Raw genomic sequence first — 54796 nt, forward strand, 5'->3', positions numbered from 1 at the left:
ACCCGTACCCGGGAGAGGATCCGGACGGACGGCGCCGCCGGCCCGCGCCGCGGCGGACCGGCGGCGACCGCTCAGATCGGTTCGCCCTGGGACGGTCGGCCTGCGGCGTCGCGCGGCGCCATCGCCCGCGGATCGTCGGCGACCCGCGCCTTCGCGGCCTCGTCGCCCCAGTCCCGGCTGCGTTCCTCGTCCTGTTCCCGCCGTTCCCGCTCGGCGGTCTGCGGTCGGGACCCTCGCTGCTGCTGCGCCATGGCGATCCTCGCGATCCGTCGGGGCGCCCTCGCGCCGGTACGGTCTGCGGTCACCCGTCGGCTACCCGACCACCCCGCCGGCAAACGCCGGCGTGCCGGGCCCGGTGCCGGGTAAGCCCGGTGATGCAGCCGGCGGCCCGGCCGGCGGGGTGGAGGTCGAGATGGACGTGCGCAGCAGCGAGGTGACGATCCCGGCGGAGTCGGTTGAACTCACCGCCGACCTGCTCGTTCCGGCGGAACCCACCGGGGTGGTGCTCTTCGCGCACGGCAGCGGCAGTTCCCGGCACAGCCCGCGCAACGTCGCGGTGGCCCACGCGCTGAACCGGCAGACGCTCGGCACCGTGCTGGTGGACCTGCTCACCGCGACCGAGGATCAGCTGGACGCCCGCACCGCGGAGCTGCGCTTCGACATCGACCTGCTCGCCGGCCGGCTGGCCGCCATCGTCGACTGGCTGGCCACCGAGCGTCCCTTCGGCGCGGCGCCGATCGGTCTCTTCGGCGCCAGCACCGGGGCGGCCGCCGCCCTGGTCGCCGCGGCGGCCCGGCCGGACCTGGTGGGCGCCGTGGTCTCCCGGGGTGGCCGGCCGGACCTGGCCGGCCCCGCCCTGGGCCAGGTACGCGCGCCGACGCTGTTGCTGGTCGGTGGCCTGGACGAGCAGGTGATCACGCTGAACGAGCAGGCCCGCGACGCGCTGCCGGACACCGCCGAGCTGCGGATCGTCCCCGGCGCCACCCACCTGTTCGAGGAGCCCGGCACGCTGGAGCAGGTGGCCGACTCGGCGGCCGGATGGTTCACCACCCACCTGCGCCACCCGATCCCCTCCTGACCGACCGGACGCCGTCCGGGCCGCGGCCGCGCGCGTCAGCCGGCGACGGGGGACTCCCGGTGCTGCTGCACGGTCTCCACGATCCGCCAGACCACGGCGGTGACCGGTACCGCGACGAAGGCGCCGGCGATCCCGGCGACCAGGGTGCCGGCGGTGACCGCGACCAGGATCACCGCCGGGTGCAGGCGTACCTGGCGCTTCATGATCAGGGGTTCGAGCAGGTTGCCCTCGATCTGCTGGACGGCGATGACGGCGGCCAGGGTGAGCAGCGCGGTGACCGGCCCGTTCGCCGCGAGCGCCACCAGCACCGCCACCGCGCCGGTCACGGTGGCCCCGATGATCGGCACGAATCCGCCGAGGAAGACGATCAGCGCGAGCGGCAGCGCCAGCGGGACGCGGAGCACCACCAGGGCCAGCCCGATGCCGATCGCGTCGATGGCCGCGATCATCATCGTGCCCCGGCTGTACGCGCCCAGCGTGCGCCAGCCGACCCGGCCCGCCTCGGCGGCCACCGCCCGGTTCGGCCCGGTCGCCCGGTCGAGCACCCAGTGCCACATCCACCGGCCGTCCTTGAGCAGGAAGAAGAGGAGCACCAGCGCCAGCAGCGCGGAGCCGACCACCTCGCCGACGGTCCGGGCGCTGGACACCGGGTCCAACGAACCCTGGCTGAGCGCCTGGCGGCCCTGGTCGATGAGCCGGTCGAGCTGCTGGTCGCTCACCGGCAGGGTGGCGGTGACGAAGTCCCGGCTGCGTTGCAGGCCGCGCTGGAGTTCCTCGCTCAGCTCGCTGAACTGGCTGGCGGTCAGGTTCCACACCAGTACGCCGACCCCGACCAGGATGCCGAGCAGCAGCAGCACGGTGAGCAGGGCGGCCAGCGCTGCGGGCAGCCGGAGCCGGCGCAGCCGGAGCAGCACCGGGTCGAGCAGCGCGGTCAGGAAGACGGTGGCGGCCAGCGCGACGGCCAGCGGCGCGAGCAGCACCGCGATCCGGCCGACCAGGTAGAGCCCGGCGGACACCACCACCAGGCAGGCGCTCCACACCACCGCGCTGCGGACCAGCCACGGCAGCCCCGCCCAGGACTGCCGGGGGCTGCCGTCCCGGCTGGTCGTCTCGGGCGTACGCCCGGCACCGTCGTCACTCACGTCGGCCCTCCTCGATCTCCGGCGTGGTCGGTACCCGGCCGGCGTCCGTCCGACACCCGTGCCCACGCTAGGCGGCCGGCCGGCCGTCGGGGAGCGGATCCCCGTTCCCCGTGATCGTCCACGGTGGCGCCGAGGGCCGCTGCCGGTGGTGGCCGGCGGTCCGGCCGGTCGGCGCGGTTTGCGTCCCGTCCGTGGCGGTCTGTCCCGCCGGTTGGCGTTTGCGCCCCTGGCCTGGGGGAACGCAGGATGCTCGACCCCGAGTTCGAGGAGAAGCTGATGAGTGACTTCATGGACAAGGCCAAGGACTTCGCCGACAAGCACGACAAGCAGGTCGACCAGGGGCTGGAGAAGGGCGGCGAGATGGCCGACAAGCGCACCGGCGGCAAGTACGACGAGCAGATCGACAAGGGCGTCGACCAGGCCCAGGCGCGTACCGGCGAGGGCGACCAGGCGCGCTGACCCCGGCACCACCGTCCCGGGTCGCCGTACTCGGCGGCCCGGGACCGTCCTTTGCGGAGCGCCGGCTCAGGTCAGGGTTGACCGGCCTGGTACCCCCACGTGTGCGGGCGAACCCACCACAGCGGAGCCCCGGGCGGGGCCGTCGCCTCCGCGCCGGTCAGGGACGGTCGTCGAGGAGCGCGGCCAGCGTGTGCCGGGCCGTGGCCGCCATCACCGGGTTGGTGTCGACGTAGTACGGCAGGGCGCCGATCGCCTGCACGAGGGCCCAGCCCCGCCCCCGTTGCCAGGTGTCGTCGTCGACGCCGAGCGCCCGGCGGTACGTCTCCCGGGCTCCCGCGGGCAGCAGGTTCCAGGCCGGCATCAGGTCGACCGCCGGGTCGCCGACGCAGCCCGTCTCCAGGTCGATGACGGCGGCCAGCCGGCCGTCGCGGACCAGCAGGTTGCCCGGCATCAGGTCGGCGTGGATCCAGACGTCGGCACCGTCGTGCGGAGCGGCCGCGAGGCAGCGGTCCCACAGTCGGGCGAGGCGAGCGGTGTCGACCAGGCCGGTGCTGGCGGCCAGGGAGTCGCGGACGTACCCGTCCTTGTCGCGCAGCGGACCGCCCCGGCCGTGCCCGTCCCAGGACCGCCCGCCGGTGTCGATGGCGTGCAGGGCGGCTGCGAACCCGGCGAGGTCGCGGGCGAATCGGTCGGGCTCGCCGAGGGTACGGTCGCCCACCGGCTCGCCGGGGATCCACCGGTACGCCGTCCACGGACCCGGGTAGCCCTCGCCCGGCTCGCCGAGGGCCAGCGGTTCCGGCACCGGCAGCGGCACGTGCGCGGCGACGCGGCGGGCGATCTCCTGCTCACGTTCCAGCTCCGCGCGCAGGTCGGGGCGGGGCCGCAGGGGGAACCGCAGGACGATCTCGTCGCCGAGCCGGAACAGCGCGTTGACCGTGCCGTGCGAGACGAGCGGGCGTACGGGGTGGGCGCGCCACCGCGGGAACTGGTCGGCGACGAGCGCGGCGACCACGTCCACGGGGACGTCCACCTGGTCGGTGTGCATCCTCACCGGCCGATCCTCACCCCGTGGCCGGCACCGGCGCGACCGGGTTTCCGGCGGGCCGCTCCGCGCGTTTTCCGACCGGGCCGGCAGTGCTGCCCGCGACGGCACGGTTCACCCGCTCCGGGCCGGGTAATCGCTGCCATGGCCGAGGATCGCCGGACGCCCGACTCCGTCCGGTCGCCACTGGACGCGGTCCGTGACCGGGGCGGCCGGGCGGTGGCCGAGGCCCGCCAGCGCGGCGCCGGCCCGGGGCCGGCTGGAGCGCCGGCCCGCAGCGACCAGGTCTCCCGGGGCCCGGCACCGGCACCGCGGACGCCGACGGGCCGGCCTCCCCGAACGGGGGAGACCGGCCCGCTGTTGCCGTCGGTCAGGACGAGTAGCCGCGCTCGGCGATCCAGTTGGCGACCTTGTCCAGGGTCATCCAGTATTCCGGGACCGGGCTGGCCGGGTCGGCGACCCGGATCAGGTCAGCGCCGTCGCGGTAGCCGACCAGGGTCAGGTAGTGGCCACCCTCGTACGAATGCGGGCTGCCGTCGGTGTCCACCGCGGTGCCCTTGACGTTGGCCACCACCGGCCGGCCGGCGTCCAGCGCGGTCAGCACGTCGGCGCGCAGCCGGTCGATCTCCTCCGGCTTGGCGACCGGGCCGGGGATCTCGGTGGTCTTGTACCGGCCACCGGTCAGTTCGTTGAGCACCCGGGTGGTGTCCAGCGCCGAGTCGGTGCCGGCCTCGGTGGTACCCAGCCGCTTCGCGACCTCGTCCTGGGACAGCGCCTTGCCGTGCGCGGACAGCGCGATCCGGGTCGCGGCCGGGCCGCAGTAGTAGAAGTTGGGCTGCGCCTGGTACTCGATGCCCACCATGCGCTCGGCCCGCTTGTCCGCGCGGCCGCCCTTGTCGGTGTGCGGCGAGGCGACCGGTGCCGTACCGGCCGGCGCGGCCGGGGCGGCCATCGCGGGGCCCGCGACGCACCCGCCGGCCACCAGCAGCCCGGCGACGGACAGACCACTCTTCTTCAGGATCGGATTCATGGGTCGGGCTCCAATCGGGGGTTGTCGGCTCCGGGATCGGGGCCGCAAGCACCGGGAAAGGCGCTCGGCTCAAGGGATCACGCACCGCCCGGGCCGCTTCGGCCACGGACGTACGGGGATGTAACGGTCCTGCTCCAGCCGGCATTCCGCCCGGCCGGTCGGCGTTCTCCTGGCGGTACGACCAGGTGCAACAGCGGCATCAGCGGCCGGATTCCGGGGTCGGCCAGCGGCCCTGCGCCGATCCCCGGACAGGCATGAAACGGTCATCGGAGATGCGCGGACCGCAACCGGACAGCATCGACGGGCCGATCCCGGACCGACCGATCGGGGGCCGATGGGCACGACCCGGTCGGCCCGCCCCGGCGAGTCGGGTTCGGGATGTGGGGCCGCCGCGGCCGGTCCGAGCCGGGTTCGGGAGGGGACCGCCGCGGCCGGTCCTGCCGCCTGTCCCGCTCGCCGCCGGCCTGCTGGCCCTGGACGGCCGCGAGAGCGCCTCGTACGCCGCTTTGGATGCGCCGTGCGGGCCTGCTGACGGCCGCTGGGACTGCTCTTGGGCAGCGGGCCGTGCTCGCCGCGGCCCGGGCTCAGAGCGTGCCGAGGACCCGGGTCACGATGATCTCGATGACCACCCGCTCCGGGTTCGCCCGGGGCGTCCGGTAGCGCTCGGCGTACCGGCGTTCGGCCTCGGCGACGGCGGCCGGATCCGACCGGAGCAGGGCCCGCCCTTCCAGGGTCAGCCAGCGGCGCCCGTCCACCTGGCAGACGGCCGCCGGCGCCCCGTCCGGGCCGGCGGCGGCGACGTGCCGGGCCTTGTGCGAGCCGCCGCTGGTGATCACCCGGGCCAGGCCCGCCCCGGCGTCGACGGTGACCCCGACCGGCACCACGTGCGGGGTGCCGTCGGCGCGCAGCGTGGTCAGCGTGGCCAGGTGTCGCTCCCGGCAGAACGCGACGACCCGTTCGTCCCGAAGGTCCAACCGATTCGCGTCCGGCATGCCCGTCCCCTGTCTCCCGGTGCGGCACCGATCATGACATGCGGCGCCGGGGGCGGCTCAGGAGACGGGACGACCCATCCGGCCCGGGTCGGGTGGCGTGGTGCCGGGTCGGCCGGGCAGCGGCCGGCCCGCGGCCCGGCGCTTGCCAACCAACCGGGTGAGGTAGATCAGCGCGCCGGCCAGCACGCCGATGTCGTCGAGGTAGATCGGGTCGGGGAGCACGTCCACCGGGAAGATCGCGTAGATCAGCGCGCCGTAGAAGGCGAGCTTGCCGCCGCCGCCGAGCTCGCCGAGCATGCGCCGGACCCGGACCACCCGTACGGCCAGCAGCACTGCGCCGGTGAGCATGGCGACCACCAGGACGCCGACGACCGCCACCACGAGCCACGCCTCACTGGACATACGCACACGCTAGCCCGGCCCGCCCAGCGCCGCCCGACCAGGAAGCCGGGTCAGTACGCGGCCACCGCCGCCCGACCCCGGGCGACCGGGGGCAGTTCCCGGGTCTGCTCGCCCGCAGAGCTGCGCGGAACCTCGGTCAGCGGCAGCACCGACGGGGCCTCCTCGGCGCGCCGGCGGGTCGCGGCGAACGCCTCGTCGCGCAGGCTGCGCGACGCGGTGGCGGCCAGTTCGGCGGCGCGCCAGGCGGCCTGCTCCCGCTCCCGGGCCGCCTGCTGCCGGGCGAGCAGGTTGTCCCGTACCGCCCGGCGCAGCACCAGCTCCTGCTCCACCGGGTGCCGTCGCGGGTCCCAGCCGTTGCGGTGCGCGAAGACGTCGCTGAGCTGCTCCACCGACAGCTCCCGCCGCCAGTACGCGTCCAGCGCGGTGCGGTGCAGGAAGCGCTCGCGGTCGGCGTACTCGGCGGGGGTGCGGGCGGTACGGGGCAGCGGAAGCGCCGCGGCCGCCGCCAACCGCCGGACGTCCGCCTCGGCGGCCTCGTACGCCTGCCAGGCCTGCTCGGCCTCTTCCTGCGCGGCCAGCCACTCGGCCCGGCGGCGTCGCGCGGTGGTGGTAGCCCGCTCGGCGGCCACCGCGACCTCCGCCGCGTAGCGGGCCCGCTCGCGCTCCTCTTCGGCCAGTTCGAGTTGGCTGGGCATCGCCGCCTGCCGGATCCGGGCGCCGGCGTCGAAGCGCAGGCGGCCCGGCCGCAGCAGCAGGCCGGCGACGATGACGGCCACCACGCCGAGCAGGCTCAGCCAGATCGCGGCGGCCCGGGGGACGTCGGGCAGGACGGCGGAGAGCACGGTTCGCATCAGCAGCACCTCACGGCGGCAGGGAGGGGTCGACGGTCACGGGCCCGGTCGTGCGGGTGTGCGGGCGGCGGGCGTCTCGGCGGTGGGCCGGCGCCGGGCGGTCGCGCACGCTCAGCCCCGGGTGGGCACCAACACGGCGCGGGGCTGACGGTCAGGCGGTGGGTGGACCGCGCCGCGCCGGCACCCCACGGCCGGGATCGGCGGCCGGCCCGGCGAGCCGGGCGGTGACCACGACGTCGGCGGTGACGGTGGTGGTGGCCTCGGCGGCGCCCGGCTCAGCGGCGTCGATCGTCGGTGCCGCAACGCTCGTCGGGGCGTCGTCGGGCCGCAGCTCGTCGACGCGGCTCGTCACGGCGAGCGGCCGGAGCTGGGCGGCGGTGGTGGCCGGTCCGGTGGCGGTCGCGGCGGTCACCCCGCCGAGCCCGACGACGAGCACCAGCGCGGTCGCCGCCAGGCGGGTCATCGTCCGCAGCGCGCGCAGCGTGACCGACCACATCGGGTGGGCGGACGCTACGGACGGCACCAGACAAACCTAACGCCCGATTCCGGTGGTCGCAGCACGGCGACGGGGACGGTGACGGACGCCACCCGGGTGCGCTGTGGACGGTCGCCCCGGCTGGGTGATCGCGCCCACGGGCCCGGAGCGGCCGGCCGCTGGGCGGTGGCGGCCCATCCGTCGTGGACCCGCCTCGACGGTGGCGCGGCGCGGCTCAGCCGGGACGGCACGCGGTGCGGCCGGGGCGGAGGTGGCTCAGCCGGGGCCGGACACGACGACGGCCCACCCGGTGGTCGCCCGCCGGATGGGCCGTCGTGTGCGTGTCGCCGTCAGCGGTCGGTGCCGAGCACCGGCGGCGCGGCGTCCGCGCCGTCCTGCCAGACCATGTCGTCCTCGGTGAGCCAGGTCAGCCGGTCGTCCGAGGCGTCGTCGTCCTGCTGCCCGCGGCCGCCGAGAACGCCGGCCCGGTTGGCGGCCCGCCCCTGCCGGGCGGTGGCGGCGTCGCGGGCCGCGCCGTCGGCGCGCCGCCCGTCCATGCCGCGCCCGACGCCGCTGGCCGACCTGGTCTCGGCCGCCGCCGTGCCGCCGGTGGGCCGGGCCACGGTGGTCGGCGAACTGCTGGCCGAGCCGGCCAGCGCGCCGGTGCCGATCAGCCCACCGCCCGCACCGCCGAGCAGCGGGCCGAGCCCGCCGCCGGCCGAGGCGGTCATGGTGCCGCCGCCCGGACCGACCGGGGGCGCGCCGCCGAGCACCGGGCTGCTGGTCAGCGGGCCGGCTCCGGCGAGGGAGGTGCCGAGGTCGGGGTTGGTCGTGCCGCCGATGGCGCCGGGGGCCGCGCCACCGGAGCCGCCCGATCCGGAGCCGGTGCCCGGGCCGGACCCCACCTGGTCGGGCGTGGTCACGGTGTTCCCGCCGGTCTGCGGGGTGAGGCCGGTGCTGGTCGGCGCGGCCGTCGGCGTGGTCGCGCCGGGGCCGCCGCGCGGCGTCGTGGTGCCACCGGTGGTGGGGCGCGGGGTCCCGACCGGCGGGGGCGGCGGCGGGATCATCCGGCCGTACGCCGAGAGGTCGTAGCCGGCGGCCAGCTCGGCCACCACGTTGACCATCCGCTGGTGCGCCTTCTCCTGCTCGGCCTTGTCCTGCTGGTGGCCGAGCAGCCCGCCGACGATCGCGCCCGGCAGGCCGAACGCGGCGCCCTTCATCGCGCCGGAGACCGCCTTGTCGTGGTCGTCGGTCTTCTCCGGGCTCTCCGCCTCCTTGTGCGCGGTGCGGAGCTGGTCGGCCATCAGGGTCAGCGCCCGGCTGAGGTCGGCCATCCCCTCGCCGAGGGTGTCGGCGTAGGACACGATGAAGTCCAGCCGGCGCTGGTACTCCTGCCCGGCCTCGCCCGTCCAGGTGTTGGCGAGCTTGTCGAGGTCGCCGCCGAGCTCCCGGCCGAGGCCGTCGAGGATGCCCTTGAGTGAGGTCCAGTCGGCGGCGAGGTCGTCGATCTGGCTCGGCTTGCCGGCCATCACGGCGTTGTACAGCTCCTCGTGGCTGACGCCCTGGTAACGCGCGGTGTACTCAGACACGCGGGTCCTCCTGCCGCTTCAGCGCCTTGTCGACACCGGTCAACGCCGCGGTGATGTCGGCGGCGTTGGCCGCGTTGCGCGCCTCCGCGGTGCGGTAGTTCTCCAGGATGGTGGCGGTGGCGCTCTGCGCCGCCTCGACCGCCTCGCGCAGCCGGCCCACCTTCTCCACATAGGACAGGTGGATGTCGGAGTACTTGCGGGCGTTGCTGGTGGCGTCGGCGAAGGTGCCAAGCGCCGGGGGCCGGCACTGCATCTCGGTGTTGAGCTTCCGCAACACCGTCTCCGCCTGGGTCAGCCGGTCGGCCAACCGCTGGTGGAAGTCCTCCAGGGACATCAGGTCGACTGTCGTGCGCCCGGTCATGGCAGCATCCCCGTACGTCTGGTCGAAAACCGTTGCCGATGCTCAGGTTAGTCGACGGCCGCGAGCCGGGCGACCCGCCGTTCACCCAGCGGACACCGTCAGCCGCCGGCGTTCGGCGACCCGGACCCGGTCGCCCCCGACGGACTGGCCGACCGGGTGGCCGACGCACTGGCGGACGGGGTGGCCGACGCGGCCGGCCGCGCCGGCGCGACCGGCGACCCCTTGGCGCCGGGCTCGAAGAAGGACAGCGCGTCCTCCCGTTCCAGGGTCGGCCCGGTGGGGATCAGCGCCAGCAGCGACGCCGGCACCGCCAGCGGGGTGACGCCCCCGTAGCCGAGGGCGGTCATCGCGTCGCCCGACCGGGTGCCCAGCGGGTAGCGGACGCCCTGGGCGCTGATCAGGTAGACCGTCGAACCGGGTGCGGCCGTACCGCTCTCCCCGGCGCCCGGCGCCGCCTGGACCAGCACGCCCTTGCCGCCGGGAAGCAGCACGCCGTCGGCGGTGCGGACCGCGTCGCGGCTGCCCTGCCGGACCGGCACCGGGCCGGCCTGGGTGGCGGTCAGCTCGGCCGGCGCCCGGTCGAAGACCTCCAGCGTGGTGGTGGGCGGCCCGCCGCCCACGCCGGCCCGGTAGGTCGCGCAGAGCACCGTCTGGCCCGCGCGGACCGGGTGCAGCGCGGGCATGGCCTGCGGCATCCCGACCTCCTCCACCCGCTCCTCGGTCAGCAGCCGGCCGGCCTGGTCCGGGGTGATGTCGGTGACCGAGCCGCCGTCGCTGAGCAGCAGCAGCGCGCTCGGCTCGCCGATCGAGGCCAGGCCCTCCCGGGTGAGCACGTAGTGCCTGCCGGCGGCCCGGAAGACCTGCCCGATCCGGGCCGGCCTGCCGCCGACCTCGGTGGTGCTGCTCTCGTCCTCGCCGGCGATCGCGGGCTTGCGCAGGGCGGGGCCGGCCGGCACCGCGTTGACCAGTTGCTGGCCGACGGTGAGGGTGGCCGCGCCGGCCATCCGCAGCGCCGCGATCGCCGGGTCGCCGCCGACCACCTGGAGTCGGGCGTCGCCGGTGAGCAGGTGCCGCTCGCCGTCGACCGACACCAGCACCGCGCGGTCGCCCAGCGGAACCCCGCCGGGCAGTTGCCGGTCGATCACCACCCGGGTGCTGGACCGGCGCGGGTCGGCCGGGTCGGGGACGTCGCAGACCGACCACGGCAGGCCGGTCAGCGACTTGCGGTCGGGCACCGCGTCCGGCGCGCCGACGATGCCGACCGTACGCCCGCGCGGGCGGTCCCGGATCGACGCCTGGGACATGGTCCGGATCTCCGGATCCGCCGTGTTCAGGATCAGCCGGGCTGAGGCGTAGTTGAGCGTCGGGTAGAGCTGCCCGTCGTCGAGGTAGACGTACGTCGCGCCGGTCTCCCGCTCGATCACCAGGGTGTTCGGCTCCAGCGGCGCGGCGTTGCCGGTGAGCTGCCCGTACGCGCCGGCGCCGCCGAGCACCACCGCCGCGGCGATCACGCTGCCGAAGACCGCCATGCCGAGCCGCCGCATCGGCAGGTTGCTGGTCTCGGGGTCGCCCGACAGCAACGCCGAGACGATCCGGCGGGTGACGAAGCGGTACGCCTGCACCTGATCGCGGCGGGTCCGCATGACTTACCTCCGGCGGGGTGGGTCCGCGACGATCAGGTCCGAGTCGTGTCGCGGGCTTCCCTACGATAAGGGGCCGTCGACGGGTCACCGGGACCAGCGCCCCGGACCCGGTCACGACGGGATGCCGCATCGTCCAGAAGGGACTGCCACCGATGACGCAGGTTCAGGCGCCACCCGGCCGTACGGCCACGGACCCGTCCGGCGGCGCGGAGCGCCCGGTCACCCCGGCCGACCGGCGCGAACGCGGGCGGATCGGCCCGGTCGTGGTCGGGCAGCTGGTGGTGGTGGAGCTGTGCGCCGTGGCCGTCTGGGCGGCGCTGGGCGGGCCCACCTGGCTGGCCGGCACGGTCGCCGCGCTGGCGCTGCTGGTGGTGGTCGCCGTCTTCGCCCGGCGGGGCGGCCGCTGGTGGTACGAGGACCTGATCCTGCGGCGCCGGCTGCGCCGTCGCCGGGAGCGGGCCCGCAGCACGGTCGCGGCCGGGGGCGGCGGGGATCCGCGGCTGGCCGCCCTCGCCCCCGAACTGTCTGTGATTGAACTCACAGATCGCGGCACCCGGCTCGGCATCGGCCAGGACGGGCAGGGCTGGTTCGCGGCGGTGGCGTTGCAGGGCCGGCCGGGCGCGCCCGCCGGATCGCTGGAGGCGTCGGTGGTGGACCGCGCGCTGCGCGTGCTCGCCGACTTCAGCGGACCGGTCACCCTCGCCCAGGTGGTCTCGCACACCCTGGTCTGGTACCCGGCGCCGGGTGCGCCGGCGGCGGCCCACCGTACGGTCTGGGTGGCGCTGCGGCTCTCCGTGCGGGACGCCCGGGTGGAGGCGGTCAGCCGGGGCGGCGGGATGCCCGGCGTGCACCGCACGCTGGCCGCCGGCATCGGCCGGCTGGGCAAGGCGCTGAACGCCGCCGGGCTGGCGCACCGCGCGCTCGGCCGGGACGAACTGCGGGCGGCGGTGGTCTCGGCCGCCGGGCTGGACCTCGCCCCGGCGCCGCCCGCGGAGACCTGGACCGGCCTGCGCGGCGGCGGCTGGACGCAGCGCTGCCTCGCCCTGCGAGCCCGGGCGGGCGCCTCGTTCGGGGCGCTGGTGGACGCGGTGACCGCCACCTCGGCGCCGTCGCACACGCTCGCCGCCGCGGTGCTGCCGGGCGGCCGGACCGCCCCGCTGCTGCGGGTGGCGGCGCAGGACAACCACGTCGAGGCGCTGGTCAAGGTGGTACGGGACGTGGCCCGCCGCAGCGGCGCGCCGGGCCGCCCGCTGGACGGCCAGCACGCCCCTGGCGTCTACGCCACCGCCCCGGTCGCCGCCACCGTCACCACCACCCGCTGATCGACCGCCCACCCTCGGTGGTCAAGGGGCTCGCGTCGCCGGAAGTCGGAAATCCGACCCGAAGTCCTTGACCGCCGGGGGTGCCGCCGGCCTCAGGGGCGGAGGTTGACGATCCAGCCGTAGAGGCCGAGGACCCAGACGGCCAGCGGGACCAGCGCGATGATCAGCATGATCTCCACGATGTCCAGCAGCCGGCCCCAGACCGGGGAGATCCGCTTGCCGGCAACGGTCAGCCCGTAGATCAGGCTCACCACGGCCGCCAGCAGCAGCCCGCCGAGGACCACCCCGAGCCGCACCGCCAGCGAGCCGCCGGCGAACGTGGCGGCGGCCGCCAGGCCCAGCCCGGCGGTGCCGGTGACCAGCACCGGGGTGCGCTGGGCACGGCCCAGGAAGGGCCGGGCCCGCAGCAGCGACAGCAGGGCCAGCACGAGGCAGAGCAGCACCGCCGCCAGGCCGCCGTCCAGGGCGAGCACCACCTGGGCGCCGAGCACCAGCAGCGACACCGTCCACAGCAGACCGGTCAGGAACGCGTCGGCCCGCTCGCTGAGCTGGAGCACCCGGCGGCCGTCCACCGACTCGGCGTCGGTCTTCAGGTCGTCGGGGCCGGTGGGGATGGACGGGACGGGCAGCCGGGCCAGCCGGTAGGCGGCCATCGGCAGCGCCGGCACGGCACCGAACGCGACGGCGGCGACCACCGCCGCGGCGGCCGGCGCGTCGATGCCGAAGGCGAGGGAGAGCAACGCTCCGACGCCGACCGCGGCGCCGACCCCGACCGCGCCGAAGAAGAGCGGCAGCCGGTCGCCGACCGCCAGCACCGCCACCGCTGCGCAGACCACCACCGCGGTGGCGGCCAGCAGCACGTGCGGCGCGGCCAGCTCGGACAGCGACCGGTCGCCGGCGAGCAGCAGCAGGCCCCCGACGGCGGCGTGGCCGAGGCCCACCGCCGCCAGCACGGCGCCGGTGCCGCTGTCGCCGGCCGCCCGGGACAGCACCGCCGCGGTGACCAGCAGGGCCACCGCGACGACCAGCGCGGCCAGCGCGCCGGGCAGGTGCGGCGGGCCGAGGAAGAGCGCGGCCAGCGCGCCGGCGCCGAGCGCCGCCGCGGCGAACAGCACCGCGAACGACCGGGTGGTGCCGACCTGCCAGGCGCCCGGGCGCTGGTTGGTGGCGGTGGCCACCGCGTCCACCACGTCGTCGAAGACGATCTCCGGCGCGGCGGCGGCGCGCGGGTTGAAGTAGAGCACCTCGCCGTCGCGGATGCCGAGCTGCGCGGGCGTACGGCCGCCGTTGAGCGGCGAACCGCCGAGCCGGGACAGGCTCCAGCCACCGTGCCGCACGCCCTCGTCGGCCAGGTCCTCGCCGGCGTAGCGGAGCAGCGTGGGGAGCAGGTCGGCGAGCGGCACGTCGGACGGGAGCGCGAGGTCCATCCGGGTCCGCGGAGCCACGATGGTGATCCGGCTCAGGCCGCCGGTCGCCGTCTTCGTCGCCACTGTGGCCTCCTCGCGCTCTTCTACGATGACCCGGGGCCGGCACGTCGTCCCCGTGGGTCCATGACGCCCACGGGAGATTACCTACGATGGCGGGCACGTACGATGCCCACCCGACGACTCCGGTCGTTCGCAGGTGCTTCGTCAGGCCGCTTCTGGGGAGGAGACAGCCGTGAGCACGGTGGTGTTCCGCCGGCTCCCGCGTCAGCCGGGACCGGCCCTACCGCGTGGTGAGCTGCTGCTGGAGTCCCCACCGGAGCTACCGGAGCCGACGCCCCGCGGCATGGGCCAGCTGCTGATGATCCTGCCGATGGTCTGCGGCGTGGGCGCGATGGCGTTCCTCTACGCCGGCCGCGGCGGCGGCATGATGACGTACGTCGCCGGCGGTCTCTTCGGCATCTCGATGCTGGGCATGGCGATCGGCTCGCTCAGCCACGGCAACAACGACAAGGCCGAGCTGAACGCCGACCGGCGCGACTACATGCGCTACCTGGCCCAGATGCGCAAGCGGACCCGGCGCGCGGCCGAGCAGCAGCGGGCCGCGATGGCCTGGCGGCACCCGGAGCCAGACGCGCTCTGGTCGATTGCCGCGTCCCGGCGGCTCTGGGAGCGCCGGATCACCGAGGACGACTTCGGCGAGACCCGGATCGCCACCGGCCCGCAGCGGCTCGCGGTGGAGATCGTGCCGCCGGAGACGAAGCCGGTCGAGGACCTGGAGCCGATGAGCGCGATCGCGCTGCGGCGCTTCGTCCGCGCCCACTCGACCGTGCCGGACCTGCCGACCGCGCTGTCGCTGCGCGCGTTCAGCCGGGTGGTGCTGCGCGGCGAGCGCGAGCCGGTGCTCGACCTGACCCGGGCCGCGCTCGGCCAGCTGGCCACCTTCCACGCCCCGGAGGATCTGATCATCGCGGTGGTCGCCGCGGTGGACCGGCAGGCCGCGTGGGACTGGGTGAAGTGGCTGCCGCACACCCAGCACAGCTCCCGTACCGACGCCGCCGGCGCCCGCCGGTTGGTCTTCGCCCACCTGGCGGAGGCGGAGGAGGCGCTCGCCGCCGAGCTGACCGGCCGGCCCCGGTTCGCGCCGGAGGCGAAGCCGCTGACCACCATGCCGCACGTGGTGGTGGTGATCGACGGCGGTGAGGTCTCGCCGACCTGCCAGCTGATGGGGCCGGGGCTGCTCGGCGCCACGGTGATCGACCTGTCCGGCACCGTGCCCCGGGACGCCGGCCGCTGGCTGCTCTGCCTCGACGCCGGTGACGGCAGCTCGCTCGACCTCGTCCGGGGGACGTCCACCTCCCGGCTCGGCCGGCCGGATCGGCTCGACGCCGCGGCCGCCGAGGGGCTGGCCCGGCAGATCGCCCCCTACCGGCTCTCCCAGCAGCAGGCCAGCAGCGACGAGCCGCTGGCCCGCAGCATGGAGCTGCCCGACCTGCTCGGCGTCGGCGACGCCGCCGCGGTCGACGTGCAGCAGACCTGGCGACCCCGCGGCCAACGGGACCGGCTGCGCATCCCGCTCGGCGTGGGCCCGGACGGCAACGTGGTCGAGCTGGACTTCAAGGAGTCCGCGCACGAGGGCATGGGCCCGCACGGCCTGGTCATCGGCGCGACCGGCTCCGGCAAGAGCGAGCTGCTGCGTACGGTGGTCGCCGCGCTGGCCGTGACGCACTCCTCCGAGGAACTCAACTTCGTCCTGGTCGACTTCAAGGGTGGCGCCACCTTCGCGTCGCTGGAGGCGCTGCCGCACACCAGCGCCGTGATCACCAACCTGGCCGACGAGCTGCCGCTGGTCGACCGGATGCGGGACGCGCTGGCCGGTGAGATGAACCGCCGGCAGGAGGTGCTCCGGGCGGCCGGCAACTACGTCTCCCGCTTCGACTACGAGAAGGCGCGGGCGGCCGGCGAGCCGCTGGAGCCGATGCCCAGCCTGCTGATCATCTGTGACGAGTTCAGCGAGCTGCTGGCCGCCAAGCCCGACTTCATCGACCTCTTCGTGATGATCGGCCGACTGGGTCGGTCGCTCGGCGTGCACCTGCTGCTGGCCAGCCAGCGCCTCGAGGAGGGCAAGCTGCGCGGCCTGGACACCCACCTGTCGTACCGGATCGGTCTGCGCACCTTCTCCGCCGTGGAGAGCCGGATCGTGCTCGGCGTGCCGGACGCGTACGAGCTGCCCAGCGCACCGGGCCACGGCTACCTGAAGACCGACACCAGCACCATGCTGCGGTTCCGTGCCGCGTACGTGTCCGGGCCGTACCGGGCGCCGGGCGAGCAGGCGTCGGCGTCCCAGGCGATGGTGCAGCGCCGGATCGTGCCGTACGGGGTGAACTTCGTGCCGGTGCGGCAGCCGCAGATGCCGGTGGAGACCACACCGGAGCCGGAGCAGCCGGCCGACGGCAAGGCCGTGGCCATGCTCGACGTGCTGATCGACCGGCTCAAGGGGCGGGGCAAGCCGGCGCACCAGGTCTGGCTGCCGCCGCTGGCCGAGCCGCCGAGCCTGGGTGAGCTGCTCCCGCCGCTGAAGGCGGACCCGACGTACGGGCTGTGCACCGCCACCTGGCAGGGCCGGGGCCGGCTCACCGTGCCGGTTGGTGTGGTCGACCGGCCGTACGAGCAGCGGCGCGACCCGATGATGGTCGAGCTGGCGGGCGCGGGCGGCAACGTGGTGATCGTCGGCGCCTCGCTGAGCGGCAAGAGCACGATGCTGCGCTCGCTGCTCGCCTCGCTGGCGCTCACCCACACGCCGCGCGAGGTGCAGTTCTTCTGCCTCGACTTCGGCGGCGGCGCGCTGCGCAGCCTGGAGGGGCTGCCGCACATGTCCGGGGTGGCCGGCCGGCGGGACACCGAGGCGGTCCGTCGGACGGTGGCCGAGGTGGTGGCCATCATCGACGACCGCGAGGCGCGCTTCGCCCAGCACGGCATCGACTCGGTGGCCAGCTACCGGCGGCGCCGGGCGGCCGGCGAGTTCGCCGACGACCCGTTCGGCGACGTCTTCCTCGTGGTGGACGGCTGGAACACGCTGCGCCAGGAGTACGAGGAGCTGGAGCAGACCATCACCAACCTGGCCAACCGCGGGCTCGGTTTCGGCGTACACGTGGTGGTCACCGCCGTGCGGTGGGCGGAGATCCGGATCAACATGCGTGACCTGCTCGGCACCAAGCTGGAGCTGCGGCTCGGCGACGCGGCCGAGTCGGAGATCGACCGCCGGGCGGCGATGAACGTACCGGAGCGGACCCCGGGCCGCGGCCTGACCCGCGACAAGCTGCACTTCCTCGCCGCAATCTCGCGGATCGACGGACGCCGCGACGTCGACGATCTGACCGAGGCCTCGGCCGCCCTGGCCGCGCACGTGGCGGCCAACTGGCCCGGCCGCCCGGCGCCGAAGGTGCGGCTGCTGCCGCGCAAGCTGCCCGTCGCCGAGCTGGCCCGGGTGGCCGACCGGTCGGCGCCCGGCCTGCCGATCGGTGTCAACGAGTCGGCGCTCGCGCCGGTCTACCTCGACCTGGCCAACGAGCCGCACCTGACGGTCTTCGGCGACGCCGAGTGCGGCAAGACCAACCTGCTGCGGCTGATCGCCCGGGGCATCGCGGAGCGGTACACCCCGGCCGAGGCCCGGCTGGTGATCGCGGACTACCGGCGCGGCCTGCTCGGCGCGGTGGAGGGCGACCATCTGCTCGACTACGCCCCGTCCAACCAGGCGTTCGCGCAGGGGCTGGGCTCGATCCGCAGCGCGCTGTCCAACCGGCTGCCCGGGCCGGACGTCACCACCGCCCAGCTGCGTGACCGCAGCTGGTGGAAGGGGCCCGACCTCTACATCCTGGTCGACGACTACGACCTGGTCGCCTCTGGCGGCAGCAACCCGCTCAGCGCGCTGCACGAGCTGCTGCCCCAGGCCCGCGACATCGGCCTGCACCTGATCATCACGCGCCGGGTCGGCGGCGTGGCCCGGGCGCTCTACGAGCCGGTGCTGCAACGCCTGCGCGAGCTGGACTCGCCCGGCCTGCTGATGTCCGGCAACCGGGAGGAGGGCGCGGTCTTCGGCACGCTGCGGCCGAGCCCGCAGCCGCCGGGCCGGGGCACCCTGGTGCGCCGTCGCGACGGCCAGCAGCTGATCCAGACCGCCTGGTCCGAGCCGGTCTGATCCGGCGTCCTGGCGGCCCTGGCCGGTCGGGCGAGAGGTGGGTGTGCCGCGTGGGTGCGGGGCCCGGTCGTGCTGCTCGCCCTGACCTTCGTCATCGGGTCGGTGCCGCACGTGAGATCGTATTCACGCTCCTCGTGACCGTCACGGCGGCCGGGTCGGTCGCGTTGCCGTCACAGTGGGCGAGACAGGGCTGCGCTCGCTGGACGCGGTCCGCTACGGTCTTCAGAGGAGTGTCCGTCGGTGGGGTGTTTGCCTTGCCGCGGGGGAGGGGCGCGGCAGATCCGCCGCCACAAGGAGACGGAAGGGTGTGAAGCATGGCGTTCGAGGTCGAAGCAGCGACTCTGCATACCGCCGCGAGTGACGTGCGGTCCACGCGCAGCGAGGTCGACGGCGAGCTGAAGAAGCTGTGGAACGTGGTCGACGACCTGGCCATCGCCTGGAAGGGCCAGGCGTCCGCGGGCTTCCAGCAGCTGATGCAGCGCTGGAACGAGGACACGGCCAAGCTGCTGACGGCGATGGACAACATCGCCGACCTGCTCGACAAGTCGGGTACGACGCATCAGGTCAACGACGAAGAGCAGCAGCAGATGCTGGACAAGTTCCACTCTGCACTCAACCCGTGATCCACCGAGACGAGCAGGGGAGGAACCGATGAGCATCAAGGTTGACTACGCAGTCCTGGAGAGCAGCAACCAGCAGATGCTGGCCATCTCGCGGACCATCGACGAGAAGCTGGACACGCTGCGCTCGATGCTGAGCAAGCTCCAGTGGGACGGCCAGGACCGGGCCGCCTACGAGCAGCACCAGGCGCAGTGGGACGCCGCCGTCCGGGACATCAACAAGATCCTGAACGACATCGGTGGCGCGGTGGGCATCGCCCGCGAGAACTACGTCAACACCGAGATGAGCAACGCCAAGGTGTGGGGCTGAGCGACCATCGACGCGGCTCCGGTCCGGTTCGACCGGGCCGGAGCCGCGGCGCGTTACCAGCCGTCGAGGTCCTGGGAGAGCGATGAACACGGAGCTGCGTCTCCGCCCACTGTGGAGGTCCGCCGTCGCCACGCTGGCGCTGGCCGCGCTGGCCGGGTCGGGAGCGCTCGCGGCACCGGAGCCGGCGCAAGCCGCCGACACGGTACGCGGCCTCCAGTGGTACCTCGACAGCCTGAAGATCCCGCAGGCCCACAAGGTGAGCAAGGGCCGCGGCGTGACGGTGGCCGTGATCGACGCCGGCGTCGACCCGAACGTCCCCGACCTGCGCGGCCAGGTGCTGCCCGGCAAGGGGTTCGGCGCCGATGCGACCGCCGACGGCCGGGGCACCGACGACGAGATCAGCCACGGCACGGGCATGGCGGGGCTGATCGCCGGCCGGGGCGGCGGCAGCATGCGTCAACTCGGCATCGCCCCGGAGGCGAAGATCCTGCCGATCTCGCTCGGTCGCCGGGCCGACGCGGCGGAACTGGCCGACGGCATCCGCTGGGCCGCCGACCACGGCGCCGACGTGATCAGCATGTCGCTCGGCGCCCCCGGTCGACCCGGCGCCGCCGAGCAGGCCGCCGTCCGCTACGCCCTCGACAAGAACGTGGTGCTGGTCGCCTCGGCGGGCAACCGCGAGCAGGGCGACACCAGCGTCCTCAACCCGGCCAGCATCCCGGGTGTCATCGCCGTGACCGGGCTGGCCAAGGACGGCGACTTCTTCAACGGCAGCGTCGCCGGGCCGGAGGCCGTGCTCGCCGCGCCGATGGAGGAGATCATCACCCCGCGGCCGACGTCGGTCTCGTCCAACGGCTACAGCGTCGGTAGCGGCACCAGTGAGTCGGCCGCGATCGTGGCCGGCGTGGCTGCCCTGGTCCGGGCGAAGCACCCCGACCTCGACGCCGCCAACGTGGTGAACCGGCTGATCCGCACCGCCCGCGACGGCGGGCCGTCCGGCCGCGACGAACAGTACGGCTTCGGGGCCGTCGATCCGGTCGCCGCACTGAGTCGCTCGGTGCCGGCCGTGACGGCGCACCCGCTGCTCTCCGGCGAAGACGCCCCGGCGGGCGGGTCGGCCGGGCCGGCCGCCACCGGCGAGGAGGACGACGGCCCGGCGGTCGCGATCAGCGTGACCAACAAGACCGGCGCGGTGATCCAGGTGGCGCTCTGCCTCGCCGTGCCGCTGGTGGTGCTGATCGTGGTGATCGTGCTGGTGCGCCGGTCCCGGCGCCGCGCGGCCACCACCCCGGCCGGGCCACCGCCCGGCTTCCCAGCGCCGCCCGGCGCGGCGCCGCAGGGCTTCCCGGCGCCACCCGGGTTCACGCCACCGCCCGGCGCGCCCGGTGCCCCGCAGTTCGGTCGCGCGCCGGGCCAGCCCGGCGGTCCGTACGTGCCACCGCAGGGCGCACCGGCGCCGGGCGGCTACCCGCCGCCCCCGGTGCCCGGTGGCTATCCTCCGCCGCCCGGAGCGACGCCCGGCACCGCCGCTTGGCCGCCGCCGGGGCCGGCCGGGCCACCCCCGCCTCCGCCGGGCGCGGGCGGGCACCAGCAGTAAGCCAGATCTTCAGTCGGCGACGGGGAGGAACCGATGACGAAGGACAGGACCGACCAGCCGGACGAGGTCCGGATCGACACGCCGGACGTGCCGATCGGCCCACCGCACATGGTGCCGCCGTTCGTGACGCTGGATGCCGTCACCATGGACAACGTCAACCGGGCCGAGGTGCCGTCCGGTCTGGTCCCGGGGGCGGGCGACGCCGGCGCCAAGACCGAGTGGGACGCCTCCAGCCTGGAGAAGGCCAAGAAGTGGCTGGAGGAGACCGCCGACTTCATCCACAGCCAGTCGTACGAGATGGTGGAGATCTCCGACAAGATGGGCGGCACCGCCGCGGGGGCCGGCGGCGGCGAGATGGGCGGGGGCACCAGCCCGCTCGGCAGCTTCGACCGTGCCGGCGACCTGGCGCGCAAGCACAGCGGTCTGTACAACAGCACCCAGCAGGGCATGCGCCAGCTCGCCAAGGACCTCTACAAGGCGGCGAACGCGTTGCAGAAGGTCAAGGAGAACTACGAGACGGCCGAGGGCGCCAACGCGATGTCGGCCGCCGAGATGCAGAACGCCTTCAACACCGCGTCCAGCAACCGTGGCAAGGCGTAGACGGGGAGGGTGGCCGTGCCGAGCTGGGAAGAGATGTGCAAGCAGATCGTCATCGACGGTCGGCCAGGCGACGTGGCCAGCGCCGCGCTCGGCTGGGAGCAGCTGCTGAAGAACCTGCGAACCGTCAAGGAGAGCCTGGAGACCAACGTCAAGGACCTGGGCGACGCGTGGAAGGGCCCGGCGTACGAGGCCTTCAAGACCCACATCACCGGGCTCGCCAAGCGGGCCGGTCAGCTCGTCGAGGACGCGGAGAGCCAGAACGGCATCGTCCGGTCGCTGAACGAGGCCGCTGACAAGCTCACCGCCGCCCAGCGCGAGTTTCCGATCCCGGCCAGCTGCGTCAACGACGTGCTGGAGGCCCGCAACGGCCGGCTGGTGATCGACACCGGGTTCTTCGAGATGAAGGTGAAGCCGGACTTCCTCGGCTTCCTGGACCCGATCACCTCGCTCGCCGACTGGATCAACGACAAGTCCGAGGAAGCGGCGAAGGTCTACAACCAGGTCAGGGGCGACTACACCACGGTCGACTCGCGCACCCCGGGCGAGTCCGGTCCGTTCACCTCGACGGACCCGAAGGTCACCACGCCGGATCTGGGCGGCGGTCCCGGCGCCGGCAAGACCGGCGGCGTGCCGAGCCTCGGTGGCTCGCCGTCGACCGGCGGTATCGGTGGCAGCCCGTCGCTGAGCACCAGCGGCATGCCGGACACCGGCTCCCCGGGGATCGGTTCCGGCGCGCACCCCGACCTCTCCGGCGGCTACGGCTCGGGTGGCGGCGGCTACCCCGGCTCCGGCAGCCTCGCCGACGACTACGGCAGCGGGCTGGCCGGTGCCGGTGGTGGCGGCGCTCCCGGCCTCGGTGGTGGCGGCTTCGGCGGCGGCCTGCCCGCCACGTCCGGCCTCGGCGCGGGCGGCGGGATGGGCGGCGGTGGCGCCGGCCTGGCCGGCAGCGGCATGATCCCGGGCGGCGGTGCCCTCGGCCGTCCGGTGACGGCCGGCATGCCGCCGATGATGGGTGGCGGCGGCGCGGCCGGCGCCGGTCGGGGTGGTGGCCGCGGTGGGCGGCTCGCTGGCGGCATGGCCCCCGCCATGGGCGGTGGCATGGCCGGTGGCGCGCGCGGCGGCGGCCGGGGCGGGGCTGCCGGTGCGGCCGGTGCCGGGGCGCGCGGTGCGGGCGTCCGGGGCGGCGGGGTCGCCGGAATGGGCGGGGCCGGCGGTGCCGGCTACGGCGAGGAGGAGGCCCCGCGCAACAGTTGGCTGGAGGAGGACGAGGACGTCTGGGGCGCGGACGGCGACGGCACGCCCGGCGTGCTGCGCTGACCTGACCTCGACCCGCGACCCGAGCGCCGTCCACCGCCACCCGGCGGCTGGGCGGCGCTCGGCGTATCCGGGCTGGCGTTTCCGGCCCGGCGTCACCGGCTGGCGTATCCAGGCCGGCCTTCCCGAGCCGGCGTCACCGGGCCCGGAGCGTTCGGCCGGGCTGGCGGAACGTCAGCCGGTCGCGGCCGGGTCGGCGCCGGCCGGGCGACGGCCCGGGCGCCAGGCCCGACGCCGGCCCCGGACCAGGATCGGCTTCACCGCGAGCAACACGGTGGCCAGCAGCGCCCCGATCGCGGCGACCCAGATCGCCACGGTGCGCTGCCAGCCGAGCGGATCGTCGGCGGGCGGCGGCGCCGGCAGCGCGCCGGCCGGCGGGTCGCTCCGGGTGCCGAGCAGGCTCGCCACCGCCCGGTACGGGTTGACCACCCCGTACCCCACCTGGGGGTTGTGGCCGTCCGGCGGGCTGTCCGCGGTGCGGGTCAGCCGCTCGGCGACCTGCTCGGGGGTCAGGTCCGGGTAGGCGGCGCGGACCAGCGCGGCCACCCCCGAGACGTACGCGGCGGCGAAGCTGGTGCCGCCCTGCGGCTCGGCGAGGTATCCCTCGCCGCCGGGGGCCGGCCCGATGATGTTCAGCCCGGGGGCGGCGATGTCGACGTAGTCGCCGCTCACCGAACTGCCCACGTGCCCGCCCTGCTCGTCCACCCCGGCCACCGCGATGACCCCGGGATACGCGGCCGGGTAGGCCGGCTGGTCCTGCTGCTGCTCCTGCCGGTTGCCGGCGGCCGCCACCACGACCACCTTCCTGTCCAGCGCGTACTCGATGGCGTCGGCGAGTTCGGGCCGGGGCAGCGTCACCAGCGACAGGTTCACCACGTCGGCGCCGTTGTCCACCGCCCACTGGATCGCCTGGGCGATCTGCCCGGGCAGGGCCTCGTCGTTTGTGCGCCGGGTGTCGGGCAGCACCCGTACCGGAAGGATCCGGGCCTGCGGCGCGATGCCGCTGAACGGCTGCCCGGTGCCCTCCCGCCCGGCGATGATGCCGGCCACCATGGTGCCGTGTCCGGCCAGGTCGCACTGGCCCTGCTGCTGCGCCAGCCCGTTGAAGTCGCGGCCCTGCCGGACCTGTCCCTTGAGGACGGGGTGGATGGCCGAGACGCCCGAGTCGATCACCGCGACCGTGACGCCGGCGCCGCGGGAGAGCCGCCACGCCGACGACGGCTCCAGCCGGCGTAGTGGCCAGGGCATCTCGGCGGGGGCGGCCTGACCGGCCGGGCCGCAGCGGGGTGCCGCGGCGGCCGGAGCCGGCGGTACGACCAGGGTGGCGATCAGCACCGCGACCGCTCCACTGAGGACGGCGCGGACCACACGCCCGGTACTGCGGACCGGCGCTGTCCCGTCCGGTCGGAAGCTCTCGCGCACGCGCTGAGACTACCGCCGCGCCGCCCGCTGTGCGGTGACGGGAGCACCCGCCGCCACCGACCCGGGGAGGCGGCGGTGCTGGTTCCCGGGCGAACGGGTCTGTGGGCGGTCAGGACGGGTTGGCGCCGCCGGCCACCGGTTCCTCGGTGAAGAGTGCCAGCAGGGCGCCGACCTGGCGATCGTTCTCGGCGGGGTGGCGGAACCGGCCGGCCGGGTTGAGGGTGTACTCGTTGCGCCGGCCCACCCGGGTACGGCGCAGGTAGCCGCCCGCCTCCAGGTCGGCGACGATCGCCTGGGCCGCCCGCTCGGTGACGCCCACCTCGTCGGCGACGTCACGCAGCCGGGCGGTGGGGTTGCGGGCGATGGCGAGCAGCACGTGCCCGTGGTTGGTGAGGAACGTCCAGTTCCGGTTGCTCCCGTTCTCGCCACTCGTCGTCGCCATGCCCGCCATCGTATGGCCCGCCGCGCCGATCCACCGGCACGCCCTCAGCGGCCAGCCGGCCGCCCGGACGGCTCGCGGCCCGCGCGCAAGCGTTCTGGAATACATGAAATGCATATCACGCATACCTTGACGTATCTTGCCCAGAGTGTGACCGTGGTGGCAGCCCGCGTCCGACGTCGGCCGGGATTGCCCAGGTCACGTACGTCGAGGGACGAGGTGAGGGGATGAGCCGTCCCGGTTCGCCCGGCGCCCAGCCGGGTCCGCCACGGGAGTCGACGGGGCCGGCGGTCGCGCCGACCACCCCGGCGCAGGCGCTGGCCGAGTTGTCCGCCGGCAACCGGAGATTCGTCACCGGCATCCCGCGCCATCCCAATCAGGACGCCGGCCACCGCGCCGCGGTCGCCGACGGGCAGCACCCGTTCGCGGTGATCGTGGGCTGCTCCGACTCCCGGTTGGCCGCTGAGATCATCTTCGACCGGGGCCTCGGCGACCTCTTCGTGGTCCGGACCGCCGGGCACACCACCGGTCCCGAGGTGCTCGGTAGCGTCGAGTACGCGGTGAGCGTCCTCGGCACGCCACTGGTGGTCGTGCTCGGTCACGACTCGTGCGGCGCGGTGCAGGCGGCAAAGACGGCGGTGGAGACGGACGCGTTCCCGGCGGGTCACCTGCGGGCGGTGGTGGACGCCATGATGCCCAGCCTGCGCCGGGCCGGGGCCGCGGGGGTGACCGACGTGGACGGGATCGTCGACATCCACATCGCGCACACCGTCGAGGCGATGCTGGGCAGTTCGGCCGTGCTGGCCGGCGAGGTGGCCGCCGGGCGCTGCGCGGTGGTCGGGATGTCGTACCGGCTGGCCGCCGGTGAGGTGCGGACGGTGACCGCCGCCGGCGACCTGCCCGACCACGCGGCGGATACGACCCCGGCCGTCGCCTGACCGCACCCCTGCCGCCGAAGACGCTGCGAGGGCCGTCCCACCGGGAACGGCCCTCGCGTCGCGCGGTCTCAGGATGTCGCTACAGCAGTGAGACGTGCACGTGGTCGGTGTGGTTCGACGGCCCGCTGTAGGACTTCCAGCCGGTCGCCGGGAACCAGATCTGCCGGTTCCAGATCACGTAGTAGACGCCCAGCCGGTCCGCGTTCCGGATCAGGAACGCGGCGAGGTTGTTGCCGTACATCCGGGTGTCCTTGTTGTGCCAGGGGGAGAAGCCGCTCTTCTGCAGCGACCAGTCGCAGGCCCGGCCCTTCGGGTGCTCCCAGGGGCCACCGGGGCGGTAGCAGCCGACGAACCGGTTGAAGCCGGCCCGCTTGACCTCCTTGTACATGTGCAACGTCCGGGGCGTGATGCAGCCGGAGGTGGTCGGGTCGTTCTCGCTGCACGACTCGGCCTTCCAGTCGCCGTCGGCGGTACGTCCCGGGGCGATCCGGGCGACCGGCGAGGTGGCCGACACCAGGCCGCCGGTGAAGCCCAGCCCGCCGACCAGCGCCAGCGCCTTCTCGGCGTCGCGCTTGTTCTTGGCCATCAGGTTGGTCTGCTTCTGCTGCTCGCGGATCTCGGCTTCGAGCGCCAGCTTCGCCTGCTCGGCGCGGGTCTTCACCTCGTTGATCTCGGCGAGCTTCTTGGCGTTGACCATGTTGAGCTCGTCCAGGGCGGTGGCCCGCTTGACGAACGTGTCGGGGTTGTTGGCCTCCAGCAGCATGGCCACGGCGCCGATGCGTCCCGTCCGGTACGACTGGGTGGCGAGCTGGGTGACCTGCGGGGCGAGCGCGGTCAGCTCGGCCTGGGCCCGGTCGACCTCCAGCGCGAGTTCCAGCTGGCGCTTCTTGGACTTCTCCAGCCGGGACTTCGCCTGCGAGTAGTTCCGGTTGGTCGACTCGATCACATCGGTGATCAGCTTCGAGTCGCCGTCCTCGTGTCCCGAGGGCTTGGGTGCGGCCGACGCCGGGAGGGGCCCGGCAAGGACGGCCAAGGCGGCGAGCACGGCCACCACAGGTGTCAACCAGCGGCGTAGGGGTGCCGTCACAGTGTTCCCTTCCGTCGACCGCCGACCGGGTTAGCTGACGGGTTCGGGGCGGAAGTGGCCCCTACCGCTGTCGCGGACTCACCCCACGTACCTGGGTCCCCGGCTCGCCTGGCGGCGATTGGGCGGCGGCACCGCAGGCGCCGCTGCGCGCCTTCGGCGGTGACCGGCAGCGAGGTTACCCGAGAGTCCACCGGTGGATCTACGTCCCGAAGCCGACTAAATGCGTTATTTCGTAGCGGCGGAGGGTGACCAGTGACGCGTTTATCAAGCTCGCCGGCCTGGACGGTCACGCTACGGAGTCTCACCATGTGGCGTCCGTGCTCCTGTCCGGATCGGGCCACCCGCTGGAGATGGCGGGGGACGTGTGTCCGGCGCGCGGCGCGGTGAGCGCCCGCAGCGCCTCGGCCCGGTCGGTGACCGGCCGGGAACCTTCCGGGGTACGCGACGGCTCGGCGCCGTCGCCGTCATCGGCGCCATCGTCGGTACGCGTGGTGGCGCGGCCGGCCGTGGTCACCAGCGCGGCGAGCGCCGTGGTCAGCGGTACGGCGGCGATCAGCCCGAGCGTGGCGACCGCGCTGCGGACGATCTCCTGGGCGAGGAACTCGCTGGTCAGGAGCTGGGTCACCGACCGGGAGTCCGCGGTGAGCAGGAGCAGCAGCGGCAGCGACGCGCCCGCGTACGCCAGCACGATGGTGTTCACCGTCGAGGCGATGTGCGCCCGGCCGACCCGGGTCGCCGCGCGGTAGAGCTGGAGCCGGGACAGCCCCGGGTTGGCGTGCGCCAGTTCGGTGACCGTGGCGGCCTGGGTCACCGTGACGTCGTCGAGCACGCCGAGCGAGCCGATGATGATCCCGGCCAGCAGCAGCCCGTGCAGGTCGACGTCGGCCTGGAACATCGACAGCGTGGTGGCGTCCTCGGAGCCGTACCCGGTGAGGTGGGTGGCGGCGGTGGCGAGGGTGCCCAGGACCCCGGTGAGCACCAGGCTGCCGAGCGTGCCGAGCACCGCCACCGAGGTCTGCGCGGTCACCCCGTGGGTCAGGTACAGCACCACGAACATGATGAGCGCGGCGCCGACGATCGCGACCAGCAACGGCGACCCGCCCGCGCTGATCCCGGGCAGCACGAAGGCGAGCAGGATGGCGAAGCTCGCCGCCAGGCCCGCCAGCGCGGCCAGCCCGCGCCACCGGCCGAACGCCACGATGGCGGCGGCGAAGAGGACGACCAGCCAGACCAGCGGCTTGCCGCGCTGGTGCTCGGCGATGTTGTAGCTGCTCGCCGTCGGGTCCGCCGGGTCGGTCAGCTCGACCAGGATGATCTCGTCGCCCACGGCGACGGTCGGAGCGCCCGGGCCGGTCGGCACCGGCGTCTGCACCTCCTGGCCGGCGTCCGGGCCGTCGGCCACCTTGACGGTGACCGTGCCGCACGGCCCCGCCGTCCCGCCCCCCTCCGGGGCCTCCGGCGTCGGCGGGCAGGCCTCGGTCACCACCCGGCTGACGGTGCCGTGGTAGCGGGGCGGATCGGTGCCCTGGTCGACCCCGGGGGTGTCGCGGGGCCAGAGCAGCAGGGCGGCGATCACGGTGACCACGACGAGCGGGACCACCGTCGCGACGAGGATCCGCCGCACCCCGGGCGGGGCGGACGGAGCGGGACGGTTGTGGTCGGCGCCCATTGAGTGTCTCCCAACGAATCCGGGGCGTGGTACGTGTCGGCGGGCCGGTCGGTTCAGTGCCGCCGTCGGGCCGGCCGGAATCGTGGGTGGGATCGCCTGAGGGTGGCGACGCCACCACGTACCGTCGGCCCGGCGGCCGGCCGGCCGCGTGCGATCGGCGGCGCCGGCGCCCGGCGGCGGGTCGGACGGTGCGAGATCCGAAGGGCCATCGTGCCGAATCGTAGCCATCCCGGCATCCGGACGCTGGTCGCGCGGGGTGGTGTCGGGCACCGGACCCGGCGGTTTGCCCCGTGCCGGCGGCGCCGGTCGGGGATGTTGGGGGCATGGCCGAGCAGACCCCGCCCCGCCCGGACGACGCGCCCCGCGCCGGCCACGGCGGGCATGACGAGCACGACAAGCACGCCGGGCACGACAAGCACGCCGGGCACGACAAGCACGCCGGGCACGACCCGGAGATGTTCCGCCGCCGGTTCTGGGTCTGCCTGCTGCTCACCCTGCCGGTGGTGGCGACCAGCCACATGGTGATGGACTGGTTGGGCTACTCGCTGGAGTTCCCGGGCCGGTCCTGGGTGGGGCCGGTGCTCGGATCGGTGGTCTTCTGGTGGGGCGGCTGGCCGTTCCTGGTCGGCGCCGTGCGTGAGGTGCGCGACCGGGCGCCGGGGATGATGCTGCTGGTCGCCATGGCGATCACGGTGGCCTACGCCGCCTCGCTCGCCACCAGCCTGGGCGCCTTCGACCTGGACTTCTGGTGGGAGCTGGCCGCCCTGGTCACCATCATGCTGCTCGGGCACTGGCAGGAGATGAAGGCCATCGGGCAGGCCCGGGGCGCCCTCGCAGCGCTGGCCGCCCTGCTGCCCGACGACGCCGAGCGGGTCGCCGGGGACGGCCGGCTGGAGCGGGTTCCGGTGGCCGAGTTGCGGGTCGGCGACGTGGCGCTGGTCCGGCCCGGCGGCCGGGTACCGGCGGACGGCCGGGTGGTGGACGGCGCCGCCGAGCTGGACGAGTCGATGATCACGGGGGAGTCCCGGCCGGTGCCCCGCTCGGTCGGCGACCGGGTGGTGGCCGGCACGGTGGCCACCGACTCGGCGGTCCGGGTGCGCGTCGAGGCGCTCGGCGAGGAGACCACGCTCGCCGGCATCCAGCGCATGGTCGCCCAGGCCCAGCAGTCCAGCGGGCGGGCCCAGGTGCTGGCCGACCGGTTCGCAGCCGGGCTGTTCTACGTCGCCACCGCCACCGCCGTGGTCACGGTGCTGGCGTGGACCGCGCTCGGCGACGCCGACCAGGCGGTGGTCCGGACCGTCACGGTGCTGGTGATCGCCTGCCCGCACGCGCTCGGCCTGGCCATCCCGCTGGTGATCGCGCTCTCCACCGGGCTGGCCGCGAGCTCCGGCATCCTGGTCAAGAACCGGCTCGCGCTGGAGCGGATGCGCACCGTCGACGCGGTGCTGTTCGACAAGACCGGCACGCTCACCCGGGGCGAACACGTGGTCACCGACCGGGCGGCGGCGGCCGGCTCCGACGCCGACGACCTGCTGCGGATCGCCGCCGGGGTGGAGTCCGACAGCGAGCACCCGCTGGCCCGGGCGATCGTCGCCGCGGCCGGACCGGGCGGCGGCCCGGCCCCGGCCACCGGGTTCCGCTCCCTGCCGGGCCGCGGCGTCCAGGCCACCGTCGCCGGGCGGGAGTACGCCGTGGGCGGTCCGGCACTGCTGCGCGAGCTGGGCGTACGGCTGCCGGAGGAGCTGGCGGCGGCGACCGACCGGTGGTCGGCCCGGGGCGCGGCGGTGCTGTACCTGGTGCGGCTGCCGGACACCGCGCTCGGCGCCTTCGCCCTCACCGACGAGGTGCGTCCCGAGGCGCGGGAGGCGATCGCCGAGCTGCGCGCCCAGGGCGTGCGGACCATCGCCATGATCACCGGGGACGCCCGGCCGGTCGCCGAGGCGGTCGCCGCCGACCTCGGCTTCACTCCCGGCGTCGACGAGGTCTTCGCCGAGGTGCTGCCGGCCGACAAGGACGGCAAGGTGACCGAGTTGCAGCGGCGCGGGCTGACCGTGGCGATGGTCGGTGACGGGGTGAACGACGCCCCGGCGCTGGCCCGGGCCGACGTCGGGATCGCGATCGGCGCGGGCACCGACGTGGCGATCGAGTCGGCCGGGGTGGTGCTCGCCTCGTCCGATCCGCGCGGGGTGACCGGCGTGATCCGGCTCTCCCGCGCGTCGTACCGAAAGATGCTGCAGAACCTGGCCTGGGCGGCCGGCTACAACGTGGTCGCGCTGCCGCTCGCCGCCGGGGTGCTGGCCTGGGCGGGGCTGGCATTGAGCCCGGCGCTCGCCGCGGTGCTGATGTCCGCCTCCACCATCGTGGTGGCGCTCAACGCCCAACTGCTGCGCCGGGTACGGCTCGGCCCGACGGGGCCGGTCGGCACCGGAAGCGAACCGGCCGGTGCCGCCGCGGCGGACTAGCGTGGTAGCCGCGCGGACGACGGCGGTGTCGCTCGGGCGGTGGGCCCGGCTCCTGCTGTTCGTGACGCTCTTCGGGCTGGCCGCCATGCACACCCTCGGCCACGACACGCACGCCGACCACGGCTCTGGTGCCGCCGGCCACGGCTCAGCACGGTCGCGATGCTGCGCAGATAGGCGACGCCGACGCCCGGGCCCGCGCGCTGTTCCGGTGGCCGGACCCGGGCGCCGGCCGGCCGGCGGCGGGCGGGTCAGCCTCGCCTGATCAGGCGGCCGGCCGGTGGGTCAGCCGCGCTTCATGAGGCGGCCGACGGCGGCCATCATCTCGGTGGCCATCTCGTCGGCGCGGCCCTCGGCGGCGCCCTCGTGCATGCAGTGCCGGGCGTGCCCGTCGAGCAGGCCGAGGGCGACCTTGTCCAGGGCCGCCTGGATGGCGGAGATCTGGGTGAGCACGTCGATGCAGTAGCGGTCGTCGTCGACCATCTTCTCGATGCCGCGCACCTGCCCCTCGACGCGGCGGAGCCGCGCGAGGAGCTGGTCCTTGCTGGCGGTGTAGCCCCGGACGGGCGTGGGTGAGGTCATGGGCACAAGGATAGCGTACCCCTGGGGGGTATGGTACGGTCCCTGTTGTCCGAGTACCCCCACCGGGTACCGGTAACAGAGAGACGGCACCAGTCTGCCTCCGTCTTACCCCCCAGGGGTATATGGTGGAGGTGGCGAGAGGAGAACTCCGATGGTCACCACGACGTACCAGGTGCAGGGCATGACCTGCGGACACTGCGTCAGCTCGGTCAGCGCCGAGGTGGGCGCAGTGCCGGGCGTCACCGACGTCCAGGTCGACCTGGCCACCGGCCAGGTCACCGTCACCAGTGAGCAGCCGTTGGACACCGACACGGTGCGCGCCGCGGTCGACGAGGCCGGTTACGACCTCGTGGACGCGTGACCGGTCGCCGGCACAGGAAACCGAGGTAACCACGATGAACACGGCGACGAAGCTGAGCGGCTTCGCCCTCGGCCTCGCGGCGGTGTTCGGCGCGGCGTACGGGATCGGCCAGGTGGCCGGTCCCGTCGCCCCCGCCGCCGAGACCAGTCACGACGACAGCGGCGGTGGCCACGCGGACGCCGACGGAGGTGGGCACGCCGACCCGGCCGGGCCGGCGGAGCACCTCCCCGGTGGCCTGCTGGTCTCCGACCGCGGCTACACCCTGCAGCGGGTGGCCGCCCCGGCGGACGAGTTCGCCTTCCGGGTCACCGGCCCGGACGGCTCGCCGGTCACCGCGTACGACGTGGCGCACGACAAGCGGATGCACCTGATCGTGGCCCGCCGCGACCTCTCGGGCTTCCGGCACGTGCACCCCGAGATGGCGCCGGACGGCACCTGGCGGGTCGGCTCACCGCTGGCCGGGCCGGGCGTCTGGCGGGCGTTCGCCGACTTCACGCCCACCGGCGCCGAGCCGCTGACGCTCGGCCTGGACGTGACCGTCCCCGGCGCGCTGGCCGAGGTGCCGCTGCCGGCTCCGGCGACCAGCACCACGGTCGACGGCTACACCGTCACCCTCGCCGGCGCCCCGCAGCCCGGCCGCACCGCCGAGCTGACCCTGACCGTGAGCCGCGACGGCGCGCCGGTCACCGACCTGGAGCCCTACCTGGGCGCGTACGGGCACCTGGTGGCGCTGCGCCAGGGCGACCTGGCGTACCTGCACGTGCACCCGGACGGCGCGCCCGGTGACGGGCGGACCCGGCCCGGCCCCGAGGTGACCTTCTTCGCCGAGGTGCCCTCGGCCGGCGCCTACCGGCTCTACCTGGACTTCAAGCACGGCGGGACGGTGCACACCGCCGAGTTCACCGTCGTCGCCGGAAGCACCGGCGCGCCGGCCGGCGACCCGCCGGCCACCCCCGCGCCCTCCGGCACGAGCACCCCCGCACCGAGCGCCGGTGCCGACCACGGCACCCCCGGCCACGGGCACGACTGACGGGACCGTGATGACCACCACGAGCAAGCCCCTACCGATGGCACCGAACCGGATCGAGCTGGCGATCGGCGGCATGACCTGCGCGTCCTGCGCCGCCCGGATCGAGAAGAAGCTGAACCGGATGGACGGCGTCACCGCCACCGTCAACTACGCCACCGAGAAGGCCACCGTCCAGTACGCGGACGAGGTCAGCCCGGCCGACCTGATCGCCACGGTGGAGAAGACCGGCTACACCGCCGCCGTGCCGCCCCCGCCCGCCCCGGCTGGCACGGAACCGGCCGCCGAGCCGGTGGACGAGCTGCGCGCCCTGCGTACCCGGCTCTGGGTCTCGGTCGTGCTGACCGTCCCGGTGATCCTGCTGGCCATGGTGCCGGCCTGGCAGTTCGACTACTGGCAGTGGCTGTCGCTGACGCTGGCCGCCCCGGTCGTGGTGTACGGCGGACTGCCGTTCCACCGGGCGGCCTGGATCAACCTGCGGCACGGCGCGGCGACCATGGACACCCTGGTCTCGCTCGGCACCCTGGCCGCGTTCGGCTGGTCGGTCTGGGCGCTGTTCCTCGGCACCGCCGGCACGCCGGGGATGACCCACCCGTTCAGCTTCGACATCAGCCGCACCGACGGCGCCGGCAACATCTACCTGGAGGCGGCGGCCGGGGTGACCGTGTTCATCCTCGCCGGCCGCTACTTCGAGGCCCGCTCCAAGCGGACCGCCGGCGCCGCCCTGCGCGCCCTGCTGGAACTCGGCGCCCGGGACGTCGCGGTGCTGCGCGGCGGCACCGAGACCCGGATCCCGGTCGACCAGCTCGCGGTGGGGGACCGGTTCGTGGTCCGCCCCGGCGAGAAGATCGCCACCGACGGCGTGGTCGCCGACGGCACCTCGGCCGTCGACGCCAGCATGCTGACCGGCGAGTCGGTGCCGGTCGAGGTCGGCCCGGGCGACACCGTGGTGGGCGCCACCATCAACGCGGGCGGACGACTGGTGGTCACCGCCACCCGGATCGGCGGCGACACCCAGCTGGCGCAGATGGCCCGGCTGGTGGAGGAGGCGCAGACCGGCAAGGCGGCGGTGCAGCGGCTGGCCGACCGGATCTCCGGGTTCTTCGTCCCGGTGGTGATCGCGCTGGCCGCCGGCACGCTGGGCTGGTGGCTCGGCACCGGAGCCGGCCCGACCGCCGCGTTCACCGCGGCGGTGGCCGTGCTCATCATCGCCTGCCCGTGCGCACTCGGCCTGGCCACCCCGACCGCGCTGCTGGTCGGCACCGGCCGAGGTGCCCAGCTCGGCATCCTGATCAAGGGTCCGGAGGTGCTGGAGTCCACCCGGCAGGTGGACACCGTGGTGCTGGACAAGACCGGCACTGTCACCACCGGCCGAATGACCCTGGTCGACGTGCTGCCGGCGGCCGGCGAGGAGCGGGCGGAACTGCTCCGGCTGGCCGGCGCCCTGGAGGCCGCCTCCGAGCACCCGATCGCCCGGGCGGTCGCCACCGGCGCCGCCGAGGCCGGGGCGCTGCCCCCGGTGACCGGCTTCGCCAACGTCGAAGGGCTCGGCGTGACCGGCACGGTCGAGGGCCGCGAGGTGCTGGTCGGCCGGCTCCGGCTGCTGCGCGAGCGCGGGTTCGCCGTACCGGAGGAGGTCGAACGGGCGGCGACCGCGGCGGAGGCCGCCGGTCGGACGGCCGTGCTGGCCGGCTGGGACGGGCGGACCCGCGGCGTCCTCGCGGTGGCCGACGTGGTCAAGCCGACCAGCCGGGCGGCCGTCGCCGGGCTGCGCGCGCTGGGCCTGACCCCGGTGCTGCTGACCGGCGACAACGCCACGGTGGCCCGGGCGGTGGCCGCCGAGGTGGGCATCGACGAGGTGATCGCCGAGGTGCTGCCGGCCGACAAGGTGGACGTGGTCGCCCGGCTCCAGGGCGAGGGGAAGGTCGTGGCGATGGTCGGTGACGGGATCAACGACGCCGCCGCGCTGGCCCGGGCCGACCTCGGGCTCGCCATGGGGACCGGCACGGACGTGGCGATCGAGGCGAGCGACCTGACCCTGGTCCGCGGCGACCTGACCGCCGCGGTCGACGCGATCCGGCTCTCCCGGCGCACCCTCGGCATCATCAAGGGCAACCTGTTCTGGGCCTTCGCCTACAACGTGGCGGCCCTGCCGCTGGCCGCCGCCGGGCTGCTCAACCCGATGATCGCCGGTGCCGCGATGGCCTTCTCCTCGGTCTTCGTGGTGGCCAACAGCCTCCGGCTGCGCGGCTTCCGGCCGGTCGCCTGACCGACGCCCGCACCGCCGGTCCCGTACGGACGGGACCGGCGGCGTCGGCGTTTCCGGTACGCCCGACGGAACAACCCGGTGCTCTGCTCGGCGCGGCTGCTCGGCCGGCAGCCTCAGGTGATCACCGACCAGACCCAGTTCGCCGCCACCCTGGCCGGCAACGAGGCGCTGCGGGCGGACTGCCGGAACGGACCGGGCCGCTCTTCGACCACGTCGACACCGGCAGCGCGGCACGGGACCTGGACGCCGTCCGGGCGGCGCTCGGCGAGCGCCGGCTCACCTTTCACGGCAGCTCGTACGGCACCCTGCTCGGCGCCCAGTACGCCGAGGAGTTCCCGCACCGGGTCCGGGCCATGGTGCTGGAGAGCGTGGTCGACCACAGCCTCGGCACCCGGGCGTTCCTGGACACCTGCCCGGCCGTCGTGCCGGCCGGGGCCTGACCGCAACCGGCCGGCGTGCAGCGTCCGCCGCACGCCGGCCGGCCACCTCAGCGCAGTACCCGGTAGCGCACGTGGGCGACCGTCGGGCCGGCGACCACCGCCGCCTGCTCCAGCCGTGGGTCGCCCACACCGTCGAAGATCCGCTCCCCGGCGCCCAGCATGATCGGCACGATGTGCAGGTGGAGCGTGTCGAGCAGGCCGGCCGCCAGGTACTGCCGCACGACGCTGGCGCCGCCGGCGACCGCCACCTCGCGGTCCCCGGCCGCCTGCCGGGCCTGCGCCAGCGCCGACTCGATGCCGTCGGTGACGAACCGGTACTCGGTGCCGCCGGCCATCGGCAGCGGTTCGCGCGGGTGGTGGGTCAGCACGAACACCGGTGTGTGGAACGGCGGCTCCTCGCCCCACCAGCCGCGCCAGGACTCGTCCCACGGCCCGTCACCGCCGCCGAACATCCGCCGTCCCATCACGTACGCCCCGACGTCGCGGGTCACCTCGTCGAGCACCCGGGCGTCCACCTCGGACCGTTCGCCGTCGGCGGGGAAGGCCCAGTCGTGCAGCCGCATGCCGCCCTTGCCGAGCGGGTCCTGGACGCTCTGCTCGGGTCCCGCCACGTAGCCGTCCAGGGACATCGAGATATGGCAGGTCACCGTGCTCACGATCGCTCCTTCGTGGTCGGGGTGGGCGGCGCGGTCAGGCGGGCCGCGCGCAGCTCCAGGTAGCGCTGTTCCGGGCGGCTGGTGGTCGCCCGCGCCGCCGCCCGGTACGCCGCCCGCGCGGCGGCCGGCTCGCCGGCCAGTTCCAGCAGGTGGGCGCGGACGGCGGCGAGCCGGTGGTGCCCGGCGGTGCGCTCGTCGGCGTCCAGCGGGGCGAGCAGGGCCAGCCCGGCCCGGGGCCCGTCCACCATGGCCACCGCCACCGCCTGGTTCAGGGTGATCATCGGGTTCGGCGCCAGCCGGGCCAGCAGCCGGTAGAGCGCCAGGATCTGCCGCCAGTCGGTCTGCTCGGCCGACGGCGCCTCGGCGTGCACCGCGGCGATCGCCGCCTGCACCTGGTACGGCCCCGGCGGCGACCAGGTCAGCGCCGCGGTGACCAGGGCGATCCCCTCCTCGATGGCCGCCCGGTCCCACCGGCCGCGGTCCTGCTCGGCGAGCGCGACCAGTTCCCCGTCCGGCCCGGTACGCGCCGCCCGGTGCGCGTCGGTGAGCAGCATCAGCGCCAGCAACCCGGTCACCTCGCCGTCGTCGGGCAGCAGCCGGTGCAGGATCCGGGTGAGCCGGATCGCCTCGCTGGTCAGCTCGGCCCGGTGCAGGTCCGGGCCGCTGGACGCGGTGTAGCCCTCGTTGAAGATCAGGTAGAGCACCTGGAGCACGCTGCGCAGCCGCTCGTCCCGCTCGCCCGCCGACGGCATGGTGAACGTGGCCCCGGCGGCCTCGATCCGCTGCTTCGCCCGCCGGATCCGCTGGCTCATGGTCGCCTCGGGCACCAGGTGGGCGCGGGCGATCTGCGCCGTGGTCAGACCGCCGACCGCGCGCAGGGTCAACGCCACCTGGGCCGAGCGGGCCAGCGCCGGGTGGCAGCAGAGGAAGAGCAGCTTCAGCGTGTCGTCCTCGGCCGGCGGCTCCGCGTCGGCCGGCGGCGCGACGGCGGCGTACGCCGGCTCGCGGATCGCCACCGCGACCTCGCGTTCCCGGCGGGCCCGCTCGCTGCGCCACTCGTCGGTGAGCCGCCGGGTGGCGACGGTCAGCAACCAGGCCCGGGCATTGTCCGGCACACCCTGCTCGGGCCACTGGGTGGCGGCGGCGAGCAGGGCCTCCTGGACGGCGTCCTCGCACCGGTCGAACTGGCCGTGCCGGCGCACGAGCAGGCCGAGGACCTGCGGCGCGAGGGCGCGCAGCAGGTCCTCGACGGCCCGGTCCGTCACATCTCCGTCCCGGCCTCGTCCATCACCGGGCGGACCTCCAGCGCGCCGCCCAGCCGCACGTCCGGCCAACGGCTGGCGATCTCGACGGCCCGCTCGAAGCTGTCGCAGTCCACCATCAGGTAGCCGGCGAACTGCTCCTTGCTCTCCATGAACGGGCCGTCGGTGACCTCCGGCCGGCCGCCGCCGAGCCGGACGGTGCGGGTCTGCGACGGGTCGGCCAGCGCCTGGCCGCCGACCAGCTCACCGGACTCGGTCAGCTCCTTCATGATCTCGTCGACCTCGCCGAAGAGCGCGGTGCGCTCGGACTCGGAGAGCGACTCGGCGAACCCCGGGCGGTTCCAGATCAGCAGCATGTACTTCATCGGGTGCTCCTCGTGTCGATGCCGCGCCCATCGTGGCGCTTCTCGCCGGTAGGTCGGAGCCGACCCTCCGGACCCGACAACCGCGGGAAAGGAATTTTCGGCGTCAGCCCCGGCGGCCGCGTACCTGGCGGGCGGGCCGGGCCGGCGGGCCCGGCCGGAGCGAGGCCCGGTCGGCGGCGGAGGTGCCCGACGACCAGCCCTCGGCGTCGCGGACGGTGAGCCGGTGCCGGGTGACCCCGGGGAAGAGCGTGTCGAGGCGTTCCCGTACCGCCTCGGTGCGGGCGGCGAGCACCGGCAGCAGCCGGTCCGGCCCGGCCGTCTCGGCGGCCTGCCGGTCCGCGTCCTCGGTGGCGGCCCGCAGCCGCTCGCCGATCCGCAGGGCGAAGGCGTTCAGGAAGGACTCGTCGTAGCCACGGGTCCGCCGGCCCGCGGTGCGCGTCCGGCGCTCACCCCGGCCCCGCAGCATCGCGGCGGTGGCCTGGACGAGCAGCGAGGTGTAGAGCAGTTCGACCGCCTCCAGGTCGGCCGGCCAGCCCAGCACGGTGGTGAAGCCCAGATCGTCGGACCAGACCGCCTCGCACCGGTTGGCCGCCGCCACCTCCTGCACCAGCAACGCCTTCGCGCCCGCGTACGGGGGGTCGGTGCTCAGTCGTACGCCGCCGGGCAGGTCGTCGCGGTCCGCGCTGGCGGCGAGCAGCGCCTGGTCCACGCTGTGCCGGGCGATCAGCTCCTGGGCCTTGCCGGTCAACGCCTCGGCCTCGGCCGGGAAGGTGGTCGACTCGGCCTTGGCCAGCAGCGCGCGGACCCGCTCCAGCATCCGGGAGGCGGCGTCGCCGCGACCGCGGGCCGGGGCCGGGGCGGTGGCCACCCCGGGCGGCGGGCGGAGCACCGCGACCGGCGGGAGCCCCTCGGCCATCGCCAGCACGTCCACCGCCTCGCGGAGCGCGGTGATCCGGTCCAGCCCCTCGCGGCCCGCCCAGTCGGGCAGGTAACGGCCGTCCTCCGGCCACCACACCCGCGCCCCCAGCTCGGCGAGCTGGGCGTCCCACCAGCCGGGTACCGGGTCGGTCTGGTCGCGCCGGTGGGCGGCGAGCACGTCCACCGCCAGCCGGGCCGGCCGGGCGCCGAGCCGCCGGGTGGCGATCCGGGCCAGGTCGACCGGCTGCCAGCCGCGCGTCGCGAGCAGCCCGAACCGGCGGACCAGGCGGCGCAGCAGCACCGCGTCGACGTCCGGCGCGCCCGCGCCGACCACCAGCCGGTCCAGCTGCCGTTCGGCGATGCGTACGTCGGTGCCGCGCGCCGCCGCCACCGCGTCGGTGATCAGTTCCTCGGCGTCCGGCACGGCCGCGCCCCTCCTCGTCGCTGTGGTCCGGGTGCGAAGGAAGTGACCGTCGCCCGCCCGCCGAACGTACCGCCGCGCGGGGGCCGCCGTCCGTCGGTCGTGACCGGCGACACCGGCGCCCGGCCGGCTCCGGCATGCTTCGCCCGCTCCCGGGTAGATCGGTGACCGACGGCAGCGAGGCGAGGTGCGCGATGGCGGGATCGTGGTTGCTGGGCAACGGCGCCGGCACGTCGGCGCGGCGGCCGACGGCGGTGCTCGTCGCCGTGCACCGGGAGGACGAGGCGGGTGACACCGGCCCCGGCACCGAGGTGTCACTGACCGAGCTGCGGCGGCTCGCCGACACCGACGGGCTGGCCGTGGTCGACGAGGTGGTGCAGAACCGGCCACGCCCCGACCCGGCCACCTTCGTCGGGTCCGGCAAGGTCGACGAGTTGGCCGCCCTGGCCGAGCGGACCGGGGCCGAGCTGGTGATCGCCGACGGCGAGCTGACCCCGGGCCAGGTGCGCAACCTGGAGGAGCGGGTCGGGGTGCGGGTGGTCGACCGGACAGCGCTGATCCTGGACATCTTCGCCGAGCACGCCCGCACCAGCGAGGGTCGGGTCCAGGTGGAGCTGGCGCAAATCGCGTACCAGCTGCCCCGGCTGCGCGGCGACGGGCGCTCGATGTCCCGGGTCGGTGGTGGCCGGATGGCCGGCGGCGCCGGCATGGGTGTGCGCGGTCCCGGTGAGATGCGGCTGGAGACCCAGCGGCGCCGGCTGCGCCAGCGCGCCACGCGGCTGCGCCGCAACGCCTCCGAGCTGACCCGCCGCCGGGAGCGCAACCGGGAGCGGCGGACCCGCAACCAGGTGCCCTCGGTGGCGATCACCGGCTACACCAACGCCGGCAAGTCGGCGCTGCTCAACCGGCTCACCGGCGCCGACGCGCAGGTGCAGGACGTGCTGTTCGCCACCCTCGACCCGACGGTGCGCCGGGTACGCGCCGACGACGTGCTGTTCACCGTCACCGACACGGTCGGCTTCGTCCGGCACCTGCCGCACCAGCTGGTCGACGCGTTCCGCTCGACGCTGGACGAGGTCAGCCGGGCCGACCTGGCCCTGCACGTGGTGGACGCGTCGGCGCCGGACGCGCTGGACCAGATCACCACGGTGCACGGGGTGCTGCACGAGATCGGCGCCGGTGACGTGCCGGAGCTGCTGGTGCTCAACAAGATCGACATGACGCCGGTCGAGTGGCTGGACGCGTTGCTGCGGGTGCACCAGGGCGCGGTCGCGGTCTCCGCGCTCACCGGCGCCGGGATGGACGAGCTGCGGGCCACGCTGGCCCGCCGGCTGTCCCGGCGCTGAGCCCGGGCGGGTGGCCGCCGGGTTAGGGTGTCCCGGATCGGCGGTGGGCGCCGAGACCAGGTCCGAGGGAGTCGGTGGATGACCGGCGCAGTCCGGCGGCCCGGCCCGGGACGGTGGGCCGACGCGGGTCACGACGACGCCTGGCTGGCAGAGGTCGCGCGGGGTGCCAGCGCGGACGCCGGCGGGGTGCCGGTGGAGCTGCTCGGCGACTACCTGCCGCTGCTGGCGGAGGCCGCGGTGACCGGGCGGCGGCCCCGGCGCGGTGAACTCGACGCGGTCGGCGCGCTGGGCCGGCGGGCCGCCGAACAGGGCGTGTCGGCGGGTCGCGCGGTGCAGCTGTACCTGTCCGCGGCGCGCCGGCTGTGGCAGCAGTCGCCGCAGTTGGCGCGCGCCACCGACAGCGAGGTGGTACGGGCGGCGGCCGAGGCGGTGCTGCACGTCGTCGACGCGGCGGTGGCCACCCTGGCCGAGGGCTTCGCGGTGGCCCGCCGGGAACTGGTCCGCCGGGAGGAGGCGCTGCGCCGGGAACTCGTCGACGACCTGCTGCGCGGCGACTCGGACCTCGGCGGGCTGGTGGAGCGCGCCGAGCCGTTCGGGCTGGACCTGGCGCGGGTGCACCAGGTGGCGCTGGCCGCGCCGCGCCGCCGGCTGCCCGACACGGACGCGGCGATCAGCGCCCTGGAGGCGGTCATCTTCGACCGGTTGGGCGACCGGGACGTGCTGGTCGCCACCAAGGAGGGGCTGCTCGTGGTGATCGCCCCGGCCGACGCGGTGGCCGCCGACCGGGCGGCCGGCGGCGCTCCGGTCGCTGACCTGGGCCGGTTGATGCACGCCGAACTGGACCGGCTGCCGCGGGGCCGGCCGTGGCAGGTGGCGGTCGGCCGCCCGCACCCCGGGCTGTACGGCATCGCCCGCTCCTACGAGGAGGCCCGGGAGGCGCTGACCATGGCCCAGCGGCTGAACGCCGACACCGCCGTCGTCGACGCCCACGACCTGCTCATCTACCGTGTCCTGCTGCGCGACCAGCCGGCCATGGTCGACCTGGTACGGGCGGTGCTCAGCCCGCTGAGCCGCAGCCGGGGCGGCGCGGAGCCGCTGCTGGACACCCTCGACGCGTACTTCGCCACCGGTGGGGTGTCCACCGAGGCAGCCCGCCGGCTGCACGTGTCGGTCCGTACGGTGACCTACCGGCTGGCCCGGGTCCGGTCGCTCACCGGGCACGACCCGACCGACCCCGGTGACCGGTTCACCCTCCAGGCCGCGGTCTTCGGGGCCCGGGCGCTGGACTGGCCGGCGCAGCCGCTGCCCGGCCCGGCCTCCTGAGCCCGTCAGGCGGGGCCGGGCGGCGTGCCGCCGGGCCGCTACCTGTCCGGCGGTCGGCAATCTGAGGGCCGGTTGTTGGCCGACGGTGGGCACTGTCCGGCCGTCGTTTTCGGCCGACTCTGGAGGTCCGAGGTGTTCCCGACCGGCGAGGAGGCGGTGATGACGACCAGCGTGGTGGCTGTGCCACCTTCGCCACCCGGTCGGCCGCCGATCCCGGACGCCGGCCGCCGGAAGCGCGTGATCGCCGGTCCGGGCGGATGTCCGCCGACCGGGGTCACGGGATCGCCTCGCCGATCCGGGACCTGACGCTCCGCCGGACCGACCAGCCCTTCCCGGCCGCCGCGCTGTTGCCGCGACGGCCGACGCGCAGTTTCGTCTCCGGCCCGAAGTCTCCGGTCCCGTCGCATCCGATCTCACCCCGCAGGCCGCCCGACGCGGCGGCCGCCCCGCATCCACCCCGCGGCCCGCCCGGCGATCCCGGGGATCCCGCGCACCACCGAAAGGAAGACACGACCATGACGGACACCGTCAGCAACCGCACCGAGGCCCTGCGTGACCTTCTGGAGCGGCAGTTCCAGAGCTACACCGACCAGCTCGCGGAACTCACCATCCACAGCCGGCAGCCGGAACACGGCGGCCACGACCCCGACACGCTGCGCGGCCTGATGGAGACCGCCCGGCAGGGGGTCGCGGACACGGCGCAGGCGCTGCAGCGGATGTCCGAGGGCAGCTACGGCCTCTGCGAGCGGTGCGGGGGCGAGATCCCGGTCGCCCGGCTGGAGATCCTGCCCTGGGCCCGGTTCTGCGTGCCCTGCCAGTCGCGCCAGGGCAACTGACCGCGCTCCGGTGACCCCGGCGGCGGTCAGCCGCCGTGGTGCGGGTTGCCGGCGGTCAGCCGCAGCGTGAAGCCGTCCTCGCCACGCTGCACGGTGACGTGGTTGCAGGACTGGTAGGTGATCCACAGGCCGAGGCCGCCCGGGTCGCCGTCGCCGACCGGCAGCAGGCCGGCGAAGGGGTCCCGGGGCCCGACGCCGCCGTCGCTGACGGTCACCACGATCCGGTCGTCGCCGGGCCAGAGCCGGATCCGGACCGGGGGAACGCCGTACCGCTGCGCGTTGGTGACCGTCTCGCTCACCGCGACCACCAGGTCCTCGACGTCGTCGAGTGGCAGCAGGCCCCGGTCGACGGCGTGCACGGCGGCGCGGGCCTGGGCCGCCGTCGGGTCGGTCAGCTCGACCGCCGGCGGCGCCGCCTGGAGCGGATCCGGCACCACCGGGTGGTTCTCCAGCAGGTACCGGGCCGGTGGGGTGTACGCCGGACTGGGCACGTGCCGGCCGTCGGGCGTGGCGTACCGGGGGTGGGTCCGGGCCACGTCGGCCAGCACCGCCGCCGGGGTGATCCGGCTGTCGTACGCGCACATGCTCCACAGCGGGAACTCGTCGTACGCGTGGTTGATCGCCGCCTCGTACCGGGCCCACCAGTCCCAGGTCGGGCCGAACGACATCGGCGGCAGCTCGCCGACGATCCGGATCTGGCCGGCGCCGTTGGCCACCTGCTCGGCCAGCAGCCGCCGGTAGGACCGGATCGCGGCGGTCGGCCGGGCGTACACGTCGCCGCCGGGCAGGAACTCGACCTTCAGTCCCGGGGGCAACGCCGACCGGACCAGCCCGGCGGTGCGCTCGCCCAGCGCGACGAAGGTCGGCTCGCCCGCCTCGGCGCCGCCGATCAGGAAGGGCAGCAGGACGGCGAGCAGTTCGTCGTCGCTGTCGTAGCGGACGGCCTCGTGGTAGTAGCCCTGGTGGCCGGCCGCGGCTCCGGTCCTCACCGGGTCACCTCCACCCGCAGCCGAGGCAGGTCCAGCAGGCCGACCAGCCGGGCCACGGCGGGGCGGCTGGTCCGCAGCACCGCTGTGGCGGAGCGGCGGTGCGCGTACTCGTCCAGGTGCACCAGCGAGCGGTGGTCGAGGAATCGCAGGCCGGTCGCGCGCAGCACCAGCTCGCCTTCGGTCGGGCGCAGGTCGGCCCGCGCCAGGGCGATGCCGAACAGCTCGTGCTGGGACGGGTCCAGCTCGCCGGCGAGCGCGGCGTGCCCCTCGCCCGGGGCGACCGCGTACAGCCGGAACTGCAGGTCCTCGACGTTGCTCTCGGGATGGAGGCTGGCCAGCTCGGCGACCGCCCGGGTGCCCAGCTCGGGCCGGTGGTAGGCGCACATCGCGCGGAACGGCCGGCTCCGCATGTAGCGGTCGACCTGGTGCTCGTAGCGGGCGAACGCGTCGAGCTGCGCCGGGGTGCGCACCAGCGCGGTGGCCTCGGCGACGACGCGCAGCCCGGTGTGACCGGCGGCCAGGGCCCGGTCGGTGGCGGCGGCGTAGGCGGCCACCTGGTTCGCCGGGTCGACGGTCCGGCCGTCGGCGTACGTCGCGTCGAGCGGGACCACCTCGGCGGTGCCGCGGCGCAGCGCGTCGGCGAGCGCGCCGACCCGGCGCAGCCGGGCCAGCACCGATTCCGGCTCGTCCGGCGTGACGTACCAGACCCGTTCGCCGGCCGTGAGGCCCGCGAGCAGGTACGCCTCGGCGTACCCGCGCAGGGTGCCGGGATCGTCGTAGGCCCAGCACACGTGGCCGTGCGACACGTCCGGCCGCTGGTCATCGATCATGCTGGTCGCCCCACGCCGCCCAGTGTAGGCCGACCTGGGGCGGTGGCCGGCGGCGCGCGGGCGGGGCGCACCGGTGAGTGGGCGCCGGACCCGGGCGACGAGCCAACCCCGGGCCGCGCGGAACCCGTTCCCAGCGGGCGGCATGCCGGCCCGGCGGGTCGGGGCCGCGAGCGAGGATGGCGTCATGACCGACTACGGGCACGAGTTGATGTTCGGCACCTTCGTCACGCCCACCGCACAGCCCGCCCGGCAGGCCGTCGACCTCGCCGTGCTGGCCGATCGCGCCGGGCTCGACCTGGTCACCTTCCAGGACCACCCGTACCAGCCCCGGTTCCACGACACCTGGACCCTGCTGAGCTACGTGGCCGCGCGGACCGAGCGGGTCCATCTCAGCGGCAACGTGATCAACCTGCCGCTGCGCCAGCCGGCGGTGCTCGCCCGCAGCGCGGCCAGCCTCGACCTGCTCAGCGGCGGCCGGTTCGAGCTGGGCCTCGGGGCGGGCGCGTTCTGGGAGGCCATCGAGGCCATGGGCGGCCGACGACTCGACCCCGGCGACGCGATCGGCGCGCTGGCCGAGGCGATCGAGGTCATCCGCGCGACCTGGGCCGCCGACCAGCCCGGCGCGGTCCGGGTAAAGGGGGAGTACTACCAGGTGAATGGCGCCAAACGGGGCCCGGCGCCGGCCCACCGGATCGACGTCTGGCTGGGCGCGTACAAGCCGCGGATGCTGCGGCTGACCGGGCGGCTGGCGGACGGCTGGCTGCCGAGCCTGGCGTACCTGCCGGGCGGGGTGGCCGACCTCGCCGAGTCGAACCGGGTCATCGACGATGCCGCGGCCGCCGCGGACCGCCAGCCCGCGGCGGTACGCCGGCTGCTGAACATCGCCGGGCGGTTCGCCGACACCGGCCGGGCCCTGCTGGACGGACCGCCCGAGCAGTGGGCGGAGGACCTCGCCGGACTGACCCTCGAACACGGCATCAGCGCCTTCATCCTCGCCACCGACGACCCCGCCACCACCGAGCGGTTCGCGGCCGAGGTGGTGCCGGCCACCCGGGAACTGGTGGCCGAGGAGCGCGCCCGCCGAGCGGGTTGACCCCGGCGCCCGACCCGCGACGTGGTCGCGTCCGGGGCGAGGTGGTCCGAGTGCCCGCTCACCCCGCCGGGCTCCGCCGGGACTTCTTCCGCGGCCTGTCCCCGCCGGCCGGGATGACGCTGAACTGGCCGTCCGGCTCCATCCGGACCTCGCGTACCTCGCTGAGGTCGGCGATGCCCTGCTCCCGCAACTCGGAGTGGAGTTCCTCGTCGGTGATGAACTCCCGGCGCAGGTTGCGGCGCAGGATCCGGCCGTCCTGGACGAGCACCAGCGAGTTCGGCCGGATCAGCCGGGCCGCGGCCGGCCACCAGTAGGCCACCACGTCCAGCAGGTACGACCAGCCGATGATCACCGCCACCAGGAGCACGCCGTCGGTGACGGACCGGTAGTCGTCCGCCATGCCGTTCTGCGCGGCGTCGGCGAGCAGCACGATGACCAGCAGGTTGGTGACACCGGTGGTGCCGCTCTCCCGCTTCAGGATCACCCGGAGCAGGACGAACAGCGACAGGTACATGACGCTGCCCCGGGCGACGATCTCCAGCAGCGGCGTGTCCGGGCGGAACACGCTTCCCCAGTCGGTCACGGCGGCGCCTACCCGCCGGCCGGTACGCCATTCCTCGGGGCGTGCGGTCAGGGCTGCGCCGGGCCCGCCGGGTCGGCATCGGCCGGATGACCGGAGTCCGCACTGCCCGGCGCGGCCGGATGAGCGGAGTCCGCACTGGCCGGCGCGGCCGGATGAGCGGAGTCCGGGCCGGTCAGGCAGACGCTCACGGTGGCGGTGAGGCCGTCCGGACGGCGGGTGAGCATCAGCCCGCCGGTCAGCTCACGGGCCAGCCACAGGCCGCGCCCGCCGGGCACGTCCGCCGCGGGCAGCCGCACCGCTTCGGCGTCCGTGCCGGTGCCGTGGTCGTGCACCTCGCACACCAGCACGTCCTCCTGGCGGAGCAACTCGACCCGGCCCGAACCGCCGCCGTGCCGCACCGCGTTGGTCACCAGCTCGTGCACGGCCAGGACGAAGTCCTCGGCGTCGTCGCCGGCGAGGCCAGCGTCCGCGACGTGGCGGACCAGCGCGTGGCGTACCTCGGTCGCCGTCGCGGCGGTGAACGCGTGCGCCCACAGCGGGACCGACCGGTCCCCCACCGGCGCGCCGTCCGTCAGCTCGGCGCCGTCCGCCTGCCCAGGCCGCATACGGGCAGGATACGGGGGTTCTCCGACGGCGCGACCGTTGCGCGACAGCAAGTAGCGCGGACGGTACCGGTGGCCGGGTCGCGTCGGGGACCGGGACGCCGACGGGGCATGCCGGCCGGCCCGGCGGGTAGGGGCCCAGGGGTCAGCCGCAGCGTGCTGAGGCCTGCGCCACCGCGTGCAAGTCCTGCGGCGAGGAGTGTGCCCGGCACGCGGACAAGCACGAGCACTTCCGCGTCTGCGCGGACGCCTGCCGCGCCTGCGAACGGGCGTGCCGGGAGCTGCTCGCCACCATGAGCTGAGCGCCCGCTCAGCCGCGTCCGGCATGACGCGGCGCCAGCACCCGGGTCGGGTGCTGGCGCCGGCGCGGCCGGGTCAGCCCCGGGCCTCCCGCTTGGCGGCCTGCGGCGAGGCGCCCTTGTCGACCTTCTTCATGGCCTGACGCAACTGGCCCTCGGTCATCTTCGAGTTGCCCTGGATGCCCTTGTCGTGGGCTTGCTGGCGCAGGTCGTGAAGCCGAGTCCGGTCAGCCATGTCAACCTCCCTCTGAACACGGTGCGAGAGGGGTCTCGCGCCGTTCGAACCCGCTGCCTTCCCGGCCCCGGCCGGCGCAAACCGGGTCCGGGCCCGACCGGTCGCGGCATGGCCGCCTGGGCGGGGCGTCCTGTTGCGGTGGGTACCACCGGTTTCAGACCCGGTGGGCGGGGCAGCGTGTGACGATCGGACTCGTGACGCCGTATGGCGGGAGGAAGCGGATCGTGGTTGACCGGATCGCCGATCCGTGGCGGTCGAGGACGCCGTAGCCGACGGTCAGCAGGGTGTAGAACAGTCCCAGGTCGGCACCCGCGCCCTCGTGATCGCCGGTCGGCCGGGTGTGGCGGGCGCTCAGTACCGGTCCAGGAGCCAGCGGCCGAGGGTGCGCAACCGGTCGGTGAGGGTGGCCGGTTCGACGACGTCGAGGTCCAGGTTGAGGTAGATGAGCCAGCGGGCGGCCCAGTCGAGGTCGTCGGTGCCGAAGTGGAGCTCGCAACCGTCACCATTGTCGACCACGGTGGCGACGCTCGGGTCCACCAGATCACGGACGAGGTCGGCCGACGTGTGGACCCGCACCCGGACCCGGTGGCGCCACGGCCCGTGGGCGAGCGTGTCGGCGACGAACGCGGCGGCGTCGGAGGGTGGCTCGGGCACCGGGAACCGGGTGCCGAGCGGCTGGACGTGGTCGATCCGGTCGAGGGCGTAGACCCGCCAGCGCTCGGCGTCGCGCGGGCAGGCGACGAGGTGCCAGTGACGGCCCAGGGTGACGAGCCGGTGCGGCTGCACCTCGACCGGGGTGGCCGGCGCGGTGTCGTGGCGGCGGTGCCGGATCCGGACGGCCTCACCGGACCGGCAGGCGAGCGCGGCCGGGACCAGCACGTCGCGGCCGGCACGGCGGCGGGACCGGCCCGGCGGTGCCTGCACGTCGGCGAGGGCGCTGAGCCGGGTACGCCAGCGCGCCGGCACGACCTGGGTGAGCTTGGCCAGGGCGGTGGTCGCGGCGGCGTCGAACCCTTCGACGGCGACCGCCGCGCGCAGGCCGAGGGCGACGGCGGTCACCTCGTCCGCGTCGAGCAGCAGTGGTGGCATCGTGCGGCCGGACGCGATCCGGTAGCCGCCGGTCCGGCCGGCCTCGGCGTCGATCTGGTAGCCGAGCTCGCGCAGGTGCGCGACGTCGCGCCGCGCGGTGCGCTCGGTGACGCCGAGCCGGGCCGCGAGCTGGGTGGCGGAGATGCCCGGGCGCGACTGCAGCAGGGCGAGCGTCTCGAGGCGGCGGTTGGTCGTGCTCATCTGACGAGGATCCCCTGCATACCCTGAAGGTATCTGTCCGGGTAGCGGGGCATCCTGGACGGCATGACAGAGACGTTGCTGTTGGGGCCGGTCGCGCGGGTGGCCGAGCTGGCCGTGGCGGGAGCCCTGGTCGAGGTCAGCGCGGTCGCGGCGGTGACCCGGTGAGTGCCGGCTGGCGGCGGGCCGAGGTCGGGCGCACCCGCGACGCCGGCTGGCAGATCGGGGTGTCCAGGACGATCGACCGCCCGGTCGAGGACGTCTGGACCTTCATCACCTCGCCCGCGGGCATCGCGATCTGGCTGGGCGACGGCGTCACGGTGCTGTCGGAGCGCGGCGCGGGCTACCAGACCGCGGCCGGTGTGCGGGGCGAGACCCGCAGCTTCCGGGAGCTGGACCGGGTCCGGCTCACCTGGCAGCCGCCCGACTGGATACACGACACGACGCTGCAACTGGCGGTCACGTCTGCGGGCGAGGGGCGGGCGCGGCTGACGGTCCATCAGGAACGGCTGGCCGACGCCGCCGAACGCGAGCAGCAGCGCCGTCACTGGCAGGGCGTCGTCAACGCGATCGTGGCGGCACTGACCGGACCTTGAAACGCGACCTCGTACCGTCAGCCGCAGCAGAACCACGGCAGCCCGACGAGCGCGGCGTCGCAGTTGCCGAGCGCTCCGCCGCTGTTCCGTCAGTTGCGGTGAGCAGCCGCTCGCGCGTCGGCCCGGCCGCGCCGTGCCCGCATGCGCGATCGGACGGCCCGGCCGATCAGCACGGCGGAGATCACGCCCGGTCCGCAGTGGACGGCCAGCACGCCGCCCAGGCTGGGCCCACCCCAGTCGTTGCGATAGCTGGCCGGATCGCTGAAGTCGATCACGAACGGCTCGGCGAGCGCCCGTGCGATGAGGTAGAGGCCGAACACCGTGCCGACAACGACGAGAACCTTCTTCATGAGCGCGACGGTAGGGCTCACGGTTCGGCGTCCGCGTCACTTCCCGGTAGCACCGTCGGGTAGCTCCCGAGTACGACGCGGCGCTCGACGTCACCCCCCAGGTGACGCGATCCCGACCGCGCGGCCGCGTCCTGCCGTCATATGGGGTGGAAAGGTGCCCAGCAGACGGCCTGGCCGAGAAGCTTCGCCATCACAATCAGTACCCGCCGAGAAGCCCGGGGCCACCAGCCGTTTCACCGTCGCACCGTGGGTAATCAGCCGACCCGGTGCAGGTCGAGCGCAGTACGCACACAACGTCGTCCGTGGGCAAGGAGTTGGTCGTCGTGTCGGATCAGAGGCTCGCTGTCGTCCTCGTCCACGGCGCGTTCGCCGAGTCGGCGAGCTGGAACGGTGTGATCGAGCGGCTCGGTCCTGCCTACTTCGTGGTGGCCGCCGCCAACCCGCTGCGCGGCGTCGCCGGGGACGCGGCCTACGTGCGGGACGTGGTACGAGGGATCGGCGGTCCGGTTGTGCTCGTCGGCCATTCGTACGGCGGCATGGTGATCACGGAGGCGGCGGCGGACGACCCGGCGGTGCGTGCCCTGGTCTACGTCAACGCGTTCTGCCCGGACACCGGTGAGTCGGCGCTCACGCTCTCCGGAAAGTTCCCCGGCAGCACGCTCGCCGACACCCTCGTCTCCTATCCGGTGGCCACCGGCGGCAACGAGGTGGCGATCGGCCAGGACGCCTACCACGCGCAGTTTGCCGCGGACGTACCCGACGACATGGCGGCGCTGATGGCGCGGACGCAGCGGGCGGTGACCGAGCAGGCGCTCGGCGACGGCCTGGCGACGGCTGCTCCGCCGTGGCGGTCGTTGCCCACCTGGTTCGTGTTCGGTGACGCGGACCGCAACATCCCGGTCGCCGCGCACCGTTTCATGGCCGAACGCGCCGGCGCCCGCGGCGTCCGGGAGGTCGCCGGCGCCTCCCACGCGATGGCGGTGTCCCAGCCCGGCGAGGTCGCCCAGTCCATCACCGAAGCGGTACGAGGCGTCGGGCCCGGCTCGTCCTGAGACATGGTCAGCCCTCGTCCGGCGGCGTCAAGGAGCGGCTGGCGGTGGGTGGGGCAGCGGGTGGCGCCTTCTGGGCGTAGGCCGTCGAAGATGATGGCCAGGCGCCGTGCACGAAGGTGATATCCCGCCCGCCGCCGACGACCTGGCCGAGCAGGTCGGGCAGCGTCACGAGCAGCACGGCCGGGATCAGTCGGGGCGTCAGGCGGACCAGGGCCTGCCAGAGGGGCTTGGTGGCAGACCGGCGCGCCCAGGCGCCGCTGGTGATAGCCCCGGTCAGCCTGCTGGCCGGGCGCCGCACCCCCCGCGGACGATGCCCGCGCTGACGGTGGTCGGCATCGCCGCGCTGCTGGACGTCGCCTACGGCCTGGCCACCGCCGACGGGCGGGGGGTCGATCTGCCCGTGCTCGCCCTGGTCGTCGCCCTGCCGTGGTCGCTCGGGCGCACCCTGCGCCAGCAGAACCCGCTCGTGGTGGTCAGCGCCGAGCAGGCCCCGCTCCAAGAGCGCGAGGCCGCGTTGGTCGCTGCCGGCGGCGATGGTCAGGTCGGCGCGAGGGCGTCGCCGCGGCAGGCCAGGCGGATACTCCCGGCGACGGTGACGGCCCCGGCGAGGACGAACCCCGATACTCCACGCGAGCGGTCCAGGGCGGGGCAGTCAGGGTCGACACTGGCGGCGGGTTCCACGGTTGGCGCCGGAAGTGCCACCGATGTTGGACGGACCACCATGGGCGGGTGTCGGGGGCGGCTACGGTTGGTGCTCCGGAGGGTCCGGTCGAGGAGGCGTCGAACAGGCCGTGGGCGGCTATGGCGTGCAGGTCACGCTGGTGTTCGTGTTGGTGTTGGTGAACGCGATGTTCGCGGGCAGCGAGATGGCGTTGGTGTCGCTGCGGGAGAGCCAACTGCAGCGCCTGGAGCGGACCTCTCGGGCGGGCCGGGTGCTGGCGAAGCTGGCGCGGGACCCGAACCGGTTCCTGGCCACCATTCAGATCGGCATCACCCTGGCCGGGTTCCTCGCCTCGGCGGCCGCGGCGGTGTCCCTCGCGGCACCGCTGGTGAGGCCGCTGGGGTTCCTCGGGTCGGCAGCGGAGCCGGTCGCGATCGTCATTGTGACGATCCTGTTGACCTTCGTCACGCTGGTGTTCGGTGAACTGGCGCCGAAGCGGATCGCGATGCAGCGGGCGGAGGGCTGGGCGCTGCTGGTCGCCCGTCCCCTCGATGCGTTGTCGGCGTTTTCGCGCCCGGCGGTGTGGCTGCTGAGCAGAGCCAGCGACGCGGTCGTGCGGCTGACCGGTGGTGACCCCCGCGCCCGGCGGGAGGAGGTCACCACCGAGGAGCTGCGGGACATGGTCGCCGCGCAGCGCAACCTCACTCCCGAACACCGGATGATCATTTCGGGAGCATTCGAGGTGGCCGAGCGGATCCTTCGGGAAATCCTGGTCCCGCGCCGCGAGGTGGTCACCCTGTCGATGTCGCTGTCGGCACCGCAGGCGCTACGGGAGCTGGGCAGGTCGGGGCAGACCCGCGCGCCGGTGGTGGGCCGTGGCGGGCTCGACGACACGGTCGGCGTGGTGCACATGCGCGACCTGCTCGACCGGGACGGCCCGGTCGCCGAGCAGGCCAGCCCGCCGTTGTATCTGCCGGAGACGTTGCGCGTGACCGAGGCGATCCGGGAGATGCGCGCACAGCGGCAGCAGTTCGCCCTCGTCGTGGACGAGCGGGGCTCCATCGACGGGATCGTGACGATGGAGGACCTGGTCGAGGAGATCGTCGGGGAGATCTACGACGAGACCGACCGGGACGTGCAGGCTGTCGTCCGGGAGGCGGACGGGGCGCTGCTGATGCCGGGTGGCTTCCCGCTGCACGACCTGACCGACGTGGGCATCGACCTCGACGAGCACACCCTCGAAGTGGGCGAGTACACCACGGTGGCCGGTCTGGTCCTCGCGCACCTCGGCCACATCCCGAAGACGCCCGGCGAAGTCATCGAGCTGCCCGGCCTGTCCGCCGAGGTGGCGGAGGTGACCGGGCGGGCCATCACCCGGGTGCGCCTGCGCACCACGCCGAAGCGCGGCGACGAGCACGAGGCCGGCGAGAACGAGGCGAGTCCCTGATCAAGGCCGGGGAGGCGCCGGCGCGTTGATCTCGTTGCGGCGCAGGATTGGCCCGCGGTTGCATGACAGGTGTGTGAAGAAGTGCCGGCGTGTTATCGGGAAGGTTTCGCCAGCGGGACCGCAGGGGCACAGTGACCCCGGCAGACAACCTCTGGAGGGACGGCTCTCGTGGAAGTTACCGGCTTCTTCACCGCCATCATCATCGGTCTGATCATCGGCGCTCTCGGCCGCCTGGTGGTGCCGGGTAAGCAAAACATTCCGATCTGGCTGACCCTGGTCATCGGCGTGGTCGCCGCGATCCTCGGCACGCTCGTCGCCGGTGCTCTCGGCGTGGACGACACCGCCGGCATCGACTGGATCGAGTTGGCCCTTCAGGTGGCCGTCGCCGCGATCGGCGTCGCGGTCGCCGCCGGCGCCTACGGCCGCCGCCGGATCCACTGATCTGAACAGCGTGTGCCCGGCCTGTCCCTGTGGGACGGGCCGGCGCGTGCTGCCAGCGTGATAGCGGCAGACACCGGCCCGGGGCCGGCCCGGTGTCACAGGCACACTGACCACCCCATCCGACGATGTGACGAGGGGGAACGGACCGATGGCGGCTGAGGGCAGTACCAAGGCTGTGGTAACGGCGCTGGTGGCGAACCTGGGGCATCGCGGTCAGCAAGTTCGTCGCCGCAGGCATCACCGGATCGGCGTCGATGCTCGCCGAAGGCGTGCACTCGGTCGCGGACTCCACCAACCAGGCGCTGCTGCTCGTCGGGGGCAAGCGCGCCCGCCGCGCTCCCACCGCACTGCACCCGTTCGGCTACGCCCGCGAGCGCTACGTCTACTCGTTCATCGTCGCGATCATCCTGTTCAGCATCGGCGGCCTCTACGCCCTCTGCGAGGGCTACCACAAGATCAGCAACCCGCAGGAGCTGACCTCACCGCTGATCGCCGTCGCCGTCCTGCTGATCGCGATCGCCTTGGAGGGCTACGCCCTGCGCACCGCGGTCAAGGAGGCCAACAAGGTCCGCGGCAAGCGGGGCTGGGTCTCCTTCGTCCGCCACGCCCGCGCCCCCGAACTGCCGGTGATCCTCCCCGAGGACGCCGGCGCCCTGCTCGGCCTGCTCTTCGCAATGTCCGGCGTCGGCCTGAGCGTGCTCACCGGCAACGCCCTGTTCGACGGCATCGCCACCCTGTGCATCGGCGTCCTGCTGGTTGCCATCGCCGCCATCCTCGCCGTCGAGACCAAGAGCCTGCTCATCGGCGAGGCCGCCCTGCCCGAAGAGGTCACCGCGATCCACACCGAACTGGTCGCCACCCCCGGCGTCGACCGCGTCATCCACCTGCGCACCCTGCACCTCGGCCCCGACGAACTCCTCGTCGCGGCGAAGATCGCCATCGGCACCGCCGACCGGGGAGCCGACGTCGCCGCCACCATCGACGACGCCGAGGCACGGATCCGCCGGGTCCTGCCCACCGCCACGGCGATCTACCTCGAACCCGACATCGACCGGCAGCCCAACCCCACCGGCGCCGCCGCACCCGGCCTCAGCCGCCACTTCCCAACAAACGTCACCTAGAGGGCCTTTCGGTCATCGAGGGGCATGCGGCCCGATGCCGCCGGGGCGGACGGGGTGCCACCAGCGGTGCGATCGCGGCCCAGAGTTCGTCCGAGACGATCCACGGCGGCTGCTCACCCCTCCTCACGTCCGGACAGAACGATCCTCACGTCTCGAAGGACACGCCCAACATGATTAGTTGGAGCTCTAAGGCTGGAAGTACTCCGACATCAGGTGGCTGACCCATTCCGGCTGCTGGACGTTCACCGGCAGGAACTCGGCCATCGTTGGCTTCAGGTCGATGACGGGGGTGCCCGACACCGCATCGAGGCCGACCACCGTCAGTTCACGGCCGCGTACGGATTCGATCGCACAGCACGTCACCCCGATGCGGTTCGGTCGGCGGGGACCGCGACCGGCGAAGACGCCGACGGGCGGGAGGTCGGCGCGACCGCGGTTCGGGCGGGGCTCGCGGTAGTCGTCGTGCTCCGGGAACTGGTCGAAGATGAACAGCACGTCGACGTGGGAGAAGCCCTCCAGCCCTTGCAGGCAGGCGTCCCCGAAGCGCTCGTCGATGCTGATCGTGCTGCGGACGGCGCCCCAGTGGTCGCTGTGCTGGACATGGGTCCTGTCGTTCCGGACCGTACCGATCGGGTTGATCTCGAAGCTGAGCATGGAGAGGCTGTTCCCTTCAGTGAATGCGATCCTCGGCCGCCGGCGAGCATGCCGGCGGCGGCCAGCATGAACCAGCCCAGCAGGTGCGGTGCGGCCCCAGCCAGCAGGAGACGGCGGAGGTCTGACTGGGGGTCATGGGACGATCACCACGCCGCCGCGGACGCCGCCTTGGGCCAGCCGGTCGTGCGCGGCCGCGGCGTCGGCGAAGGAATACACGCCGGCGACCCGAAGCGGGATGTCGCCGCTGGTAACGAGGTCGACCAGTTCGCCCAGCCGCGATCCGTCCG

The 54796-nt window shown here is 74.5% G+C and carries 56 protein-coding genes, 1 pseudogene and 1 riboswitch (1 of these 58 running past the window's edge); of the genes and pseudogenes, 25 read left to right on the forward strand and 32 right to left on the reverse strand.

Annotation, left to right across the window (positions count from 1 at the left end):
• Positions 1–71: 71 nt before the first annotated feature.
• On the reverse strand, positions 72–251 hold the full coding sequence (locus FHX32_RS12145; RefSeq protein ID WP_167181078.1) for a hypothetical protein: 180 nt from the start codon (positions 249–251) through the stop codon (positions 72–74).
• 161 nt (positions 252–412) lie between these two features.
• On the opposite strand from FHX32_RS12145, the gene FHX32_RS12150 reads away from it, so the two are divergent.
• A complete protein-coding gene (locus tag FHX32_RS12150) occupies positions 413–1078 on the forward strand; it encodes an alpha/beta fold hydrolase (RefSeq protein WP_167181080.1) in 666 nt (221 codons plus the stop codon).
• A gap of 35 nt (positions 1079–1113) precedes the next feature.
• Here the strand turns inward: FHX32_RS12150 and FHX32_RS12155 are convergent, their stop codons facing one another.
• Positions 1114–2220: an AI-2E family transporter gene (locus FHX32_RS12155; protein ID WP_167181082.1), complete on the reverse strand. Its 1107-nt coding sequence runs from the start codon at positions 2218–2220 to the stop codon at positions 1114–1116.
• Positions 2221–2496: 276 nt separating this feature from the next.
• Between FHX32_RS12155 and FHX32_RS12160 the strand changes: the two genes are divergently transcribed.
• Positions 2497–2679: an antitoxin gene (locus FHX32_RS12160; protein ID WP_088997160.1), complete on the forward strand. Its 183-nt coding sequence runs from the start codon at positions 2497–2499 to the stop codon at positions 2677–2679.
• A 157-nt stretch (positions 2680–2836) separates the two neighbouring features.
• Here the strand turns inward: FHX32_RS12160 and FHX32_RS12165 are convergent, their stop codons facing one another.
• The 9 genes from FHX32_RS12165 to eccB form a co-directional block, all read right to left on the reverse strand.
• A complete protein-coding gene (locus FHX32_RS12165; RefSeq protein ID WP_208418674.1) occupies positions 2837–3724 on the reverse strand; it encodes an aminoglycoside phosphotransferase family protein in 888 nt (295 codons plus the stop codon).
• Between the two features lie 367 nt (positions 3725–4091).
• Positions 4092–4751, reverse strand: coding sequence for a C39 family peptidase (locus FHX32_RS12170; protein ID WP_167181086.1), 660 nt, complete (start codon positions 4749–4751; stop codon positions 4092–4094).
• Between the two features lie 584 nt (positions 4752–5335).
• The gene (locus tag FHX32_RS12175) at positions 5336–5743 is read right to left on the reverse strand and encodes a TIGR03618 family F420-dependent PPOX class oxidoreductase (protein WP_167181088.1); all 408 of its coding nucleotides are present in this window, start codon (positions 5741–5743) and stop codon (positions 5336–5338) included.
• Between the two features lie 57 nt (positions 5744–5800).
• The gene (locus FHX32_RS12180) at positions 5801–6145 is read right to left on the reverse strand and encodes a YkvA family protein (RefSeq protein WP_167181090.1); all 345 of its coding nucleotides are present in this window, start codon (positions 6143–6145) and stop codon (positions 5801–5803) included.
• Positions 6146–6195: 50 nt separating this feature from the next.
• The gene (locus tag FHX32_RS12185) at positions 6196–6996 is read right to left on the reverse strand and encodes a hypothetical protein (RefSeq protein WP_167181092.1); all 801 of its coding nucleotides are present in this window, start codon (positions 6994–6996) and stop codon (positions 6196–6198) included.
• 151 nt (positions 6997–7147) lie between these two features.
• Positions 7148–7519, reverse strand: a complete 372-nt coding sequence (locus FHX32_RS12190; protein ID WP_167181093.1) for a hypothetical protein — start codon at positions 7517–7519, stop codon at positions 7148–7150.
• Positions 7520–7821: 302 nt separating this feature from the next.
• Positions 7822–9060 carry a WXG100 family type VII secretion target gene (locus FHX32_RS12195; protein ID WP_167181095.1) on the reverse strand — a complete coding sequence of 413 codons (1239 nt, stop codon included), beginning with the start codon at positions 9058–9060 and terminating at the stop codon, positions 7822–7824.
• The gene (locus FHX32_RS12200) at positions 9053–9421 is read right to left on the reverse strand and encodes a hypothetical protein (protein WP_167181097.1); all 369 of its coding nucleotides are present in this window, start codon (positions 9419–9421) and stop codon (positions 9053–9055) included. Before FHX32_RS12200 ends, FHX32_RS12195 begins: the two co-directional genes overlap by 8 nt.
• Before the next feature lie 98 nt (positions 9422–9519).
• Complete coding sequence (gene eccB, locus FHX32_RS12205; RefSeq protein ID WP_167181099.1) at positions 9520–11064, reverse strand: type VII secretion protein EccB; 1545 nt, start codon at positions 11062–11064, stop codon at positions 9520–9522.
• Between the two features lie 152 nt (positions 11065–11216).
• Between eccB and FHX32_RS12210 the strand changes: the two genes are divergently transcribed.
• On the forward strand, positions 11217–12386 hold the full coding sequence (locus FHX32_RS12210) for a type VII secretion protein EccE (protein ID WP_167181101.1): 1170 nt from the start codon (positions 11217–11219) through the stop codon (positions 12384–12386).
• Positions 12387–12478: 92 nt separating this feature from the next.
• Here the strand turns inward: FHX32_RS12210 and eccD are convergent, their stop codons facing one another.
• Positions 12479–13876 (reverse strand): type VII secretion integral membrane protein EccD, encoded by a 1398-nt coding sequence (eccD, locus tag FHX32_RS12215; protein ID WP_167181103.1) that lies wholly within the window; start codon positions 13874–13876, stop codon positions 12479–12481.
• A gap of 169 nt (positions 13877–14045) precedes the next feature.
• Here eccD and eccCa point away from each other — a divergent pair, with 169 nt between their 5' ends.
• The 6 genes from eccCa (at position 14046) to FHX32_RS12245 (ending at position 22452) form a co-directional block, all read left to right on the forward strand.
• Positions 14046–18008: a type VII secretion protein EccCa gene (gene eccCa, locus FHX32_RS12220; RefSeq protein ID WP_167181105.1), complete on the forward strand. Its 3963-nt coding sequence runs from the start codon at positions 14046–14048 to the stop codon at positions 18006–18008.
• A 314-nt stretch (positions 18009–18322) separates the two neighbouring features.
• Positions 18323–18631: a WXG100 family type VII secretion target gene (locus FHX32_RS12225; protein WP_167181107.1), complete on the forward strand. Its 309-nt coding sequence runs from the start codon at positions 18323–18325 to the stop codon at positions 18629–18631.
• Positions 18632–18659: 28 nt separating this feature from the next.
• Positions 18660–18938, forward strand: coding sequence for a WXG100 family type VII secretion target (locus tag FHX32_RS12230; RefSeq protein WP_088997174.1), 279 nt, complete (start codon positions 18660–18662; stop codon positions 18936–18938).
• Positions 18939–19020: 82 nt separating this feature from the next.
• On the forward strand, positions 19021–20535 hold the full coding sequence (locus FHX32_RS12235; RefSeq protein ID WP_167181109.1) for a S8 family serine peptidase: 1515 nt from the start codon (positions 19021–19023) through the stop codon (positions 20533–20535).
• A 33-nt stretch (positions 20536–20568) separates the two neighbouring features.
• Complete coding sequence (locus tag FHX32_RS12240; RefSeq protein WP_167181111.1) at positions 20569–21135, forward strand: hypothetical protein; 567 nt, start codon at positions 20569–20571, stop codon at positions 21133–21135.
• A 15-nt stretch (positions 21136–21150) separates the two neighbouring features.
• Positions 21151–22452 (forward strand): hypothetical protein, encoded by a 1302-nt coding sequence (locus FHX32_RS12245; RefSeq protein ID WP_167181113.1) that lies wholly within the window; start codon positions 21151–21153, stop codon positions 22450–22452.
• A gap of 171 nt (positions 22453–22623) precedes the next feature.
• Here FHX32_RS12245 and mycP read toward each other — a convergent pair whose 3' ends face one another.
• A complete protein-coding gene (gene mycP / locus FHX32_RS12250; RefSeq protein ID WP_486481016.1) occupies positions 22624–23871 on the reverse strand; it encodes a type VII secretion-associated serine protease mycosin in 1248 nt (415 codons plus the stop codon).
• 109 nt (positions 23872–23980) lie between these two features.
• Positions 23981–24322 carry a MarR family winged helix-turn-helix transcriptional regulator gene (locus tag FHX32_RS12255; protein ID WP_167181115.1) on the reverse strand — a complete coding sequence of 114 codons (342 nt, stop codon included), beginning with the start codon at positions 24320–24322 and terminating at the stop codon, positions 23981–23983.
• A gap of 215 nt (positions 24323–24537) precedes the next feature.
• On the opposite strand from FHX32_RS12255, the gene FHX32_RS12260 reads away from it, so the two are divergent.
• The gene (locus tag FHX32_RS12260) at positions 24538–25248 is read left to right on the forward strand and encodes a carbonic anhydrase (RefSeq protein WP_167181117.1); all 711 of its coding nucleotides are present in this window, start codon (positions 24538–24540) and stop codon (positions 25246–25248) included.
• Between the two features lie 79 nt (positions 25249–25327).
• Here the strand turns inward: FHX32_RS12260 and FHX32_RS12265 are convergent, their stop codons facing one another.
• Positions 25328–26335 carry a VldE C-terminal domain-containing protein gene (locus FHX32_RS12265; protein ID WP_167181119.1) on the reverse strand — a complete coding sequence of 336 codons (1008 nt, stop codon included), beginning with the start codon at positions 26333–26335 and terminating at the stop codon, positions 25328–25330.
• A 4-nt stretch (positions 26336–26339) separates the two neighbouring features.
• Positions 26340–26470: riboswitch (cyclic di-AMP (ydaO/yuaA leader) on the reverse strand.
• Positions 26471–26636: 166 nt separating this feature from the next.
• A complete protein-coding gene (locus FHX32_RS12270) occupies positions 26637–28004 on the reverse strand; it encodes a YibE/F family protein (protein ID WP_167181121.1) in 1368 nt (455 codons plus the stop codon).
• A 323-nt stretch (positions 28005–28327) separates the two neighbouring features.
• Here FHX32_RS12270 and FHX32_RS12275 point away from each other — a divergent pair, with 323 nt between their 5' ends.
• Positions 28328–30466, forward strand: coding sequence for a copper-translocating P-type ATPase (locus FHX32_RS12275; protein ID WP_167181123.1), 2139 nt, complete (start codon positions 28328–28330; stop codon positions 30464–30466).
• A gap of 282 nt (positions 30467–30748) precedes the next feature.
• Here FHX32_RS12275 and FHX32_RS12280 read toward each other — a convergent pair whose 3' ends face one another.
• The gene (locus FHX32_RS12280) at positions 30749–31045 is read right to left on the reverse strand and encodes a metal-sensitive transcriptional regulator (RefSeq protein WP_167181125.1); all 297 of its coding nucleotides are present in this window, start codon (positions 31043–31045) and stop codon (positions 30749–30751) included.
• A gap of 151 nt (positions 31046–31196) precedes the next feature.
• Here FHX32_RS12280 and FHX32_RS12285 point away from each other — a divergent pair, with 151 nt between their 5' ends.
• Genes FHX32_RS12285 through FHX32_RS12295 form a run of 3 tightly spaced genes read left to right on the forward strand, consistent with a single transcriptional unit; the run spans position 31197 to position 34702 of the window.
• Positions 31197–31406: a heavy-metal-associated domain-containing protein gene (locus FHX32_RS12285; protein ID WP_088997187.1), complete on the forward strand. Its 210-nt coding sequence runs from the start codon at positions 31197–31199 to the stop codon at positions 31404–31406.
• 34 nt (positions 31407–31440) lie between these two features.
• Entirely contained in the window at positions 31441–32436 is a 996-nt protein-coding gene (locus FHX32_RS12290) for a hypothetical protein (protein ID WP_167181127.1), read from the forward strand.
• Between the two features lie 10 nt (positions 32437–32446).
• Positions 32447–34702 carry a heavy metal translocating P-type ATPase gene (locus FHX32_RS12295; protein WP_167181129.1) on the forward strand — a complete coding sequence of 752 codons (2256 nt, stop codon included), beginning with the start codon at positions 32447–32449 and terminating at the stop codon, positions 34700–34702.
• Between the two features lie 113 nt (positions 34703–34815).
• Here the strand turns inward: FHX32_RS12295 and FHX32_RS35020 are convergent, their stop codons facing one another.
• On the reverse strand, positions 34816–34989 hold the full coding sequence (locus tag FHX32_RS35020; RefSeq protein ID WP_486481017.1) for a hypothetical protein: 174 nt from the start codon (positions 34987–34989) through the stop codon (positions 34816–34818).
• Between FHX32_RS35020 and FHX32_RS35025 the strand changes: the two genes are divergently transcribed.
• A complete protein-coding gene (locus tag FHX32_RS35025) occupies positions 34942–35142 on the forward strand; it encodes an alpha/beta fold hydrolase (RefSeq protein WP_486481101.1) in 201 nt (66 codons plus the stop codon). The two genes, FHX32_RS35020 and FHX32_RS35025, sit on opposite strands and share 48 nt — an antisense overlap.
• 47 nt (positions 35143–35189) lie before the next feature.
• On the opposite strand, the gene FHX32_RS12305 is transcribed toward FHX32_RS35025, so the two are convergent.
• The 4 genes from FHX32_RS12305 to FHX32_RS12320 form a co-directional block, all read right to left on the reverse strand.
• Positions 35190–35798 (reverse strand): dihydrofolate reductase family protein, encoded by a 609-nt coding sequence (locus FHX32_RS12305; RefSeq protein ID WP_167181130.1) that lies wholly within the window; start codon positions 35796–35798, stop codon positions 35190–35192.
• Positions 35795–37063 carry a sigma-70 family RNA polymerase sigma factor gene (locus tag FHX32_RS12310; protein WP_167181132.1) on the reverse strand — a complete coding sequence of 423 codons (1269 nt, stop codon included), beginning with the start codon at positions 37061–37063 and terminating at the stop codon, positions 35795–35797. Before FHX32_RS12310 ends, FHX32_RS12305 begins: the two co-directional genes overlap by 4 nt.
• A complete protein-coding gene (locus FHX32_RS12315) occupies positions 37060–37425 on the reverse strand; it encodes a YciI family protein (protein WP_167181134.1) in 366 nt (121 codons plus the stop codon). The genes FHX32_RS12310 and FHX32_RS12315 overlap by 4 nt, the downstream gene beginning before the upstream one ends.
• 103 nt (positions 37426–37528) lie before the next feature.
• A complete protein-coding gene (locus FHX32_RS12320) occupies positions 37529–38767 on the reverse strand; it encodes a DUF2786 domain-containing protein (protein ID WP_167181137.1) in 1239 nt (412 codons plus the stop codon).
• 191 nt (positions 38768–38958) lie between these two features.
• On the opposite strand from FHX32_RS12320, the gene hflX reads away from it, so the two are divergent.
• The 3 genes from hflX to FHX32_RS12335 all read left to right on the forward strand — a co-directional run bounded on the left by hflX (position 38959) and on the right by FHX32_RS12335 (position 42269).
• The gene (hflX, locus tag FHX32_RS12325; RefSeq protein ID WP_167181139.1) at positions 38959–40110 is read left to right on the forward strand and encodes a GTPase HflX; all 1152 of its coding nucleotides are present in this window, start codon (positions 38959–38961) and stop codon (positions 40108–40110) included.
• A gap of 78 nt (positions 40111–40188) precedes the next feature.
• On the forward strand, positions 40189–41433 hold the full coding sequence (locus FHX32_RS12330) for a helix-turn-helix domain-containing protein (protein ID WP_167181141.1): 1245 nt from the start codon (positions 40189–40191) through the stop codon (positions 41431–41433).
• A gap of 515 nt (positions 41434–41948) precedes the next feature.
• Positions 41949–42269, forward strand: coding sequence for a TraR/DksA family transcriptional regulator (locus FHX32_RS12335; protein ID WP_167181142.1), 321 nt, complete (start codon positions 41949–41951; stop codon positions 42267–42269).
• 26 nt (positions 42270–42295) lie between these two features.
• Here the strand turns inward: FHX32_RS12335 and FHX32_RS35030 are convergent, their stop codons facing one another.
• The gene (locus tag FHX32_RS35030) at positions 42296–43258 is read right to left on the reverse strand and encodes a sensor histidine kinase (RefSeq protein ID WP_167181144.1); all 963 of its coding nucleotides are present in this window, start codon (positions 43256–43258) and stop codon (positions 42296–42298) included.
• On the reverse strand, positions 43255–44088 hold the full coding sequence (locus FHX32_RS35035) for an MEDS domain-containing protein (protein ID WP_167181146.1): 834 nt from the start codon (positions 44086–44088) through the stop codon (positions 43255–43257). Before FHX32_RS35035 ends, FHX32_RS35030 begins: the two co-directional genes overlap by 4 nt.
• 184 nt (positions 44089–44272) lie before the next feature.
• Between FHX32_RS35035 and FHX32_RS12350 the strand changes: the two genes are divergently transcribed.
• On the forward strand, positions 44273–45181 hold the full coding sequence (locus FHX32_RS12350; RefSeq protein WP_167181148.1) for an LLM class flavin-dependent oxidoreductase: 909 nt from the start codon (positions 44273–44275) through the stop codon (positions 45179–45181).
• A 58-nt stretch (positions 45182–45239) separates the two neighbouring features.
• Here the strand turns inward: FHX32_RS12350 and FHX32_RS12355 are convergent, their stop codons facing one another.
• A complete protein-coding gene (locus FHX32_RS12355) occupies positions 45240–45764 on the reverse strand; it encodes a YetF domain-containing protein (RefSeq protein ID WP_167181150.1) in 525 nt (174 codons plus the stop codon).
• A gap of 47 nt (positions 45765–45811) precedes the next feature.
• Positions 45812–46369, reverse strand: coding sequence for an ATP-binding protein (locus FHX32_RS12360; protein ID WP_208418053.1), 558 nt, complete (start codon positions 46367–46369; stop codon positions 45812–45814).
• 161 nt (positions 46370–46530) lie between these two features.
• On the opposite strand from FHX32_RS12360, the pseudogene FHX32_RS12365 reads away from it, so the two are divergent.
• Positions 46531–46668: pseudogene (locus FHX32_RS12365) on the forward strand (four-helix bundle copper-binding protein); the annotation flags it as partial.
• Positions 46669–46741: 73 nt separating this feature from the next.
• Here the strand turns inward: FHX32_RS12365 and FHX32_RS12370 are convergent.
• Together FHX32_RS12370 and FHX32_RS12375 are read right to left on the reverse strand one after the other, a co-directional pair.
• A complete protein-coding gene (locus tag FHX32_RS12370; protein ID WP_167181152.1) occupies positions 46742–46900 on the reverse strand; it encodes a hypothetical protein in 159 nt (52 codons plus the stop codon).
• A 351-nt stretch (positions 46901–47251) separates the two neighbouring features.
• Positions 47252–48190: an HTH domain-containing protein gene (locus FHX32_RS12375; protein WP_167181154.1), complete on the reverse strand. Its 939-nt coding sequence runs from the start codon at positions 48188–48190 to the stop codon at positions 47252–47254.
• A 161-nt stretch (positions 48191–48351) separates the two neighbouring features.
• On the opposite strand from FHX32_RS12375, the gene FHX32_RS12380 reads away from it, so the two are divergent.
• Complete coding sequence (locus FHX32_RS12380; protein ID WP_167181156.1) at positions 48352–48783, forward strand: SRPBCC family protein; 432 nt, start codon at positions 48352–48354, stop codon at positions 48781–48783.
• An 89-nt stretch (positions 48784–48872) separates the two neighbouring features.
• On the opposite strand, the gene FHX32_RS12385 is transcribed toward FHX32_RS12380, so the two are convergent.
• Positions 48873–49133: a hypothetical protein gene (locus tag FHX32_RS12385; RefSeq protein WP_208418054.1), complete on the reverse strand. Its 261-nt coding sequence runs from the start codon at positions 49131–49133 to the stop codon at positions 48873–48875.
• A 323-nt stretch (positions 49134–49456) separates the two neighbouring features.
• Between FHX32_RS12385 and FHX32_RS12390 the strand changes: the two genes are divergently transcribed.
• Positions 49457–50185 (forward strand): alpha/beta fold hydrolase, encoded by a 729-nt coding sequence (locus tag FHX32_RS12390; RefSeq protein ID WP_167181158.1) that lies wholly within the window; start codon positions 49457–49459, stop codon positions 50183–50185.
• Between the two features lie 7 nt (positions 50186–50192).
• On the opposite strand, the gene FHX32_RS12395 is transcribed toward FHX32_RS12390, so the two are convergent.
• Positions 50193–50684 (reverse strand): hypothetical protein, encoded by a 492-nt coding sequence (locus FHX32_RS12395; RefSeq protein ID WP_167181160.1) that lies wholly within the window; start codon positions 50682–50684, stop codon positions 50193–50195.
• Between the two features lie 292 nt (positions 50685–50976).
• Between FHX32_RS12395 and FHX32_RS12400 the strand changes: the two genes are divergently transcribed.
• From FHX32_RS12400 to FHX32_RS12410, 3 genes are all read left to right on the forward strand, one after another.
• The gene (locus FHX32_RS12400) at positions 50977–52293 is read left to right on the forward strand and encodes a hemolysin family protein (RefSeq protein ID WP_167181162.1); all 1317 of its coding nucleotides are present in this window, start codon (positions 50977–50979) and stop codon (positions 52291–52293) included.
• 168 nt (positions 52294–52461) lie between these two features.
• Positions 52462–52734 (forward strand): GlsB/YeaQ/YmgE family stress response membrane protein, encoded by a 273-nt coding sequence (locus tag FHX32_RS12405; protein WP_167181164.1) that lies wholly within the window; start codon positions 52462–52464, stop codon positions 52732–52734.
• Between the two features lie 254 nt (positions 52735–52988).
• Complete coding sequence (locus FHX32_RS12410; RefSeq protein ID WP_486481018.1) at positions 52989–53855, forward strand: cation diffusion facilitator family transporter; 867 nt, start codon at positions 52989–52991, stop codon at positions 53853–53855.
• Positions 53856–54041: 186 nt separating this feature from the next.
• Here the strand turns inward: FHX32_RS12410 and FHX32_RS12415 are convergent, their stop codons facing one another.
• A complete protein-coding gene (locus FHX32_RS12415; RefSeq protein ID WP_167181166.1) occupies positions 54042–54509 on the reverse strand; it encodes an SAM-dependent methyltransferase in 468 nt (155 codons plus the stop codon).
• Positions 54510–54641: 132 nt separating this feature from the next.
• Positions 54642–54796, reverse strand: partial view of an NADP-dependent oxidoreductase gene (locus FHX32_RS12420; protein WP_167181168.1) — the end only. The gene runs 748 nt beyond the window's last position; the window shows 155 of its 903 coding nt (coding positions 749–903); the start codon falls outside the window, past its right edge — the gene reads right to left on this strand; its stop codon occupies positions 54642–54644.

Source organism: Micromonospora sp. CNZ280 (genome assembly GCF_011759515.1).

What these genes read in the sequence shown, in the direction of transcription:
- FHX32_RS12145 (WP_167181078.1), bottom strand. Translation starts at nt 251, where the DNA reads ATGGCGCAGCAGCAGCGAGGGTCCCGACCGCAGACCGCCGAGCGGGAA.
- FHX32_RS12150 (WP_167181080.1), top strand. Translation starts at nt 413, where the DNA reads ATGGACGTGCGCAGCAGCGAGGTGACGATCCCGGCGGAGTCGGTTGAA.
- FHX32_RS12160 (WP_088997160.1), top strand. Translation starts at nt 2,497, where the DNA reads ATGAGTGACTTCATGGACAAGGCCAAGGACTTCGCCGACAAGCACGAC.
- FHX32_RS12165 (WP_208418674.1), bottom strand. Translation starts at nt 3,724, where the DNA reads ATGCACACCGACCAGGTGGACGTCCCCGTGGACGTGGTCGCCGCGCTC.
- FHX32_RS12170 (WP_167181086.1), bottom strand. Translation starts at nt 4,751, where the DNA reads ATGAATCCGATCCTGAAGAAGAGTGGTCTGTCCGTCGCCGGGCTGCTG.
- FHX32_RS12175 (WP_167181088.1), bottom strand. Translation starts at nt 5,743, where the DNA reads ATGCCGGACGCGAATCGGTTGGACCTTCGGGACGAACGGGTCGTCGCG.
- FHX32_RS12180 (WP_167181090.1), bottom strand. Translation starts at nt 6,145, where the DNA reads ATGTCCAGTGAGGCGTGGCTCGTGGTGGCGGTCGTCGGCGTCCTGGTG.
- FHX32_RS12185 (WP_167181092.1), bottom strand. Translation starts at nt 6,996, where the DNA reads ATGCGAACCGTGCTCTCCGCCGTCCTGCCCGACGTCCCCCGGGCCGCC.
- FHX32_RS12200 (WP_167181097.1), bottom strand. Translation starts at nt 9,421, where the DNA reads ATGACCGGGCGCACGACAGTCGACCTGATGTCCCTGGAGGACTTCCAC.
- eccB (WP_167181099.1), bottom strand. Translation starts at nt 11,064, where the DNA reads ATGCGGACCCGCCGCGATCAGGTGCAGGCGTACCGCTTCGTCACCCGC.
- FHX32_RS12210 (WP_167181101.1), top strand. Translation starts at nt 11,217, where the DNA reads ATGACGCAGGTTCAGGCGCCACCCGGCCGTACGGCCACGGACCCGTCC.
- FHX32_RS12225 (WP_167181107.1), top strand. Translation starts at nt 18,323, where the DNA reads ATGGCGTTCGAGGTCGAAGCAGCGACTCTGCATACCGCCGCGAGTGAC.
- FHX32_RS12230 (WP_088997174.1), top strand. Translation starts at nt 18,660, where the DNA reads ATGAGCATCAAGGTTGACTACGCAGTCCTGGAGAGCAGCAACCAGCAG.
- FHX32_RS12235 (WP_167181109.1), top strand. Translation starts at nt 19,021, where the DNA reads ATGAACACGGAGCTGCGTCTCCGCCCACTGTGGAGGTCCGCCGTCGCC.
- FHX32_RS12240 (WP_167181111.1), top strand. Translation starts at nt 20,569, where the DNA reads ATGACGAAGGACAGGACCGACCAGCCGGACGAGGTCCGGATCGACACG.
- FHX32_RS12255 (WP_167181115.1), bottom strand. Translation starts at nt 24,322, where the DNA reads ATGGCGGGCATGGCGACGACGAGTGGCGAGAACGGGAGCAACCGGAAC.
- FHX32_RS12260 (WP_167181117.1), top strand. Translation starts at nt 24,538, where the DNA reads ATGAGCCGTCCCGGTTCGCCCGGCGCCCAGCCGGGTCCGCCACGGGAG.
- FHX32_RS12270 (WP_167181121.1), bottom strand. Translation starts at nt 28,004, where the DNA reads ATGGGCGCCGACCACAACCGTCCCGCTCCGTCCGCCCCGCCCGGGGTG.
- FHX32_RS12275 (WP_167181123.1), top strand. Translation starts at nt 28,328, where the DNA reads ATGGCCGAGCAGACCCCGCCCCGCCCGGACGACGCGCCCCGCGCCGGC.
- FHX32_RS12280 (WP_167181125.1), bottom strand. Translation starts at nt 31,045, where the DNA reads ATGACCTCACCCACGCCCGTCCGGGGCTACACCGCCAGCAAGGACCAG.
- FHX32_RS12285 (WP_088997187.1), top strand. Translation starts at nt 31,197, where the DNA reads ATGGTCACCACGACGTACCAGGTGCAGGGCATGACCTGCGGACACTGC.
- FHX32_RS12290 (WP_167181127.1), top strand. Translation starts at nt 31,441, where the DNA reads ATGAACACGGCGACGAAGCTGAGCGGCTTCGCCCTCGGCCTCGCGGCG.
- FHX32_RS12295 (WP_167181129.1), top strand. Translation starts at nt 32,447, where the DNA reads ATGACCACCACGAGCAAGCCCCTACCGATGGCACCGAACCGGATCGAG.
- FHX32_RS12315 (WP_167181134.1), bottom strand. Translation starts at nt 37,425, where the DNA reads ATGAAGTACATGCTGCTGATCTGGAACCGCCCGGGGTTCGCCGAGTCG.
- hflX (WP_167181139.1), top strand. Translation starts at nt 38,959, where the DNA reads ATGGCGGGATCGTGGTTGCTGGGCAACGGCGCCGGCACGTCGGCGCGG.
- FHX32_RS12330 (WP_167181141.1), top strand. Translation starts at nt 40,189, where the DNA reads ATGACCGGCGCAGTCCGGCGGCCCGGCCCGGGACGGTGGGCCGACGCG.
- FHX32_RS12335 (WP_167181142.1), top strand. Translation starts at nt 41,949, where the DNA reads ATGACGGACACCGTCAGCAACCGCACCGAGGCCCTGCGTGACCTTCTG.
- FHX32_RS35035 (WP_167181146.1), bottom strand. Translation starts at nt 44,088, where the DNA reads ATGATCGATGACCAGCGGCCGGACGTGTCGCACGGCCACGTGTGCTGG.
- FHX32_RS12350 (WP_167181148.1), top strand. Translation starts at nt 44,273, where the DNA reads ATGACCGACTACGGGCACGAGTTGATGTTCGGCACCTTCGTCACGCCC.
- FHX32_RS12360 (WP_208418053.1), bottom strand. Translation starts at nt 46,369, where the DNA reads ATGCGGCCTGGGCAGGCGGACGGCGCCGAGCTGACGGACGGCGCGCCG.
- FHX32_RS12370 (WP_167181152.1), bottom strand. Translation starts at nt 46,900, where the DNA reads ATGGCTGACCGGACTCGGCTTCACGACCTGCGCCAGCAAGCCCACGAC.
- FHX32_RS12375 (WP_167181154.1), bottom strand. Translation starts at nt 48,190, where the DNA reads ATGAGCACGACCAACCGCCGCCTCGAGACGCTCGCCCTGCTGCAGTCG.
- FHX32_RS12385 (WP_208418054.1), bottom strand. Translation starts at nt 49,133, where the DNA reads ATGAAGAAGGTTCTCGTCGTTGTCGGCACGGTGTTCGGCCTCTACCTC.
- FHX32_RS12410 (WP_486481018.1), top strand. Translation starts at nt 52,989, where the DNA reads ATGCTCGCCGAAGGCGTGCACTCGGTCGCGGACTCCACCAACCAGGCG.
- FHX32_RS12415 (WP_167181166.1), bottom strand. Translation starts at nt 54,509, where the DNA reads ATGCTCAGCTTCGAGATCAACCCGATCGGTACGGTCCGGAACGACAGG.